Source organism: Bradyrhizobium sp. USDA 376, assembly GCF_054063675.1.
The window spans coordinates 7,830,882-7,888,552 of record NZ_JBSSGN010000001.1 but is presented as its reverse complement, the minus strand read 5'-3'; the positions used below and the strand labels follow the sequence as shown (position 1 = coordinate 7,888,552).

Sequence of the window (57,671 nt, the reverse complement as noted above, 5' to 3'; positions counted from 1 at the left end):
GCTTCGGCGAGCGCATTGGCGACCGTATAGGACTGGCCGAGCTTGCATTTGATCTGGACGAAAAAGGGAACCATTGCAGTCACTCCGAAAGCGCATCTGGCGGCTAATAGGCCAAAACCGGGGTGGCTTGGCAAGCACACTTGCCGACCTGTCGTTGCCTGAAGGATCGGTCCTGCCCGGGATCGCCTCTAGGAGGGCAGGGGCGCGGCGGCGAACGCTTCCCTGAGCCGGCGGGCGAGCTCGGCATTGCGATAGGGCTTGGTCAGGACGATCGATTGGGCGTGCGCGCGGCCCTGCTCGACCAGGGTCTCCAGGGCGTAGCCGGACGAGAACACGACCGGCAGGCCGGGGCGGATGCGCCGGGCCTGGTCGGCGAGCTCCCAGCCGCTCATTCCGCCGGGCATCACGATGTCGGTGAACAGGAGGTCGATGGCCGGGTTGGTGCGAAGCAGCTGCAAGGCTTCCTTGCCGTTGACGGCCGAGATCACGCGATATCCCAGCGCTTCCACGCGCAGTGTGACGGAGGAGCGGACGAACGGGTCGTCCTCGGCGACCAGGATCGTTTCGTGGCCGCGGGGCGCGGCTTCCTCGCGCGCCGCGATGTCGGCGAGCGACTGCTCGCCGCCGGCATGCGGCAGGTAGATGCGGACCGTCGTGCCGAGACCCGGCTCGCTGTAGATCGAGACATGTCCGCCCGATTGCCTGGCGAAGCCATAGACCATGCTGAGTCCGAGGCCAGACCCCTTGCCGACCTCCTTGGTGGTGAAGAACGGCTCGAAGGCGCGCTCGATGACGTCAGTGGCCATGCCTTCGCCGTCATCGGTGACCGCGATCAGGGCGTAGCTGCCGGACTCCACCTCCGGATGCTGCATGCGATAGTGCTCGTCGATCGCCGTGAGCTCGGTGCTGAGGGTGAGATGCCCGCCTGATGGCATGGCATCCTGCGCGTTGAGCGCGAGATTGAGCACGGCGGATTCCAGCTGGGCGCGGTCGGCGAAGGCCAGGATGGAGCCGGCGCCGAACGCCGTCCTGATCTCGATGTTCTCGCGCAGGGTGCGCTTGAGCAGCTTGTGCATGGAGGTCAGGAGCTCGCGGCACTCGATCGCGCGGGGTTGCAGCAATTGGCGCCGGCTGAACGCCAGCAGCCGCTGCGTCAGCTCCGCGCCGCGTTCGCCCGACTGGCAGATGTCGTCGGCGAAACGGCGGAGGTCGGGACGGCCCTTGAGCTGCTCGCTGAGATATTCCGCGTTGCCGATGATGACGGTGAGCAGATTGTTGAAGTCGTGGGCGATGCCGCCGGAGAGCTGGCCGACCGTCTCCATCTTCTGCGCCTGCTGCAGCTGCTGCTCGGTCAGCTTGCGCCTGGTCAGGTCGTGAACGATACCGACATGGATCAGCTCGCCGTCCTGCCACGCTTGGCCCACCGACAGGTTCATCGGAAAGCTCGATCCGTCCTTGCGCAGGCCGACGGCTTCCCCTGTTGCGAAACGCTGCGCGCGACCGGTGGATGAGGGCCTCTCCTTGGACATCAGCATGCCGATGTCGCGGTTCATGACCTCGTCGGCGCGATACCCGAACAACCGCTCGCAGGCGGGATTGAACAGGAGAATGCGGGCTTGCGCGTCGAACAGGATGACGCCGTCGACCGCGGTGTCGACCACGGCGGTGAGGCGCGTCATGCTCTCGCGCAGCGCGCGCTGGGTTTCACTGACCTGGCCGAGCAGCTGCGCCGCATCCCGGTTCTTGCTCTCCTCCTCCTCGAGCGCGGCCTGGACCTGCCGGAGCTCGAACGGCGAGGGGATGCTCAGGATCTTCGGCAGCAGCGGCCAGAGCGCACCCGCGGTGAAGACCGATGCCACGGCGGTGAGCGCCTTGACGATGCCCTCGATGCCGTAGACCGGCACCCACAGCGTGTAGATCGACAGCACATGCGTCAGGCCAGAGGCCATGATGAAGACGGCGAACGCCCAAAACACCCATCCGAACTTGAGGTCGCGCCGTTTGGTGACGAGGATCGCAAGCGCGAACGGAATCGAGAAATACGCCAGCGCAATGCTGGCGTCCGAGACCACGTGCAGCCATATCAGCTCGGGCTCCCAGCGCAGGCAGATGCCGTGCGGGGAGAGCATCGAGGAGTCGAGGAGGCGTTCGAAATAGGCCCACATGATCGGTTCCCGAGAGGAGTTCGGGCCGAGGCTGGCCCGCAACATGGCGTTGTGGACGAATCCACGGGCCAACCTCTCATTCATCGGAATCGATGCCAAGGCCGGTCGATGCCGAGGTCATATTTTCGCGGAATGTGCACGATTGCGGGAAGACGGGCGGTCCGGGGGGCAGCCCTCCACCTGATTCGCTGGCCCATGGCCGGCCCGGCTTGCTGGCACGTCGGGGGCGCGCTAGGACAGGGCATGGCCGTGTCCTTCTCAAACGAACGTATCCGGCGATGACGACGCCCGTTGCGCTCACCATTGCCGGGTCGGATTCCAGCGGCGGCGCCGGCATCCAGGCGGATCTGAAGACCTTTGCCGCGCTCGGCGTCTATGGCGCCTCCGTGATCGCGGCGCTGACGGCGCAGAACACGCGCGGCGTCACCGGCATTCACGCCGTGCCGGCCGAGTTCGTCACCGCCCAGATCGATGCGGTGTTCTCCGACCTCGACATCGGCGCGGTGAAGATCGGCATGGTCGGCCAGGCCGACAGCATCGATGCGATCGCGGCGGCGCTGTCGCGCTGGGAGCCGCGCCACATCGTGCTCGATCCCGTGATGGTGGCGACCTCGGGCGATCGCTTGCTGGCGTCCGAAGCCGTCGACGCCTTGCGCACGAGACTGATGCCGCTGGCCTCTGTGATCACGCCGAACCTGCCGGAGGCCGCGGCTCTTCTCGGCGAGCACGTTGCGGCGAGCGAGGCCGAGATCGAGGCCCAGGGGCGGCGGCTGCTGGCGCTCGGCTGCCGCGCGGTCCTGATCAAGGGCGGGCACGGCGAGGGCGCCGAGAGCATCGACTATCTCGTCACCTCCGGACACACGACCGCGCTCGCCGCGCCGCGCATCGCAACCCAAAACACCCATGGCACCGGCTGTTCGCTGTCCTCAGCGGTCGCAGCGGGGCTCGCCAAGGGCGAGGATCTGGAGCTTGCCGTGCGCAACGCCAAGGCGTGGATCAGTGCAGCGATCGCGGCTGCCGACCGCTTCAGCGTCGGCCATGGCCACGGGCCGATCCATCATTTCCACAAATTTTACTGACGGCGTGCGTTCGCGCGGCGCAGTCGCGCCTCCGTTAACCAATAAGGCCATGCGGTTCCGTGGTTTTGCGGACACCGCTGCGGCGCCATGTCGCCTGATTGTCGCATGCGACTGATATTCGCGGGGAAGGGCGAGGCAAGGCGTGATTCGTATTTGAAGGTGCCTCAAGGGTTCAATCGGTCATCCCCCTGTCACGGGACATTGTTACAGGCTGGCGCATGGGAAGTTACGATGTGAGTGACGAGAGCCCGGAGCGGCGCTTTCGCACGTTGTTCATCTCCGACGTTCATCTCGGAGCCCGCGGTTCTCAAGCCGACCTTCTGCTCGACTTCCTGCGCTACCATGATGCCGACACGATCTACCTCGTCGGCGACATCGTCGACGGCTGGGCGCTGAAATCGAGCTGGCACTGGCCGCAGTCCCATAACGACCTCGTCCAGAAGCTTTTGCGCAAGGCGCGCAAGGGCGCCAAGATCATCTACATTCCCGGCAATCACGACGAGTTCCTGCGCAACTATTACGGCACGCATTTCGGCGGCATCGACGTGGTCGAGAACACCGTCCACACCGGCGTGGACGGCAAGCGCTATCTCGTCATCCACGGCGACATCTTCGATCTCGTGGTGCAGAACGCGCGCTGGCTCGCCCATCTCGGCGACAAGGCCTACGACTTCGCGATCCAGATGAATCGCTTCGTCAATTTCTTCCGGCGCATGTTCGGCGTGCCCTATTGGTCGCTGTCGCAATGGGCCAAGCAGAAGGTCAAGAACGCCGTCAATTATATCGGCGCGTTCGAGCAGGCGCTCGCCGCCGAAGCGCGGCGGCACGAGGCCGACGGCGTGATCTGCGGCCACATCCACTATGCCGTGATCCGCGACGAGGCCGGCATCCGCTACATGAACTGCGGCGACTGGGTGGAGAGCTGCACCGCCCTGGTCGAGCACGACGACGGCCATTTCGAGATCATCACCTGGGCGGACCAGTTGCAGAAGCCGGCACAAGTCCCGCAGGTCGCAGCGAGAGCTGCATAACAAGGGCCATTTGATGCGCATCCTGGTCGCGACCGACGCCTGGCACCCGCAAGTCAACGGTGTGGTTCGGACGCTGACCAAGCTGGCTGATGCCGCCAAGGGGCTTAACGTCGAAGGTCTTGGCGTTGAAGGTCTTGGCGTCGAGTTCACGTTCCTGACGCCGCAATCGTTCCGTACCTTTGCGATGCCGAGCTATCGCGACGTGCGCCTTGCGATGCCGCGTCCGGCGCGGATCGCGCGGCTGATCGAGGAGGCGCGCCCCGACAGCATCCACATCGCGACCGAGGGGCCGATCGGCCTGATGGTCCGCCGCTATTGCCGCCAGCGCAAGCTGCCGTTCACGACCAGCTTCCACACCCGCTTTCCCGAATATGTCCGCGCTCGCGTGCCGGTCCCGGGCTCGCTGATCTGGCGGGCGCTGCGCCGCTTCCATGCGCCAAGCCGCGCCGTGATGGCGGCGACGCCGGCGCTTGCACGTGAGCTGACCGAGCGCGGCTTCGACAATGTCGTGCTGTGGCCGCGCGGTGTCGACACCGGCCTGTTCCACCCCCGCGCAGTCGATCTCTGTCTGCCGGCGCCGGTGTTCCTGTCGGTCGGCCGCGTCGCGGTGGAGAAGAATCTCGAGGCCTTCCTCGACCTCGACCTGCCCGGCACCAAGGTGATTGTCGGCGACGGCCCGGCGCGCGCCGCGCTCGAAGAGGCCTATCCCGATGCGATCTTCCTTGGTGAGAAGCACGGCGAGGAACTGGCCGATATCTATGCCGCCGCCGACGTATTCGTGTTCCCCAGCAAGACCGACACGTTCGGCCTGGTGCTGCTGGAGGCGCTGGCGAGCGGCCTGCCGGTCGCGGCCTTCCCGGTGAAGGGTCCTCGCGACGTCATCGGCGATGCGCCGGTCGGCGCTCTCGATCACGATCTGCGCAATGCCTGCTTCGCCGCGCTCGGTGTCTGCCGGCAGGACTGCGTCGAATTCGCCGCCAACTACACCTGGGAGGCCTCGGCACGGGTCTTCATCGACAGCATCCAGGCGGTCGGGGCGGTGCTATCAGGCAGGAATGGGGCCGAGCCGGTTAGTTTCGTAGCCTGAAACCAGGGTTCATCGCGCGGAGGTGTCTTGCCCGCGCTCAGGCTGGCGCGATAAGTTTGGGCCATGACCGAACAGCTCCTTCCGATCGGCCCCGCCGACATCGATGCCGCAGCGCGCGTGATCGCGCCCTACGCCATCCGCACCCCGCTGTTGTCCTTTCCCGTGCTCAACGAGCGCGTCGGTGCCAAAGTGTTCCTGAAGCCGGAGATGCTCCAGCGCACCGGCTCCTTCAAGTTCCGCGGTGCCTTCAACAAGGTGTTCTCGATCCCGCAGGACAAGCGCGCCGGCGGCGTCGTCGCGTTCTCCTCCGGCAACCACGCCCAGGGCGTGGCGGCGGCAGCCAAGATCCTCGACATGCAGGCGACGATCGTGATGCCGGCGGATGCGCCGCTGTCGAAGCGCGAGCGCACCAAATCCTACGGCGCCGAAGTCGTGCTTTACGATCGCGACAAGGATGATCGCGAGGCGATCTCGCGCGGCATCGCCGAGAAGCGCGGCGCCACACTTGTAAAACCCTATGACGATCCCTTCGTGATCGCAGGGCAGGGCACCGCCGGCCGCGAGATCGCGGAAGACATGGCAACGCTCGGCCTCAGCCCCGATATCGTGGTGGCGCCGGCCTCCGGCGGCGGCCTGATCGCGGGCGTCGCGACCGCAGTGAAGGCGCGCTATCCGCAAGCCGAGATCGTGGTGGCCGAACCCGAGGCGTTCGACGATCACGGCATCTCTCTGACCGCCGGCCATCGCGAGCCGCATCCGCCCGCGGGCCGCACCATTTGCGACGCGCTGATGGCCTTGATGCCGGGCGAGATGACGTTTGCGATCAACAGCAAGCTGCTCGCGCGCGGCGTCACGGCATCGGACAAGGAAGTCGGTGCGGCCGTGGCGTTCGCCTATCGTGAGCTGAAGCTGGTGGTCGAGCCGGGCGGGGCGGTCGGCCTTGCCGCACTGCTTGCGGGCCGCCTCGATGTGGCCGGCAAGAACGTCGTCATCGTGCTCTCAGGCGGCAATGTCGACGCGGATCTGTTCGCCGAGCTGGTGGCCTAGCCGTCATTCCGGGCCTGCGCCTTGCGGCGCATCCCGGATTGACGACGTCCAATAGCTGACATGAAGAAAGGGCAGAGCGTTTCCGCTCTGCCCTTTGTTGTTGTACGGTTCGCCGCGATCAGTGCATGACGCCGCGGTGGTTGTTGCCGCCGCCCATGCTCGGGGCCTGGTTCATCGACTGGCGGAAGTTGTTGCCGCCGTTGCTGACCGTGCGATTGGTCGTGTTGAGCTGCGGCCGGTTGGTCTGCACGTTGTTCTGGACCTGCACCTTGTTCACCGGGTTGTTGTTGAGCTTCACGATGCCGGTGTTGCCGTTGTTGACGCGGATCGGGTTGTTCTGCGTCTGGACAGGCTTCACGTCGACAGTCGAGCCGCCCTTGCCGACATTGACCGGCATGCTCACGATCTTGCCCGGATTGCCGTTGGCGTTGCCGCCGTTCGGCTTGGTGTTGGTCACGGGCAGCGTCACGATCTTGCCGGTACCGCCCGTGTTGTTGGTCGCGTTGGTCGGCGCAGGCAGCGTGACGATCTTGCCCGGGGTCTGCGACGGCGAGCCGTTCGGCTGGTTGTTGCCCGCCGGCAGGTTGACGATCTGGCCGCCGGTACCGAGCTTGCCGATGACGCTGCCGTCGACCGGCTTCTGCACGACGGGCAGGTTGCCATTGACCTGTGCACCACCATTGCCCTGTATCAGCGGCATGTATTTGGGCTGGCCGAGATTGCCCATCTTGAAGACCGGGGCAATGTTCTGCGGCGCCAGGAACTTGGTCGGCTGCATCAGGGGGATCTGCTTCGGCTGGGCTGCGAGCTTCAGCGCGGACACGGCATAGGGGCTGGTGCCGTAGCTGTCGTAGAAGCTCTGGTAGCCGAGCGGCGAATTCGCCAGCACCGCCTTGTGCCAGGCCTGCGAGATCAGGAGGTTCGAGAGCAGCCAGCGGATGTGGTCGCACAGCGGGTCGTGCGGATACATCCGGATGAACTCCTGATAGTACTCCGGCCGGCCCTCGGACACGACGTAGTCATAGGCCTGGCGCGTCGAACGGCTCGGCAGGTTGGAGGCCATCTGCACCACGGGCGCATTCATCGGCGCGCGATTGGCGGCAACGGCGGTGTCGCCGAAGAAGGTGAAGTCGGACGTCAGCGAGGAGCTCTCCCACGGAATCTGCGCGCCGCTGGTGGTCTGGTTCACCTGGAGGCGCACGCGCTTGAACAGCTGCTCGATCGGCACGTTGGGCTCGCGCGCGACGTTGAGGAAGGCCTGCGTGTAGGGGCTGTGGCCGCCCGTGCCGTCGAGCGCTTCGGCGCCCGGTGCGGTCGAGTAGCCGACGATCGAGCCGTTCGGCGCATCGACGATGGCGAGGCCGCGGCCGGCGTCGTTGACGGACGGGAAGGGGTTGTTGCGGCAGGCATCGAGGATGACGATGCGCATGCGGCTCGGGATCGTCTCCAGCGTCGACATCACGTCGACCAGACGCACCGAATTGTTGACGAGCTCGGTCTGGCTGGACACCTTCGCATCGACCGGAACGAGATAGTTCTCGCCGGCGAGCTGCACGCCGTGACCGGCGTAATAGACCATCGCCACCGTGTTCGGACCGCGCGCGGACACTTTTGCGGAGAAGTCCTGCACGACGCGCAGCATGTCGTTCTGGCCGAGGTCGGTTGCCGAGACCACCTCGAAGCCGGCGGAGTTCAGGAACTGCGCCATCGACTGGGCGTCATTGTCGGGATTGGCGAGCTGCGGCGCGTTCTGGTAGTTCGAATTGCCGATCACCAGCGCCACGCGCTGCTCCGGCCCTTGCAATGCGGTTGGGGCCGGCTGGACCGGGGCGACTTGCGCGGAAACGGGGCCGCAGGCGAAGCCGAACAGGCTTCCCACGAGGCTAGCCGTCATCAGGAAAGGCTTTAGGCGGAACATGGCGTGCTCCTCTGGCACTGATCTCGATGCGAGATTGGTTGCAAGGCAGACTGGCCGCGTTCGAGTTCGGGGTCCGTGATCCCTGTCACCATGGTATGCTGCGTGATCTGAATCACGCTCGGAACCTGCTATGGTGAATGGCCGGTTCCGCCGGCGAAGAACATGCTTCGGGGGAAGTGCCGTCACATGCTGAAATCGATCGATCCGATCCTCACGCCCGACCTGCTCTGGCTGCTCGCCTCGATGGGCCACGGCGACGACCTCGTTTTCGTTGACGCCAATCATCCCGCGACCCGCATCGCGCAGAGCACGACATCGCAGCGCCTGATCCAACTGCCGGGCATGAGCATGGAGGTTGCCATCCGCGCCATCATGTCGGTCTATCCGCTCGACGATTTCGATCCGGATCCGGTGCGCGTGATGATGCCGGTGGACGATCCCGACCGCGTCCCCGACGTGCAGCGCGCGGTGCTGGCGGAGATCGCGCGCGCTGCCGGCCGCACTGTCACTCCCGGCAAGCTCTCGCGTCCGGATTTTTACCGCGCGGCGGCTGCGGGGTTTGGTGTCGTGCAGGTCGGCGACAGCAGGGGCTATGGCTGCTTCCTGATCCGCAAGGGCGTGATCTGAATCGCGATGAGAACGGTTATCGCGCTTCAGGCTGCCGTTTGAACATTTCTCCGCACTAGCCCCGCCCCACCAGATGAGCCGCCGAGCGCCAGGCGTGCTGCGACAGGGCTTCGAGGTTTCGCACCACCTCGACACGAAGCAGGGCGGCGTCGGCGGTCAGGGTTCCATTGGCCACCGCACCGAGCGTCGCACTGCGATGGATGCGCAGCATTTCGGCGAGCTGTGTCGTACAACGCTCGAGCTCGGCGATCGCCTCGTCGGGCGGGTCAGCGCGCGGACCGGCCATGGCGTCGCCGGCACGCGAGGCGGGTACGGCGTGCGGCGATCCATCGACGCGGGGCGGCGCCGCAACGCCGCGCGCAATCGCAGCCGCGCTTCGCATGATTTCGGCACATAGCTCTCCGGCGCGGATGTCCTCCGGTCCGCCTGCCGCCGAAGCGAAATTGTTTCCTCCACCTGCGAGGTCCGTCAGCCGCGACGCGTGGTCGAGGGCGTGCAGTGTGCTCGTCAGACGCTGTTGCTCGTCGTCGGTCTCAGGCGGTCCAGCTACATCCGACAGGAATATTTGTGCCTGGCGCACGGCATCGGCCGCCTCCTCTACGGATACAGCCTCCTTCCCCAGGCGTATCGATCCAGCGCGGCCGGTCAGTTTCGCCTCGACCGAACTGCACACCGTCAAGAGCACGCGCGCGATCGTGCGCCGTACCGCTTCCACTGCCACGACCGGGGTCCCAAGCGCCGAAGGATCGAGACATCGCGTCAGCGGCGAGCCGCGCTCGGGCAGAATCCGTTCGACCAGTCGCGTGAACGGATTGATCAGGGGCAGCAGGACCGCGACGCCGACGACGTTGAAGGCCGTGTGGTAGCCGGCCAGCAGCGTGACGCCGTCGATCGTGTCGGAGGCGCGCAGCAGCATCGGCGTTACCATGGGAAAAGCCACCAAAGCGATGAGTGCGGCAATCAGCTTGAAAAGAACGTAGGCGATGGCCAGCCGCTTTGCGGTCGGGCTCGCGCCGATCGCGGCCAGGGCGGAACTCGTCGCTGTTCCGATGTTCTGGCCGATGATCAGGGCGCAGGCCTGGTCCAACCCGATCGCGCCCGCGAAATAGGCGGACAGGGTCACCGCGATCGCGGCCGTTGACGATTGCATCAGCGCGGTCATGACCAATCCGATCACGACCAGCGCCAGCACGCCGAAGAGGCCCGACCACCATGGCACCCCGGGACTGCCGAGGACTGCGGGCAGGTCCGCCGGGTGCAATCGTTCAGCCAGCCCGCCCATGCCCTGCTGCAGGGTCGTCAAGCCGAACAGCACAAGTCCGAAGCCGGCGAGCGCGGCGCCGACCCCGGAGATTCGTCCTCTGCCGAGAAGCTTGGTCAGCGCGCCGACGAAGATCATCGGCAGCGCCGCGGCCGTGAGCGAGACGCGGACGCCGATCAGCGCGACCAGCCAGCCGGTCCCGGTGGTGCCGATATTCGCGCCGAAGACGAGGCTCAACCCTTGCTGGAAGGTCAAGAGGCCGGCGCTGACGAGACCGATCGTCGTCATGGTCGTTGCGCTGGAGGACTGCACCAGCAGCGTGACCACGGCCCCCCAAAACGAGCCAAGCAGCGGCGTCGACGCAGCCATGCCGAGCACCGTGCGTAGCGCAGAGCCGGCCAGCGTCTTCAGGCCCTCCGTCATCACGGTCATGCCGAGCAGGAAGAGACCTACCCCGCCGAGCGTCGAGATCGCCGTGGACATGTGTGCTCCTTCCGACAGGGCACCACGAATAGCGAAGCATATTGATCGAGGCGGCGCAAAGCCTCGCACTCGAATTTGAGTGGCCTTCTCGCATCCGCCTGTCTATGGTCGATCCATGTCTCGCCTTGTGTGTCTCTTCGTTGCTGTCATCCTGTCGCTGCTGCCCGCTGTCGCGCCCGCTGAGCCCGTGCAAAAGCGCCCCAAGCCGGTCTGGAAGGGCTACGGCTTCCTGCCGGGCTATCGTCAGCCGCTGAGCAACAGCATTCCGCTCTACAAGCAGAAGGACGCCATGCGGCGCCTCGCGCGGAGTGAACGCCGCCACTGGTACATCGACCCGGTTCCTCAGTATTACCGCTGGGATGGCGAGTGGCACTATTTCGGCCGCCCCGGCTTCGGCGGCGGCCGCTACAACGGCGGCAGCTTTGGCCCGTGCTGGACGCGGACGCCGATCGGGGCGGTGTGGAATTGCGGGTGATCGGCTGATCGCGCGGCGGCTAGGGGAAACTGCGGACGACCTCGATCAAGCCGACGATTGCGGCATTGAACGCATCGAGGTCCTCGGCCGGAATCCAGTACTCCAGATGTGAGCGTCCGCCCGCTTCCTGCACGTCGTATCTTTCGATGAAGCTGCGCTCGACCGCAAAGCGCGTCACGAAGCCCGAGCCGCTCGCCGGGACATTCCAGTCGCGCGCGATCTTGATTGCGTAGTCTTCCGTCAGCACCGGATAGAAGATCGGCTGGTCCGGCAGGCGCGGCGGAAATGCGCGCATGCCGGATTGCTCGATCAGCTCCAGCTCTTTCGGGCCGACGGGACGCCAGAGGATGAGGGTGTCTTCTGTGGGCATGGCTGCGATGATCGGGTTCTGCTGGCCCCTACATACACTGACGCGTCCCTCTACTCTATCGCCGTTGCGTGACGGAGTTGACTGTTTCGTCATTGCGAGCGTAGCGAAGCAATCCAGGAGTCTTTCCGCGGAGGGATTCTGGATTGCTTCGCTGCACTCGCAATGACGAGGCGGAGAGAGTGTAGTCTGTTACGAGAAGAACGCGATCTTCTCGGCCTGGGTCATGCGGCGGATGGGCGCGAGCGGGTCGTTGGCGGGCGCGCGGGGTTTTTGCAGGATGCCGCTGGCGAGGATGGTGGCGCCGAGCGAGGGCTCGGGGAGAGGCGAGGGCAAGGGCAGCGCCACGGTCGGCGCTGCGGCCAATGATGCGGTGGCTGCCATCGCCGGGGCCTGCTGCTCCATCACTTCGGCGGCGGCCTCCGCAATGGCGTCGGTGAGGCGTGCGAGCGAGTCCATCGCGATCGGTGCGTCGGCTACGGGCTCTTCCGCGACAGCGGCGACGACGGGCTCCGGTGCGACCGGCTCCGGAAGCTCGGCGGCGATCGGAGCTGCGGCATCAGCGGCCATCGGCTCCGGACTTGCGACGGCCATCTCGACCGGCTCGATGATCTCGTCGAACTCCGGATCGGGCGCAGCCATCTCCAGCGCGATGGCCTCGAGGATGGCCTCGTCCTCGGCTTCCGCGGCGGCGTCGAGCGCGAGCTCGTCGGCGGCTTCCGCGACCGCGGCGGGCTCCGCGGCCGGCTCTTCAAGAGCGACGTCTTCAACCGCGTTTTCGAGCGCGATCTCGCTGTCGGCAGCGATCACCGGCGCGACGGTCGCATCCATGGCCTGCTCGGCCGTTGCGAATGCTTCCGCGGTGCCGATTTCCTCTACCGCTGCTTCGGGCTCGTCAGCCACCGCGACGTCCTGCGGCGTCTCCGTAAAAGCCACGGGTGCTTCGCTCGCCATCTCGGCAGGCGTGACCTCTACAGGCGGAGCTTCCGCGACGGGAGGCGATGTGTCCTGCACCGGGGCCGGCGAGGGACGCTCCGCCTGCGGCGATGCACCGCCTTCGGTCTGCTCGATCCGTTCCCTGAGCAGATCGAATGCCGCCTTGAGCTCGACGCGGGGGTCGATGGTCGACATCTGTCCGCAGGCGGCCTCGATCGAGGCGAGCTGCGAATCAATGAGGTCGCAGATTCGCCCGTCGGCGCCGATCTCGCGCCAGCGCCAGGAGATCTCCTTGATGATGCGCACGCCGCGCGGGATCGGGGCGAGGCTCGCCTCGATCGCGGCGGGATCGAACGCCGCGAGCGCGATGGTCTCGGCCTCGCGGATGGCGCGGCGGATCTCGACCAGCGCCTCGGGCAGGCGGTCCTCGACGACGGGTTGCCGCTGTGCCGCAAGGGTTTCTTCGATTTTCGCGACCGCGTCCAGCACCATGCGGGTATCCGCATTGCGGTTGCGCTTGGCATATTCGCCGAGGAACCAGCGGCCGCGCGCGGTCTCCATGAAGGCTTCGCGGATCGCGTCGTAATCCTGCTCGTTCGGCTCGGCCGCGCGGGCAGACATGGGCGAAAGGGCGAATGCTTCGTTGGCCATGACAATCTCGTCGCGCAAATCAGTGCGCGTTACACTAACGATCACCACGATATCGACCGAATCGCAATTGGTTTGATGCAGTCCGAATCACAAATCCCCACGCCCGCCGCCGTGAAGCGGCGATTCGCCGTGAGCCTCGCCCTGTTCTATTCGGCACTGTTCGCGGTGTCGGGCACGCAGCTTCCGTTCTTCCCGGTCTGGCTGAAGGCAATCGGCATCGACGCGGCCTGGATCGGCCTCATCAATGCGCTGCCGGCGATCACGCGCTTCACCACGCTGCCGCAGATCACCGCCTTTGCCGAAAAGCGGCATGCCATTCGTGCCGGCATGATGCTGTCGGTGCTGGCGACCGCGATCGGCTTTGCGGCGGTGGGCTTGCAGCAGCAGCCGCTGGCGCTGTTCCTGATCTACGCGCTCACCTGCATGATGTGGACGCCGTCGACCCCGCTCACCGATGCCTACGCGCTGCGCGGCGTCGCCCGTTACGGTCTCGACTACGGGCCCTTGCGGCTGTGGGGCTCGGCGGCGTTCGCCGCCAGCTCGCTCGCCTGCGGCTATTTCGTCGACATCATCGCGGCGCGCGACCTGATCTGGGTGATCGTGGCCTGGGCGGTCGTTGCGGTGCTCGCCAGCCTGCTGCTTCAGCCGCTCGACGACATCAGGCGCAAGAGCGCCGGGACGCGCCCCGACACGGCGCTGCTGCGCGACGGCGGCTTCTGGGCACTCATCGCCTCGGCGGCGCTGATCCAGGGCAGCCACGTCGCCTATTACACCTTCTCGGCCATCAACTGGCAGCTCCATGGGATCAGTGGGCTGACGATCGCAGGGCTGTGGACGCTGGGCGTGATCGCCGAGATCGTCGTGTTCGCGCTGTCGCCGCGCTTCCTGCTGCATCCGTCCACGATGATGGCGATCGGGGGCTTAAGCGCCGTGGTGCGCTGGATCGTCACCGCCAACGAGCCGCCGCTCGCGCTGCTCGCGATCGTGCAGCTCGGCCATGGGCTCACCTTCGGCATGACCATCGTCGGCACCATGAACCTCTTGGTGCAGCGCGTGCCCTCGCATCAGCTCGCGCGGGGGCAGGGCTACTACGCCGCATGCAGCGGGCTCTTGGGCGCTGTGACCTCGATCGCGTCAGGCGCGATCTACGCCCGCATCGGCGATGGCCTGTACTACGTGATGGCGGCAATGGCCGCGGCCGGCGCGCTTGTGATCTGGTCGGCGCGGCACCGGCTCATAGCTCATCCCCAGAGCGAAGACTCCGGCGGATAGACCAGGCTGCCGTCATAGCGCAGGCCGTGATCGCGGTCGCGCGCCAGCAGCAGGGGACCGTCGAGATCGACGAAGCGCGCCTGCGGCGTCACCAGCATGGCGGGGGCCATCGACAGCGAGGTCGCGACCATGCAGCCGATCATGATCTCGAAGCCGAGCGCCTGCGCGGCGTCGGCCATCGCGAGCGCCTCTGTGAGGCCGCCGGTCTTGTCGAGCTTGATGTTCACGGCGTCGTAGCGCTCGCGCAGGGGCCCGAGCGAGGAGCGATCATGCACGCTCTCGTCGGCGCAGACCGCAAGCGGCCGCCGGATCCGCGCCAGCGCCTCGTCCTTGCCTGATGGCAGCGGCTGCTCCACGAGGGTAACGCCGGCGGCGGCGCAGGCGGCGAGATTGTGTTCCAGATTGGCTTCGGTCCAGGACTCGTTGGCATCGACGATCAGCTCGGACTCCGGAGCCGCCTTGCGCACGGCCGCGATGCGCTCCGGGTCGCCGTCGCCGCCGAGCTTGATCTTGAGCAGCGGCCGGTGCGCCGCTTTGGCGGTGGCCGCAGCCATGGCCTCGGGCGTGCCCAGCGAGATCGTATAGGCCGTGGTGCGCATCCCGGGCACCGGGCGATCGAGCAGGCTCCAGGCCCGCCGGCCGGCCGCCTTGGCCTCCAGGTCGATCAGGGCGCAATCCAGCGCGTTGCGGGCCGCGCCCGGGGGCATGGCGGCCTGCAGGGCCTGCCGGGTCAGGCAGCCGGCGACGGCCGCCTGCATGGCCTCAATGGCGGCAAGGGTCGCCTCGGGTGTCTCGCCATAACGGGGATAGGGCACGCATTCGCCGCGGCCGGTGAGGCCGTTCCGGCTCACTTCGGCCACAACCGTGACGGCCTCGGTCTTGGCGCCCCGGCTGATCGTGAAGCTGCCGGCGATGGGAAAGCGCTCGATTCGCGCCCGAAGTGCCGGAACTTTGCTGGAAGTCATTTTGAACTCTGGCGAAATCTGAACCTGCTAGTTACCTGTAGCAACTAACATTAACCACTTGGGGATACCTTCTCTGGGTAAGGGCGCGTGCGCAACTATCTGAATTCATCTGTTTCTTGCGCCCCGGCGCGGGAGCGGACATCTTGAGTAGCGATCCGAAGCTGGAACGGATTGCGAAGGGCAACGCGCTGGCACTCTGCGCCACCGGAACCTGGACCGCGAGCTTCGCGCCGGTCCTGGAGCGGATGGTGGCGGATGCCGAGAAGCTCGCCGGCGGTCCGCAAAGCATCTTCATCGACGTCTCCGAGGTCGCCAAGCTCGACACGTTCGGCGCCTGGCTGATCGAGCGGCTGCGCCGCAGCCTGACGCAAGGCGCGGTCGAGGCGCAGATCGCAGGGCTGTCGGCCAATTATTCGAGCCTCGTGGACGAGGTGCGGCGGGTCCGGGCGACGCCCGTGGTCGAGACCTCAACGATCACCATCACCGGCATGCTGGAGCAGATCGGCCGCGCCGTGGCCGGCGTCGGCGGCACCGTGGCGGGCCTGATCGACATGCTCGGCGCGGTGCTCGCGGCGGGCTTGCGCGTACTGATCCACCCGCGCTCATTCCGCCTGACCTCGACCGTGCACCACATGGAGCAGGTCTGCTGGCGCGCGGTGCCGATCATCGTGCTGATCACCTTCCTGATCGGCTGCATCATCGCGCAACAGGGTATTTTCCACTTCCGCCGCTTCGGCGCCGACATCTTCGTCGTCGACATGCTCGGCGTGCTGGTCTTGCGCGAGATCGGGGTGCTCTTGGTCGCGATCATGGTCGCCGGACGTTCGGGCAGCGCCTACACCGCCGAGCTCGGCTCGATGAAGATGCGCGAAGAGATCGACGCGCTGCGCACGATGGGCTTCGACCCGATCGAGGTGCTGGTGCTGCCGCGTATGCTGGCCCTGGTGCTGGCGCTGCCGATTCTCGCCTTCCTCGGCGCCATGGCCGCGCTCTATGGCGGCGGCCTCGTCGCCTGGCTCTATGGCGGCGTCGATCCCGAAGCTTTCCTGCTGCGCCTGCGCGACGCCATCTCGATCGACCATTTCATCGTCGGCATCGTGAAAGCACCGGTCATGGCCGCCGTGATCGGCATCGTCGCCTGCGTCGAGGGGCTCGCGGTGCAGGGCAGCGCGGAGTCGCTGGGGCAGCACACCACGGCATCGGTGGTGAAGGGTATCTTCTTCGTCATCGTCATGGACGGCGTGTTCGCCATCTTCTTCGCCTCGATCGGGATGTAACGATGGCTGGCGAAATTCAAAATCCCATCATCCGCGTCCGCGACATCACCGTGCAGTTCGGCACGACGCGCGTGCTCGACGGCCTCAATCTCGACGTCAAGCGCGGCGAGATCCTCGGCTTCGTCGGTCCTTCCGGCGCGGGCAAGTCGGTGCTGACGCGCACCATCATCGGCCTGGTGCCGAAGGTCGCGGGCAGCATCGAAGTGTTCGGCGTTGATCTCGATTCCTCCAGCGCGTCGCAGCGGCGCAATGTCGAGCGGCGCTGGGGCGTGCTGTTTCAGCAGGGCGCGTTGTTCTCCTCGCTGACCGTGCGGCAGAACATCCAGTTTCCGATGCGCGAATATCTTCGCGTGTCGCAGCGGCTGATGGACGAGATCACCATGGCCAAGCTGACCATGGTCGGGCTCAAGCCCGAAGTCGCCGAGCGTTTCCCGTCGGAACTCTCGGGCGGCATGATCAAGCGCGTCGCGCTCGCACGCGCGCTGTCGCTCGATCCGGACCTCGTGTTCCTGGACGAGCCGACCTCGGGTCTCGATCCGATCGGCGCCGGAGATTTCGACGAGCTGGTGCGGACGCTCCAGCGCACTTTGGGTCTGACCGTTTTCATGGTAACCCACGATCTCGACAGCCTTTACACCGCTTGCGACCGCATCGCCGTTTTAGGGAACGGTAAGATCATTGCGGCAGGGTCGATCGCCGACATGCAGGCCTCGCAGCATCCCTGGCTGAGGCAGTATTTCCATGGCAAGCGCGCCCGCGCGGTCATGAGTTGAGTAGCCGGAGCACTTGATGGAAACGCGGGCGAATTACGTCCTGATCGGATCGTTCACGCTGGCGGTGATCGCCGCGGCGATCGGCTTCGTGCTCTGGTTCCAGTCGCTGCACACCACCAAGCAGCGCAGCCCGCTGCGTGTCGTGTTCGAGGGCCCGGCGGCGGGCCTGCGCAACGGCGGCAGCGTCAATTTCAACGGTATCAGGGTGGGTGAAGTGGTCTCGGTGAAGCTGGACAACCCGCGGCGGGTTGTCGCACTCGCCATGGTCGAGAACAACGCCCCCATCCGCAAGGACACCCTGGTCGGCCTCGAATTCCAGGGCCTCACGGGCGTCGCCGCGATCTCGCTCAAGGGCGGTGAGGAGGCGGCTCCGCCGCCGCCGCTCGACGAGGACGGCATCCCGACGCTGACGGCCGACCCCAACAAGCTCCAGGACGTCACCGAGGCGATCCGCGGCACGCTGCAGAACATCAACAAGATCGTCGCCGACAACCAGGAATCGGTGAAGAACTCGCTGAAGAACCTGGAGACCTTCACCAACTCGCTGGCGCGCAATTCCGAGAAGATCGACGGCGTGATGGCCAAGGTCGACGGCGTGATGCTCAAGGCCGACAGCCTCATGCTCGGCCTCAACACGCTGGCCGGCGGCAAGGACGGTGGCGAATTGTTCCAGGCGGTGAAGTCGATCCGCGAACTCGCCGACGATTTCGACAAGCGCTCAGGTGCACTGATTTCCGACGGCCGCCGCACGCTGGGCGACATCAGCCGCGCCGTGAACAATTTCGATCGCAACCCGACCCGCGTGCTGTTCGGCGCCAGCAACTCATCGCAAGCCGCTCCGCCGCCCGAACCGCCGAAGCCGGCGGCGAACGAGCGCCGCAGACAGTAGCAGTCCCTTCGTCCATCACTCGTCTCACGCGCGATACGCATCGACGTCGCGCGATGACCGCGGCGTGCGCGCCGCTCGGGACGGCGACGGTCCAGTGACGATACGAAAGTATGGGGGTCCGGCCGAGCCAAGGTAGGGGAGGGGCTGGCCGTCGTTGTCAGCTATATCGCGCTCAAGTCGCGCCCACGAAAAGGCGCGTCGACTTCACTCACAGGGGAGGAGAGCGCGTGGTACGCCTGTTGCTGTTGTTGCCGTTCATCGGCCTGATGATCGTGCCATTCTACAATATAAGGGAGCCGCATCTGTTCGGCTTTCCCTTCTTCTACTGGTACCAGCTCGCCTGGGTGCCGCTGACCTCGCTGCTCACCTACATCGTGTACAGGAGCGTGCGTCGTGCTGACTGATGTCGATAGCGCGGCGTTCGCCGTATTCCTCGCACTGTTCATCCTCGTCACCGGCATGGGCTTCGTGGCGTCGCGCTGGCGCAAGCCGGAGACGCTGGCCCATCTCGACGAGTGGGGCCTCGGCGGCCGCAAGTTCGGGACCTGGATCACCTGGTTCCTGGTCGGCGGCGACTTCTACACCGCCTACACCGTGATCGCCGTTCCGGCGCTGGTCTATGCGGTCGGCGCCTACGGCTTCTTCGCGCTGCCTTACACCATCATCGTCTATCCCTTCGTGTTCGCGGTGATGCCGGTGTTGTGGAAGGTCGCCAAGGAGCGCGGCTACGTCACCGCGGGCGATGTGGTGCGCGGTGCCTACGGCTCGCGCGGGCTCGAGCTCGCCGTTGCGGCCACCGGCGTGCTGGCGACGATGCCCTACATCGCGCTCCAGCTCATCGGCATGGAAGTGGCGATCAAGGCGCTCGGCCTTCACGGCGAGGTGCCGCTCGTCCTCGCCTTCCTGGTGCTGGCGCTCTACACCTATTCGTCGGGCCTGCGCGCACCGGCGCTGATCGCCTTCGTCAAGGACATCATGATCTACATCGTGGTGATCGCCGCGATCGCGATCGTGCCGTCCAAGCTCGGCGGGTACGGCGCGATCTTCACCGCGGCGGATGCGGCCTTTGCCGCGAAGGGCTCGGGCGGCACCCTGCTGTCGCCGGCGCAGATCGTGCCATACGCCTCGCTGGCGCTCGGCTCGGCGCTAGCCGCCTTCATGTACCCGCATACGCTGACCGGCATCTTCGCGTCCTCGGGCGGCAACACGATTCGCAAGAATGCGATGCTGCTGCCGGCCTATACGCTGCTGCTCGGGCTGCTCGCGCTGCTGGGTTACATGGGTCATGCGGCGGGGCTCAAGCTCGCCAGCAACAACGACGTCGTGCCCGAGCTGTTCAAGACGCTGTTCCCGAGCTGGTTCGCGGGCTTCGCCTTCGCAGCGATCGCCATCGGCGCGCTGGTGCCGGCGGCGGTGATGAGCATCGGCGCGGCCAACCTGTTCACCCGCAACTTCTGGAAGGTGTGGGTTGATCCGAAGGTGACGCCGGCCGGTGAGGCGAAGGTCGCCAAGATCACCTCCATGCTGGTGAAGGTCGGCGCGCTGCTCGCCATCCTGCTGATGCCGACGCAGTTCGCGCTCGACCTGCAGCTGCTCGGAGGCCTCTGGATCCTCCAGACGCTGCCCGCGCTGGTGTTCGGTCTCTATCTGAACTGGTTCTCGAGCACCGCGCTCCTGGCCGGCTGGGCCGTCGGCCTCGCAGGCGGATCGTGGCTGGCCTGGTCGGACGGGTTGAAGCCGCTGCACGGCGTCGATTTCGGCACAGGCCCGGTTGCGATCTACACCGGCCTCCTGGCGCTCGCGCTCAACATCGTGGTTGCCGTCGTGGTCAACTTGGTGCTCAAGCGCACGCCTCAGGAGCGGCTGTCCCGCGAGGCGGCCTGAAGTGACCTGCCACTGGCGGCCGGAGATCCCCGGCCGCCGGTCTTCTCCGGAATGAATAGCCTTCCATGCAATTGAAAACGCTCTAGTATCTGCCCGCGCTCCGGCCCCGCTCGTCGCGGGCGGATCGGACGGTCTCGGGTGAGGATGTCTTGCAGGCGTGGTTCGTTCTTGCGGTCGCTGCCGGCTATGTGACCACGCTGTTCCTGGTTGCCTGGTGGGGCGACCGGCGGAGCGCCGGCGGGCCGCTGGTTTCGCCGAACTCCTGGGCGGCCGCGATCAGCTATTGCCTGACGCTTGCGGTCTACAACACCTCGTGGAGCTTCTACGGGTCGGTCGGGCGCGCCGCCACCAGCGGTCTGGACTTCGCCACGATCTATATCGGCCCGACCCTGGTGCTGCTGTTCGGGCAGAGGCTGCTGTCCAAGGTGATCGCGATCGCGAAGGCGCAGAACGTCACCTCGATCGCGGACTTCATCGCCGCGCGCTACGGCAAGAGTCAGGTGCTGGCGGCCTTCGTGACGCTCGCCTCGCTGCTTGGCGTGCTTCCCTACATCGCGCTTCAGCTCAAGGCGGTCGGCAAGAGTTTTGACTATCTGATCCTGCAGCCCGAGCGGGCCGGCGGCGAGGCGCTGCTGTTCTGGCAGGACTCCGCATTCGGCGTGGCGGCATCGATGGCGCTGTTCGCGATCGTGTTCGGCGTCCGGCATGTTCACGCCAGCGAGCACCATCGCGGGCTGATGCTCGCGATCGCCTTCGAGAGCGTCGTCAAGCTGGTCGCATTCCTGATCGTTGCGTTGTTCGTGCTGTTCGGACTATCAGGCGGGCCGGCCGCACTGCTGTCGCAGTTCAAGTCGGATCCGCAATTGGCGGGAATCCTGAGCTTCGACCCGACGCAGCCGGTCTGGCCTTCGACGATCATCATCTCCGCCATCGCCTTCCTGTGCCTGCCGCAGGCATTTCATGTGGCCGTCGTCGAGAACGAGGCGCCGTCGCATACGCGCACCGCGGCATGGCTCTACCCGGGTTACCTTGCGCTGTTCAGCCTGCTGATCCTGCCGATCGCCGCGGCGGGGCTCACGAGGTTCGGCGCCATGATGGATCCCGACACCTACGTCATTTCACTGCCGATCGCGGCGGATGCCGGCGCCGTCAGCCTGGTCGCCTTCCTGGGCGGGCTGTCGGCCGCCACCGGCATGGTGATCATGACGTCCGTCGCGCTGAGCACGATGCTCTGCAACGACGTCATCATGCCGTTGCTGCTGCGCTCGCGGTTCTTCGGCCTGCGTGCGCAAAGCCGGCCGATGACCTCGGTGCTGGTGGCCGTGCGCCGGTTCTCGATCCTCGGGATCCTGTTGCTCGCCTACCTGATGCACCGCCTGGTCAACCAGTCCTATCCGCTCACCGTGATCGGTCTGTTGTCGTTCGTTGCGGTCGCGCAGTTCGGACCGGCCTTCGTCGGAGGCTTGTTCTGGCCGCGCGCCAACAAGGTCGGCGCGTCGGTCGGGATCGCGGCCGGATTCTGCATCTGGGCCTATACGCTGCTGCTTCCCTCGGCCGCGCCGCTCTGGCCCGGGGTCGAGGAGGTCGTGCGCCATGGCCCCTGGCAGCTCGCCTGGCTCAAGCCGAACGCGCTGTTCGGACTGGAAGGGCTCGATCCGATCTCGCATGCCACGCTGTGGAGCCTTGCCGCCAACCTCGCCTGTTTCCTGGCATTCTCCGCGTTCGGACGGCAATCGACCGTCGAGCGCAACCAGGCCGCAGCGTTTGCCGACGGCGTCGTCCGCGAGATCGTTCCAAAACTGTCGTCGCGCGTGGTGATCCGTCTCGACGATCTCCGCGCGCTGACGCTGCGCTTTGTCGGCGTGGAGCGGGGCGCGGCGGCATTCGACGGTTATCTGGCTGCTCGCACGACCGGTGCCGGGCCGCGTCTCGATCCGTCGGGCCTCGTCGATCTCGACTCGGTCCGCTTCACGGAGAACCTTCTCGCCGGTGCGATCGGCGCGGCGTCGGCGCGGGTGGTGATCGCGGCGTCGCTGGAAGGGCACTCGCTGTCGCGGCGGGAGGCGATGGCGATGCTGGACGAGGCCTCCGAGGCGTTGCGCTTCAACCGCACGCTTCTGCAGAGCACGCTCGAAAGCGTGCCGCAGGGTATCTGCGCGTTCGACGCCGATTTCAACATCACGGCCTGGAACGGCCGCTTCATCGCGCTTTTGGACCTGCCGCCGGACTTCGTGCGCGTCGGCCTTCCGCTGGCGGAGCTGATCGCCTTCAACGTCGAGCGCGGCGAATATGCCGCCTCCGAATTCGCAGCGCTCCTCGTCAATCGCGATGTCGCGACGCAAAGCTGGCCCTATCGGTACGAGCGCAAGCGGCCCGACGGCACCGTGCTCGAGATCGTCTACGATCGCATCGCGGAGGGCGGCTACGTCTCGACCTATACCGACGTCACCGAGCGTCATCGCGCGGCGGAAGCCCTGCGGCGGGCCAATGAGGGTCTCGAGCTGCGTGTCCGCGAGCGAACCGAGGCGCTCGAGCAGGCCAAGGCGGAGGCCGAGCAGGCCAATCACGGCAAGACCCGCTTCCTGGCGGCGGCCAGCCACGATCTGCTGCAACCGCTGAACGCGGCGCGACTGTTCCTGTCCGCGCTCGACGAGAGCCTGCACGCTGCGACGCCATCCGGCGGAGCAGAGAAGGAGCGCAATCTGGCGAGCAGCGCGATCACGGCGCTGCGCTCGACCGAGCATGTGCTCGACCGGCTGCTCGACATCTCCTCCTATGACGCCGGTGCCGTTCGCGCCGAGCCGTTCGACTTCCCGATCGCCGATCTGCTCGTGCAGCTGAAGGTGGAGTTCTCGGCGATGGCGCGCGAGCGCGGGCTTGTCCTGCGCGTCGTCGATTGCGAGCTGGCGGTGCGCAGCGATCCGCATTTCCTGCGGCGGATCCTGCAGAACCTGCTGTCGAACGCGCTGCGCTACACGCCGAAGGGCCGTATCCTGCTCGGCTGCCGGCGGCGCGGCGGCGATCTGCGCATCGAGGTCTGGGACACCGGCGTCGGGATCGCGGCGGAGGATCAGAAACGGATCTTCGAGGAGTTCCAGCGTCTGGCGCCCGGATCGGAGAAGGGCCTTGGCCTCGGCCTTGCGATCGTGGACCGTGTATCGCGGCTCCTGGGCCATCCCGTCGACGTCCGATCGCGGCCCGGACAGGGCTCGTGCTTTGCCGTCACGGTGCCGCTGGCGCGCGGAGCGGGAACGCCGCTTCAGCGCAAGCCGGCAAATGCGCCGCCCGCAGTCGCGGAGCGCGCGCTGACGATCCTGTGCCTCGACAATGAGGCGGCCATTCTCGACGGCCTGACGGCACTGCTCGGCGGATGGGGGCACCATGTGCTGGTCGCCGCGGACGCGGGCGCAGCGATGGCGGCCGCCGGAGCCCATCCGCCGGACCTCGTGCTGCTCGATTATCACCTCGACGGCGGTCGCAGCGGCTTGGACTTTCTCGACGATCTCAGGCAGAAGTCGGGGCGCGACGTCCGCGCGCTGATCGTCACGGCCGATCGCAGCGAGGCGGTGCGCCAGGAGGCGAGGGCGCGCGGCTGCGAGATCCTGTCGAAGCCGGTCAAGCCGGCGGCGCTGCGGCGCTTCCTCGGCAGCGAAGCCTTGAGCCGGCAGCTCGCGACGAAACAGGAGACTCCCTGACAATGCGCATCCTGATCGGCGACGATCATCCGCTGGTCCAGGCTGCCTTGCGCAGCGCGCTTTCGACCGTGCTGCCCGATCTCGACATCATCGCCTGCCAGTCTCTCGACGAGGCGCTGAGCGTGCTGTCGGCCCAGTCCGACGAGATCGACCTGATCCTGTGGGACCTGACGATGCCGGGCATCCAGGGATTTGCCGCGCTGTTCATCCTGTCGGCGCAATTCCCGACCGTGCCGGTGGCGATCATCTCGGCACGGCAGGACGCCGCCACGATCCGCCGCGCCATTGCCTATGGCGCGTCCGGTTACATTCCGAAATCGCTCAGCCTGCCCGAGATGGCGGATGCGATCACGAAAATCCTCGCCGGTGAAATCTGGATGCCGCCCAATGTCGGCGGTCGCGGCTCGATCCAGAGCGCCGATGTCGAGCTGGCCGCGCGAATGGCGACGCTGTCGGCGCAGCAGCTGCGCATTCTCGCGATGATCGTCGAAGGCAAGCTCAACAAGCAGATCGCGGGCGAGCTCGATATCGCCGAGCAGACCGTGAAGGGCCATGTCTCGACCATCCTGCGCAAGCTCGGCGTCGGCTCACGGACGCAGGCCGCCGTCCTGGCCGAGCGGCTGTCGTTCGCCCAGCCCGGGGGCAATTGAACCTTCCACGTCCAAACGAAAACGGAGGCCGCGAGGCCTCCGTTTCCCTGTTCGTCATTGGCTATTGCCGTTTCACCCCAGCCGGCCCGCCGCGTGGGCGAGCAGGGTGTACACCAGGCCCGTCTCCGAGGTCAGGTGGCCGCGCAGCTCCTGCGGGCCGCGGCCGTCGCGGGCGACTTCGTCGAGCAGGCGCTCGAACTCGGCGACGTAGCGGTCGACCGTGCCCTTGAAGTTGCGGTCGGCGCGGTACTTGCGGGCGACCTCGTCAAAGGCCTTCTGGCCGGCGGGCGTGTAGAGGCGCTTGGTGAAGGCCTTGTTCTCGCCGCGCTGGTAGCGGTCCCACATCTCGGCGGCGAGGTTGCGGTCCATCAGCCGGCCGATGTCGAGCGACAGCGATTCCAGCGGATTGCTGCTGGCCTGCGGGGCCTGCGGCTGCGGTGCGGGCGCAGCAGCACGGCCGCGGGGAGCCTCACGTCCGGCCGGAGCGCCCTGATTGGCGTCCGTGCGGTTCAAGAGGTCCGACAGCCAGCCGTCACGGCCCTGGTCGTTGTTGCCAGGCGCAACCGGCGGCGCTTCGGTGCGGCGCGAGGGTGCGGGCATGCCGAGGTCCGGCGGCGGCAGCGTCGAGGCGCTACCGGTGTCGCGCATGCGGGTCTCGGTAGCCCGGCCGCCGACAGCGGCCATCATCGGCTCTTCCTGACGCTGGACGGCGACAGAAGCGCGGCCCGCCGTCGAGACGTCGAGGCCGCGGCCATGCTGGGCCACGATGCGGTTGAGCTCGGCGAGGGCCTCGATCTGGTCGACGATCACCTTGCGCATCTGCGCAGTGCTCTCGGCGGCCTCCTGCGGCATCTCGAGCACGCCGCGGCGCAGCTCGTTGCGGGTGGCTTCGAGCTCGTTGTGCATCTCGAACGCCATCTGCTTCATGCTGGAGACGAGGTTGGTGAACTTCTCGGTCGACTGCTTGAACATCGCATCCGCCTCGTCGGTGGTCTGGCGGTAGATGTCGTGCATCGCCTCGATGGTCTGGCGGTGCTCCTCCTCGGACGCCGAGCGCACCGCCTCGAACTGGCGGGTGATCGCGGCCGAGCCTGCGCCGGCGGTCTCGGCGACGACGCGAGCGATGTCGCGGGCACGTTCTTCGGCCGCGGCCAAGGATTCATCGAGCAGGCCGGTGAAGCGCGACAGCCGCTGGTCGAGATCGGCCGTGCGCAGGTCGATCGTGGTGACGAGCGATTCCAGCGCCTGCTTGCGCTCGGCGAGCGAGGCGGTGGTGTTCTTGTTGCTCTGCTCCACGACCTGCGCGGCATCGACCAGCGCCTTGCCGTGCTTGTCGAACTGGGTCGACAGCTCGCCGAGATCCTGGAGCGCCTTCGTGGTCTTGCTGTTGAACACGTTGAGCTGGTCTTCCAGGTTCTGCGTCGCCGCGCCGTTGCGCGAGGTGACGTCGTTCATCGCCGAGACGAAGTCGGCAACGCGCGTCACCAGCGCCCGCTCCAGCGAGTTGAGGTTGTCGTGCGCCCCGGTCAGCACCTCCTGGAGGAGGATGTTGCCTTCGCGCAGCCGCTCGAACAGGGCGACCGTGTCGGTGCGCAGGATCTTGCTGGTCTCCTGCATCTCGGTGACGGCCGCGATCGAGACCTGGCGCGACTGGTCGATCGCGGAACGCGAGGCCTGCTCGAGGTCCTTGAGCGACTTGCCGACCGCGCCGGTCGCCATCTCGCTCGCCGCGTTGATGGTGCGGGCGACTTCCGAGCCGTTGCCCATCATGGTCTGCGAGAACGCATGGCCGCGCGTCTCGATCGACTTCAGCGCGTCGGAGGTGACGCGGTCGATGTCGAGCGTGAGCTGGCTGCTCTTGGAGCCGATCGCATCGACCAGCGCGCCGCGCTTGGCGTCGATCATGTTCGACAGGCGGTCAGCCTGCTGCTGCACATAGGTGACGATCTCGTCGGTCTTGCCGGTCATGGCCTGGCCGAAGCTGCTGCTTGCGGCGAGCACCGAGCGCTCGACGTCGGCCGAGCTCGACTTGACCCGCGAGCTCGCCTCGTTGGAGGCGGAGATCAGCGCATTCTGGGCGTTCAGCGCGCTGGTCTGGATCTCGCTGGTCGCGTTCGTCGTGGCCGTGCTCAGGGCGCGCTCGATCTCGGTCGAGATCGTGCGGATCTGGCTTGCGGCATCCGCCGAGGTCGAGGTCAGCGAGGTCTGGGCCTCACGCGCGCTGTTGAGGATGGTCGAGGCGGTGTCGGCGCCGACCGCGGTCAGCGTGCGCTCGATGTCGGTGGTCAGCGACTTGATCTGGCTGGCCGCGTCGGTCGAGGCGGAGATCAGGGTGCCCTGGGCCTCGCGCACGCCGCTGGTGAGCGCCTCGATGGTGGCGCCGCCGGCGGTCGCCAGCGCGCGCTGCATCTCGGCCGCGAGCGAACGGACCTGGCCGGTTTGTTCTGCGGAGACAGCAAGAAGGGTGCTCTGGGCGTCGCGGGCGCTGGTTGTGATGGTCTCGGCGGTCGTCTGGCCGACCTGCGAGAGCGAGCGATGCACCTCGGCTGCGAGCGACTTGACCTGGCTTGCCGCATCCGAGGACGCGTTGACGAGCGTGCTCTGCGCCTCGCGCGCACCGGTCATGATGCTCTCGGCCGTCGCGGTGCCCGCCATCGAGAGCGAGCGCTGCACGTCCGAGGACAGCGCCTTGATCTGGTTGGCGGTCTCGGTCGAGGCCGCGATCAGCGTGCTCTGCGCATCGCGGGCGCCGGCGGTGATCGATTCCGCCGTGGTGGCGCCGGCCATCGACAGCGAGCGCTGCACGTCGGCGGTGAGCGTCTTGACGTGGTTGGCCGCGTCCGAGGACGCCGTGACGAGCGAGGTCTGCACCTCGCGGGCACCGGCCAGGATCGAGGCTGCGGTGGCGGAACCCGCCGCCGACAGCGTACGCTCGACGTCGGCCGCGAGTCCCTTGATCTGGGTGGAGGCATCGCCCGAGGCCGCAACCAGGGTCGACTGCGCCTCGCGGGCGCTGCTCAGGATCGAGTTGGCGGCGCCGGTGCCGACCGCGGTCAGCGCGCGCTCGACCTCGGTCGAGGTCATCTTGAGCTGGGCGTTGACGTCGGAGGAGACCGTCATCAGCGACTGCTGGGCGGTGCGCGCCCCGGTCTGGATCGTCTCGCTGGTGTTGACGACGAGGTTGGTGAGCGAGCGCTCGGCGTCCTCGACATGCGAACGGATCGCGGTCGAGATCATCTCGGCGCGGGACATCATGTCCTCGCTGGCCTGGCGGCCGCTGCTCTCGATACGGCCGGCGACGGCCTCGACGCGCGAGCCGAGCAGGTCCTCGAACTGCGCCACGCGCACGTCGATGTCGTTGGCAACCGAGCCGACCTTGGTCTCGATGGCCTGGTGGATGTCCTGGAAGCGCGCCGTGACCGTGTCGGTCAGGTGCGTGCTGCGGCCGTCGATGATCTCGGTGACGCCGGTGATGCGGCGGTCGACCGCCTCGATCGCCTGCGCGGTGCCGTCGGTGAGCGTCGAGGTCAGCAGCGTGAGGCGGGTGTCGATCGACTGCACGGCCTGCGAGGCGCCGTTGGTCACGGCGGTGGTGAGGTAGGTGAGGCGGGAGTCGATGGATTCGAGCGCCTGCGTCGCGCCGCCCGTCAGCGTCGTCGTCAGATACGTCAGCCGCGTATCGATCGACTGGATCGTCTGCGTGGCGCCGTCGTTCAGCGAGTTCGTGAGATGGTTGAGGCGCCCGTCAATCGTATCGATGGCCTGCGCTGCGCCGTCGGTGAGCGACGTCGTGAGGTGGCTGAGGCGGGACTCGATGGATTCGAGCGCTTGCGTCGCGCCACCCGTCAGCGTCGTCGTAAGGTGGGTCAGGCGGGAGTCGACCGACTGGATCGCCTGCGCGGCACCGTCGGTGAGCGACGTCGCGAGCGTGTTGAGGCGGCCGTCGATGGTCTCGGTCATCGACTTGGCGCGGGTATCGAACGACTGTTCGAGCGCGGCGACGCGGCCGACGAGCTGGTTGTCGAAGGTCTTGATGTGGCCCTCGATCGTACCGTCGAGGCCGGCGATCTTGCCGATCAGCGAGGCGTCGAGATGGTTGACGCGTTCGCCGATCGTGGTCTCGAACTGCACGAGGCGCTGGTCGAGCAAGGCCGTGATCTCGCCGCCGTTGGAGGTGAAGCGGGTGTCGAAATTGTCGACATAGGTCTTCAGCGACTCGTGGATGTCCTGGGTGCGCTGGCCCATGCGCTCGACGATCTCGCCGCCGAAGGTCTTCACGGTGCGGTCGAACTCGGAGATGTGGCGGGTGATCAGCGCGCCCAGCGTGCCGGAGTCGCGGGCGAACTTCTCGACCAGCTCGGTGCCCTGGTTCTTCACCAGCTCGTCGAAGGCGCTCATCTGCAGCGACAGAGAGTCGTGCGCGGTCTCGGTCTGGCTCACGACCTTGGCGACGAGGGTGTTGACGGTGGCGTCGAGCGCATCGCTCGCCTTGTCGCCGCTCGTCATGATCTGGTTGGCGAGGCGGCTGCCGGCGTCGTCGATCTTGGCGGAAATGTCGTTGGAGCGCAGCTCGAGCTCGAGCAGCAGCGAGTCCGACGAATTCTTCAGGCTGTCGTGCACCTGCTCGGTGCGCTCGGAGATGCCGTCGACGATCGCGGCGGAGCGCTGCTCGAACTCGCCGGTGATGCGGTCGATGCGCTCGTTCAGCATCTCGTGGACGCGGTCGGCGAGGTCGACGAACTCGTCGTGGACGTGGCCGGTCTTGAAGTTGAGGCTGGTGGTCAGCCGCTCGCTGGCGTCGAGCACGGCGCGCGTGGTCTCGTTGCTGGCTTCCTCGAGACGGTCGAGCAGGTCGCCGCCGCGCTCGCCGAGCGCCAGGATCATGTTGTCGCCGGCGTTGCTCAAGGCGCTGGTGATGTGGGCGCCGCGCTCTTCGAGCGCGCCGGTGATGGACTTGGCGACCTCATCGACGCGCGAGGCGATCGCGTCCGAGATCAGCGCGATGTCGTGGCGCAGATCGATCTGTACGCCGGAAATGGCGCTGCGGACCTGCTCGGCCTGGCCGACCAGGTTGTCGCGCTGATGCGCGATGTCCTGGAGCAGGGCGCGGATGCGCACTTCGTTGTCGCTATAGGCGCGCTCGAGCGCGGCGACCTCGTTGGCGACCAGCGTTTCGAGCTCGCCGGCGCGCGCGATCGCGCGCTCGATGCCGTCGCCCATCGCCGCGACCTCGCGGCGGATGGCCTGGCCGACGGTAACCATGGAATCGGAGGCCGAGCCTTCGGGCTCGGAGAAGCGGATCGCGACCTGCGCCATCGCCTGCGCGATCATGCGCATTTCCTGGCCGCGCCAGACGAGGCTCGCCAGGAAGTAGAACAGCATGATCGGCGCGAAGAACATCGCGATCAGGCCGGCGATGACGAGCACGCCGCCGCTCTGGCCCATGGCCGCCTGGATCGAGGGCAGGAAGCCGACCGTCAGCGCCGCACAGGCGGCGAGCCAGACGCCGGCGAAGATGGTGGCGAAGGTATAGACGCTGCGGGCAGGGCGGCCCCTCTGAAGCGCCTGGAGCAACTGGCCGATGGTCTCGCGGTCGTCATTGGCGGCGCGGCGTGTGGTGCGCGGCTCCTCGACCGGGTCGAACACGGTCGACCGTTCGTTGGCAGCGGGGCGCGGCTCGAAGCTCGGATCGTCGAAGACCGGGGGCGCAGGAGGCTCCACCGAAGGCGCCGTTTCGCTCCGCATCGCGGCGTTGCGGCTGGTGTCCGCAGCGGTGTCGCTGATGTTCAGGGCCTCCTGGATCGCAGAAAGCGCAACTTCTGTGGGGTCTTTGACCTTTTTGGGAGTGTTCGCCATGTTCAGTCCGAGCCCTCGTTACTTGTACACGCCCCCCGCGAGCCCTGCGCGCTACGCAAGCCCACAGACCGGATCATGCCGCTTATGCGGATCTCCGAGCCGTCCCCACCCGGACGGCTTGTCCGCCAATTTCCGCAACATCCTATTGGCAGAGCGTCGCGAATGAAATGCCTGCGATTAAGACAATCTTAATCATCGTTAACAGGATCGGGCCGTAACGCCTTAGCAATAAATGAAATTCTCTACGGAACTCGGTCAATTGCGGCGACTTTTCGTCAATAAACGGGCGGAATTACGTAAAACAGCCCAAACATTTCGTTAACCATTTTCGTGCTTGGCTGGGGCGAACCGTACCGCCGGACCGGCGGGACCATCGCGCGATGCCGGGGCCTGCGCCATGACGCCTGAACTGCAACGGATGGACTGGATGCCCTCGCCCCCGCTTGCGCCCATCGACAGCCCGCTCGATCTCGACCACCTCTCCCGGATGACGCTCGGCGACACTGAACTGGAACAGGAAGTGCTCGCGATGTTCGCCGAGCAGGCCGTCCGCCTGCTCGCCGCAATGGCGGCGCTGCCGGCCGAGACCGGCGCGCTCGCGCACACGCTCAAGGGCTCGGCCCGCGGGATCGGCGCCTTTGCGGTGGCCGATGCTGCCGCCAGCCTCGAGACGGCGGTCCGGACCGGCCACAACCGGCTCCATGCGCTTGCCGCGCTGAAAGAGGCGGTGGCCGAGGTCCGTGCCGCGATCGCGGCGATCCTGAAGCATTAGACCGGCGCCCCCACGAATATGGGGCCAGCGCACTAGCCGTTTGATTTGACGCGTTTTCTGCGCACAAACCGGGATCCACGCCGCTCGAAAACGCTATGGCGCCGGGCTAACCGACCCGTTATAGGACAGCCCGGACCCTCCTTCATTCCCAACATCGCGGCAGCACGAGCACACATGGCCAAGATTCACTTTGTCGACCACAAGGGCGAAACCCGTACGGTGGAAGTCGAGAACGGCGCGACCGTGATGGAAGCCGCCATCCGCAACAGCATTCCCGGCATCGAAGCCGAATGCGGCGGCGCCTGTGCCTGCGCGACCTGCCATGTCTATGTCGACGAAGCCTGGCGCGAGAAGGTCGGCAGCCCGACGCCGATGGAAGAGGACATGCTCGATTTCGGCTTCGACGTGCGCCCGAACTCGCGCCTGTCCTGCCAGATCAAGGTCTCCGACGAGCTCGACGGGCTGGTCGTGGCGACGCCGGAACGTCAGGCCTGATCGTCCCTCGATATTACTAGGTGCTCGGCGGCGCGACCTCGATGCCGCGCTTGTGCCAGGGTCTGAACTTCTCGATCACCTCTGTGGTCAGCGGTGCCGGCCGGCGCGTCGCCTCGTCGAGCAGGACGCCGACGGACGTCGCTGACGCAATGCACGTCCCGTTCGAGAACACGACCTGCTCGAAGGTCACTGACGTTCGTCCGAACTTCACGACGCCGAGGCCGAGCTCGATCGTGTTCGGCCAGTGCAGCTCGGCGCGGAAATGCATGTCGAGCCGCACCATGATCCAGGCGAGACCCGGCGGGGTCAGCCCGTACTGGGGAAGCTTCATCAGCGTGACACGGCCGGTTTCGAAATAGGTGGCGTAGACCGCGTTGTTGACGTGCTGGTTCGGGTCAAGGTCACCGAAGCGGACATTGTCACTGAGGCGAAACGGAAAGTCCTCAAGGTGCGGCGTCGTGTCGAGGCGGGCTGGTGCGTTCACCGATTGATCTCCGTGATATCATCCTCGTTACAGCCCAGTTATTTTGGCCCGGCAAGTGGGTGCGGCTGCGGGGCGATCCCGCTTTTATGCCTTCCCTGTTCCATCCCCGTTGGCTAGACAGGCAGGGTCACCTCTGCCCAACGGGCGCCGTCCAACCGATAACGACCGATAAAGAGACGACATGAGCGACGTGATCAAAACCGATGTGCTGATTATTGGCGCCGGCCCCTGCGGTCTGTTCGCCGCCTTCGAGCTCGGCCTTCTCGACATGAAGGCGCATTTCGTCGACATCCTCGACAAGGTCGGCGGCCAGTGCGCCGAGCTCTATCCGGAAAAGCCGATCTACGACATTCCCGGCATTCCGCAGGTCTCGGGGCAGGGGCTCACCGACGCGCTGATGGAGCAGATCAAGCCGTTCCATCCGACCTTCCATCTCGGCGAGATGATCGAGACCGTGGAGAAGATCGGCGATCCCGCCTTCCGCTGCACCACGGACACCGGCAAGGTGTTCGAATGCAAGGTGGTCGTGATCGCCGCCGGCGGCGGCTCGTTCCAGCCCAAGCGCCCGCCCGTGCCGGGGATCGAGGCTTACGAGGGGACCTCTGTGCACTACGCCGTGCGCAAGATGGAGACGTTCCGCGACAAGAACGTGCTCATCGTCGGCGGCGGCGATTCCGCGCTCGACTGGACGCTCAACCTGCATCCGCTGGCCAAGCGCATCACGCTTCTGCACCGGCGCGACGAGTTTCGTGCCGCACCCCACAGCGTCGAGCAGATGCGCGCCCTGGTCGCCGGCGGCAAGATGGATCTGCGGCTCGGCCAGGTCACCGCGCTCTCAGGCGCTGACGGCAAGCTCACCGGCGCGACTGTCAAGGGCAACGACAACAGCATCACCGAGGTCGCCTGCGACACCTTGCTGCCGTTCTTCGGGCTGACCATGAAGCTCGGCCCGGTCGCGAACTGGGGCATTGCGCTCGAGAACAATCTGGTGCCGGTCGAGACCAGCGCATTCGAGACCAACGTGTCAGGCATCTTTGCCATCGGCGACATCAACACCTATCCCGGCAAGATCAAGCTGATCCTGTGCGGCTTCCATGAGGGCGCGCTGATGTCGCAAAAAGCCCATCGTTATGTCTATCCGGAGAAGCGGCTCGTGTTCCAGTACACGACCTCGTCGTCCAGCCTGCAAAAGAAGCTCGGAGTCAACTGACGCCGAGGGGGCGGCAAGGCGGTGCCCCATGTTTCTGGTGCTGGAACCGTTCGCGAAATCGCCGTAGTGTGCGGCCATTCCAGACTTGGCTTAGGGCAGTCTTGGCTTGACAAAGTCTTGGCTTAGCAAGGCGATTGGCTCAGCAAGGTGATGATAATGCGGACTCTCTTTTCCAGCTTTCGGCTGCTGCCCTTCCTCGCGCTTGCACTGTTGCTCGGCGCATCGAGCCCGTCTGCGGCGCAGACCGCGGAGCCGACTGCTGCCGGCCTCTGGCAGAAGGTCGAGGACGGCAAGACGGTCGGATGGTTTCTCTTCATCGACCGCAGCGGCGTCTTTGAAGGCGTGATCGCCAAGACCTTCCCGCGGCCCGGCGACGATCCGAACGAGGTCTGCAGCAAGTGCACCGACGATCGCAAGAACGCACCGGTGCTCGGCATCTCCTTCGTCCGCAACATGAAGCGCGAGGGATTGAAGTACGAAGGCGGCAACGTGCTCAATCCGCGCGACGGCCAGATCTGGAAGGCCAACATGAAGGTCAGTCCTGATGGCCAGACCCTGACGCTGCGCGGCTATCTCGGCATCGCGCTGCTCGGCAAGGACGAGACCTGGACGCGCCTGCCCGACACCAACATCGCCCAGGTCGATCCCGCCATCGTCGCCAAATATCTGCCCGCGCAGGCCGCCGCGACCAAGCCGGCACCCGCGCCCGCGGCCAAGAAAGGCGGCGCGATGATGGCGCCGGCGCCGAAGCAGTAGGGCTGCTTTCGCATTGTCGTGTTGCCCGCATGAGCGAAGCGATATGCGGGAGTCCCGGGTGTCGCTGCGCTCACCCGGGCTACGAGACCGTCAATACGTCCGCGCCTTCTTGCACGGCGCATAGAAGGTGCCGTTGCCGGCGACGACCCGCTCGAGGCACTGCCGGGGATCGGTGATCTCGCCGTCGACCTGGAAATAATAGGCCTGCGTTCCCAGGCTCAGGACGTAATGCCCCGGCGGAAGCTCGAGCTCCGAAGCGCCGGCGTGGAGTTCATGCATCTCGGCCTTCCCCGGAATCGGCGAGACCCGGAACGGATAGGAGAAGTTGCGGATCACCCCGACATCGTCTCCGCCGCCGAGCGCCTTGCCGGCGGCGTCGCTGGAAAACTCCCTGGCGATCTTCGCCACGACCCGAACCTCGACGCGTTCGGGTATAGCGCTGGCGACATCGCGACGGAAGACGATGAACTTGACCCGGCCGTTCGGCAAACGTGGCCGATCGGGCTTCCTGAACTCCGGTGAAATCGCAATCCGCATGTCGGGCGCCATCACGCCGGTCGCGGTCAACTCCGCCAGCGACTTGTCGTCGATCAGGGCGTAGATGCCGTAGTCGGTTGGGAGCACGCGTGTTGGGGCAGGTGCGGCGGGCGTCACCATCTCCGGCCTGGCGACGGCGATCGTCGTCTCCGGCTTGGGCGCGACCAGTGCGATCTCCGGGGACTGGGAGGCGATCTGCCGGCGCAGCGCTGCGATATTGTCCCGCTGCGAAACGATCAGGATCACTGCGCTGACGGCAAGCAGGATGGCCGCCGTGCGCTTGATCACCGGAAGCAGCGGGCCCGAGATCGCAGGCAGCTTGCTGCGCGGCCTGCCGACTCCTGACGGCAAGACCGTCGCATCGCCGGACAACAGAACACCGCCGGTCTCCTTGGACGAGGCGAGTTGCGGCAGGCGCTCCAGCGGCGCCTCGTCACGCGAGAATTTTTCGACCTCCTCGATGGCGATCTCGAGCGCGCGCTTCATCTGGTCGATGTTTCTGGCGTCGGCGTAGGTGAACTGCTCCTGGAGCTTGTAGCGGGCAAGGTCGTAGACCATCTGCCGCCTCGCGTCCGCGTCGTCCTTCACCGTCTCCAGCATGCGCGAAATCACCAGCGCAAACTGCACCTGGTTTGCGGGCAGATCGGTCGCGTCCTGCGGGCCAGGGAGCAACTCTCTCGAACTCATAGCGCTGCCGGTCCAATGCCAGTCACGCCGTCACCTGATTCTCTAATCGAAACAGCCGGTTAAACAAATGCGATAAGTTTCGCGGCCACGTTCGTACACGTTGAGGTGCGATAAGGAAAGCCTCGAAAATGCGCGCCAAATCGCCGGCGCGTCACGCATGCAGGGCCATGCAATCGTGGGCAACGGCGTGCGGCAGTAGTTCTCCGGAATGCGCGCTGGCGCCGGATTTGCATAGCTGTCGCAAAGCTGCTGGGGAGCGAGTCGCCGTCCCACCGCCTGCCGCGATCGCGCGGAAGGCGAATGGCGGCGCCTGTCCCTCGCGGCGCTGACTTCGATCCGCGGGAAGACGACATGACACTTGCAAGACCGTGTGCGGCGATGCTGCTCGGCCTGACCGTGCTGCTGGCGACATCGGCGCTGGCACGCGACGACGGGCGCTACGCCAACTCGCCGCTCAAACCCTGGTTCGAGAGCCTGCACAGCGAATTTGGGCAGTGCTGCTCGGATGCCGACGGCTATGTAGTCGCCGATGTCGACTGGGAATCCGACAAGGGGCGCTACCGCGTGCATCTCGACGGCGAATGGGTGCTCGTGCCGGAGGGAGCGGTGATCACCGAGCCGAACAAGATCGGCCGCACCATGGTGTGGAAGCACTACATCGACGGCCACCCGCGTGTGCGCTGCTTCATGCCGGGCAGCATGACGTAGCCAACTGAATCTCAAGCGCGGCGAGGCGCATCGTCAATCGGTCAGCACGACGATCTTTCCGCCGGCCGCGTTGGCGTCCATGCAGCGGTGAGCCTCGGCGATCTCGGTGAGGTGAAAGACCCGTCCGACCTGGACGCGGAGCGCGCCTGTTTCGATCTGCCGTACCAGCTCCTGGAGCGGCGTCTGCATGAAGTCGTCGGGTCCTCCGGAATAGACCGTCAGATTGACGGCGTTGGGGATGACGTCCATCGGGCTGAATTGGTCGAACCACCATTTGTCCCCGACCATGCCCGTCATGCAGACGATGCCGTTCGTCCACGCGCATTGCAGGGAATCGGCCAGCGTCGTCGTGCCGACGAGCTCGAGCACCTTGTCGACGCCGCCGCCGCTTGCAGCCTTGACCTTCTCGGCGATCCGGCCGTCATCGATGATGGCAAGGTCCGCCCCAACGGAACGGATCAGCTCGGCGCGTGCAGGATTGCGCGTGGTGGAGATCACTTCGGCACCGTGCTTGCTCGCGATGGCCGCAGCCGCGAGGCCAACCGAGGTCGTGCCGCCGCGGACCAGCAGCCGCTCGCCGCGCTTGAGCTGCAGGGCGGTGAACAGCGAACCCCAGGCGGTCTGGAGCATCTCCGGCAGTGCGCCGAGCATCTCCCACGACAGGCTGGTCTCGAGCGCCTGGACCTGCGCGGCCGGCACGCAAACATATTCCGCGTAGCCGCCGTCGAACTGCCGTCCCATGCCGCCCATGGCCGTCGCGACGATCTGGCCCTTGCGAAACCGGCCGCCCGGCGCATCCTCGACGAGTCCGACCGCCTCGATGCCGAGCACGCGCGGGAAGCTCACACCCGGCGACAGACCGCGCCGGGTGAACAGCTCGGAGCGGTTGAGGCCGAAGGCCTTGACGCGAATAAGAACTTGATCCGCGGCAGGCGTCGGCACGGGCCAGTCCTCGATGCGTAGCACCTCGGGTCCGCCGGACTCGCGTATCACTGCTGCCTTCATCTGGGTCATGGCATGAAAATCCTGCAGGTTGGCCAACTGGCTTGCAGGAGATGGTGCGAAGATTCAAGCGTCGGCTCTACGCAACGCCTCGGAAAACGAGGCACGGTGCGGCGCGCTCGAAGTGCACGAGGGACGCAATGGCCCCTCGATCATCAGATTTGAAAACCGGCAAAACGCGCGCCGGCTGATGCGGCGCGCGAATGCGTGAATGATTTGGTGCGTCTCGGCGCGACGGCTCAGCGCGCTTCGTTCTGCGAACTCGCGCTCGCAAGCCGCTTGACGCGCGGCGACAGCACCGAGACCTGCGCGGGCGAGGCGGGCATGCCGGCGACGATCATCGCGGGCGCGGTCGACTGCTCCTCGACGCCGGCGCCGCCGAGCACCTGCACCTGCGTCGACGAGATCGGAAACGACTTCACTTCGTAAGAGGGAAGCTCGCCGGCGAACGCGGCAGCGGAGCTGGCAATCATTGCACCGGCAAGGGCAACCATCGAGAGAACACGCATTTGGAAAATCTCCGTGAAAGATGTCAATCGGAGGTTTGGTCGCGGTGACGCCGGGGCAGGTTCGCCTATGCGCGAACATTCCTGTCGCCGTCGGCGCACATATTGGTTGCTTGCTGCGAAGGGACGAAACGAGGACGAAATTTTCCGCGCCAATGTTTCCGGACGGTTTCGCGCGGGGAGCCGATGCGCCTCGCTTAGTGCTCTTGCAGATCGAGTTGCCGCGATCTGGCCGCCGCGGCGGCCTCGGGAAAGCACAGGCGCATCGTCGTACCGCAGCCGGGCTCGGAGGCGATGACGAGCTCGCCGTCATGGGCAGCCATGATCTCGCGGACGATCGACAGGCCGAGGCCGGCGCCGTCGCCTGCGCTGTTGCCGGTCTGAAACGGCTCCAGCAGCTTGTGCTCCGCGCCGTCGGGCAGGCCTGCGCCGTCATCTTCAACCGAGATGCTGCCGCGGCCGACCGTGACGACAATGCGTTGCGCGCCACGGGCGTGGATCAGCGCGTTGCCGACGAGATTGGCGAGCGCGCTGCGAATAGCGGCGTCGACGCCCTGAACCAGGAATGCCTTTTCGTTGGCACGCTCCAGCGCAAGCTCGATGCCGGCGTCCAGCGCCGACGGACCGAAATCGGCCAGCACGTCCAGCGTGATCGCGGCAAGATCGATCGGCCGCTTTTCGATCGCGTGATTTTGCAGGCGCGCGAGGTCGAGCATGGCGGAGACCAGCGACGTCAGGCGGCGAACGTCGCGCACCAGCTCGGCCTTCAGGGCCGGATCTGGCACGTCGTCGATCTTCGCGCGCAGCAGCGTCAGCGGCGTGCGGAGCTGATGGGCGGCATTGCCGAGGAAGCGGCGCTGCATCCGGATATAGGCGTCGATCTCGCCGAAAGCGCGGTTCAGCGCCTCGACCAGGGGCTTCAACTCGGAGGGGACTTCGGACAGCGATATCAAACCTTGTGGGGCCGAGGGATCGATCGCGAGCGCGCGGCGTGCAACCCGTTCGATGCCGCGCGAGACGAAACGTGCAGCAAGCGCTGAACCGATGGCGACGGTCGCCGCAAAGGCCAGCGCCACCAGGATGATCGAAAAAATCCTGTTGACAAGGAAGTTCCCAGCCATTCGTCCGAAGCGGACCTGAGGCTCGCCGACCATCGTCGTGAGCCGCAAGGAGCCCCGTTGCGCAACGGCGAGACAGAACGTGCTCTTCTGGTCGTGTGTGCTGAAGACGGACAGGCCGACCGGCCCGCGATAGGGGAAGGCGAAGGGGAGAGACGGCCGGTGCTCGCCACCGTACTCGCTGACGAGATCGCCCACGGACACGACGTACCAGAGGTTTGGACTGTCCGCCTTCAATTCCTCGAGCGCGGGAGTCGGACGTATCGTCAGGTTTTGCCCATCGATATCAGTGGCACGATCGAGAACGGCAGCCACGACCCGGCAGGCCCTGAACTCGCGTTCCTCCAACGGGTACCTCGAGACGAAGATCGCGACCATGATCAAAAAGATCGTTGTGGCGGCGATGCCGAGCGAGAACGCAAACGTCCGGGCGATCGACCTCATCGCGGCGTTGCCAGCCGCAGGATGTAACCGATGCCGCGCATGCTGCGGATCTCCACGTCGCCGCCGAACGTGGCCAGCTTCTTCCTCAGGCGGGAGACCTGCGCTTCGAGCGTGTTGGATTCGATTTCGTCGTCGAAACCGTAGATTTCCTCGATCAGGGCGGCACGGGTGATGACGCGGTCGCGTCGCATCAGCAGCGCTCCGAGGATCAGTGCCTCACGCCGCCGCAACAGGATCTTGGTGTCGGCGACAACGGCCTCGTTGCTGCCGAGATGCAGCTCGACATTGCCGAGCGACAGCACGGCAGGGGCGAGCAGGCGGGGCCGCCGCAGCACTGCACGCACCCGCGCGATCAGCTCCTGCGGCTCGAATGGCTTGCCGAGATAGTCGTCGGCGCCGCCGTTGAGGCCGTCGACGACGTCCTCCTTGGTGTCCTTGGACGTCAGCATGATGATCGCCGGACGCTCCGGCGACTGGCTCAGCGCAGTGACCACCTCGAGCGCATCGCCGTCGGGCAGCATCCGGTCGACGATGGCGAGATCATATTTGAAATTGTCCAGCGCCTGGCGGGCATCGGCAATCGAGCCGACGAGGTCGACGACGCCGTGCAACTGTCCGAGCAGCCGGCTGACATAAGCGCCGATCTGCGGTTCGTCTTCGATCACGAGCGAGCGCACGCGGGTCGTCCTTGACTCTGCTGGGGCCATAGCACCCCGACTTTGACGCTTCCTGGCCGAAGTCCGGCGTTTCGGCTCGTGCGCGGGTTCCCTTTAAGGCAGCGAGCTTGGCGAATAAAAGGCAGGGTGGAAGACGCCGAACAGCACACGCGATCAAAGTTTGGCAGCATGAACGCGTCGCAGGCAATGTTCGGGCAATGTTGATCCGGCGGCGTACCTGGCGCGCGGAATGTCGCGGGGACCGTTGTCCGTTGCAATCTTGGGGCAATTTTGCCGGACCACATGCTGGGCTCCTGACCACACCAGTCGACTCGGCCAGCAAGGCCGGTCCGGGGCCCTGAAATGAAGCATATTGACGAAGCCGCTCTCCGCCTCACGGTGAATGCGCGGTGGACGACCGCCTGCCTTGCCGCACTCGGTGCGATCATGGCGATCGCACAATCCGCATCGGCGCAAACCGCATTCACGCTGCCGGCTCCGCCGTTCGAGCTGCCGATGCTGCCATCGCCCTCCGGAAACTGGACCGTCATGGTCGGCATCGGCGGCGAATACACGCCTGACTTCGTCGGATCGAAGAACGGCAAGTTTCTCCCGATCCCGATCTTCACCATTCGCCGCGCCGGATCGATCGATCAGTTTCGCGGTCCGCGCGACAGCGCCAGCATTGCGCTGTTCGACGTCGGCAATTTTCGCGCAGGCCCCGCCTTCAAATACGTCTCCTCGCGCAAGAGCGACAAATATGCCGAGCTGACCGGCCTCGGCGACGTCAAGGCGGCCTACGAGCTCGGCGGCTTCGTCGAATATTATCCGGTCGACTGGCTGCGTTTGCGCAGCGAATTGCGCCAGGGCATGGGTGGCCATACCGGCACGGTGGCCGACGTCTCCGCCGACGTCATCGTGCCGCTGATCGAGAGACTGACGATCTCGGCCGGCCCGCGTTTTACCTGGAAGAGCACCAAGGCGACCGCGCCGTATTTCGGCGTCGATGCCGTGCAGGCGCTGGCCTCGGGGTTGCCGATGTACAACGCCAGAGGCGGCGCGCATTCGGTCGGCTTCGGCAGCCAGATCTCCTACCGCATCAATCCGCAGTGGGAGGTCCACGCCTATGTCGAATACGAGAAGCTGCTGGGCGATGCCGCGGACAGCCCGCTGGTGAAGCTGCGGGGATCGTCGAACCAGACCACCGTCGGCGTCGGTGCGTCCTATTCGTTCGATTTCAGGATTCGATGAGCCGCCATGCGCCGCAGTGTCATTCTTTGGATTGGTCTCGCGATCGCTTCCGTTGCGCTCAGCGCCGCTGCGGCGTTCGAGACGCGTGCGACGAAACTCCAGGCGATCAAGACCGTCGGCATCGTCTCGGCGATCGGCGAGGAGATGAGCCTGACGCGCGCCGGCCTGACCGGGCTCGGCAACGCCGCGCAAAGCCTCTCGATCAGCGCATGGGGGCTGGACGAGTTGATCGTCCAGCAGGCGACGAAGCTGCTGAGCGGACGCTTTCGCGTGCAGCCGGTGACTTACCGGCGTGCTGCGTTCGCTGCCGTCAGGGATTCGGCGGTTGCGCCGGTCAATCTCCTGCGGAGCGATCCCTTCAAGGAGCTGGTTCGCAGCGATGTCGCCCCGCAGGGGCTGGACGCCTACATCGTCATCACGCGGGCCAGATCGAAACTCGGAAACGGCCGCAATGTCGAGGGCGTCGGGCTCGCCCAATACCGGACGCTGCTTGCAGATTACGGGCTGATCCACGCGCTGTACGAAGTGCGCGTGATCGAGGGGAAGTCGTTCGACGTGATCGAGAAGCGGGCGGCCGCGCCACTCGACAACACCGGGACGATGCGGCTCGCCGGCCCAAGCGGACCGGTCGACGCGACGTTTGACGGTTCGGCTTCAAGCGAGCGGTTGCGTGCGGCGATTGCGGACCTGATCACGCGCAGCCTGCCCGTCACGCTGGGCGACATGCACCTGATCGACGGCCAGTGACCCTCAGGTCACCGGCGCCGGATTGAACAGCGTCAGGTCGTTGTGGATGCCCCAGCGGTCCGACCACGGCTTGGTGCGCCCGGAGGCGACGTCGAGGATCAGGCGGAACAGGTCCCAGCCGCATTCCTCGATAGTCTTCTCGCCAGTGGCGATGCTGCCTGAATCGAAATCGATCAGGTCCTTCCAGCGCCGCGCGAGCTCGCTGCGGGTCGCGACCTTGATCACGGGCGCGGCGGCGAGGCCATAAGGCGTGCCGCGGCCGGTGGTGAACACCTGCAAGGTCATGCCGGAGGCGAGCTGGAGCGTGCCGCAGATGAAGTCGGAGGCGGGCGTTGCCGCGAACAGCATGCCCTTCTGCGTCGCCTTCTCTCCGGGCGAGAGCACGCCGGTGATGGCGGAGGAGCCGGACTTGACGATCGAGCCGAGCGACTTCTCGACGATGTTGGCGAGGCCGCCCTTCTTGTTGCCGGGCGTGGTGTTGGCGCTGCGATCGGCGCCGCCGCGGGCGAGATAGGAATCGTACCAGGCCATCTCGCGCACCAGCGCGCGGCCGACATCCTCGTTGATGGCACGTCGAGTCAGCAGCTGGATGGCATCGCGCACTTCGGTGACTTCCGAGAACATTACGGTGGCGCCGGCGCGGACCAGGAGGTCTGCGGCAAAGCCGACCGCGGGGTTGGCGGTGACGCCGGAGAAGGCGTCGCTGCCGCCGCATTGCAGGCCGATCACGAGATCGGAGGCCGGGCAGGTCTCGCGCTTGCGGGTGTTGAGCACCTTCAGCCGCGCCTCGGCCTGGGTCATGATCGCATCGACGATCGCGCCGAAGCCGTCGAAGGCCTCGTCCTGCATGCGCACGATGGCATCGCTGACACCTTCCGGCACCAGGCGCTCGGGCGCGAGCTTCTCGCAGCCGAGGCCGACGACCAGGATCTCGCCGCCGAAATTCGGGTTGAGCGCGAGGTTCTGCAGCGTGCGGATCGGAACCACCGCATCGGGCGCGGTGATGGCGACGCCGCAGCCATAGGCATGCGTGAGCGGTACGACGTCGTCGACGTTGGGGTACTTCGGCAAGAGCTCGGCGCGGATGCGCTTCACGGCATATTCCATCGTGCCCTTGACGCATTGCACGGAGGAGGAGATGCCGAGGATGTTCTTGGTACCGACCGAGCCGTCCGGATTGCGATAGCCTTCGAAGGTGAAACCTTCGAGCGGCGGCAGCGGCGCGGGGACCGCGGTGGAGATTTCCAGCTTGTCGAGGGCAGGGGCCTCCGGCATGCGGATGCGGGCTTCATCTACCCATTCGCCGGCCAGGATCGGCGACAGCGCGTAGCCGATGATCTCGCCATAGCGGATGATCGGCGCGCCTTCCGTGATGTCGACCAGCGCCGTCTTGTGCCCTTGCGGCACGAAGGCGCGCAGCGTCAGGCCGCTGGCGAAGCGGGAGCCGGCGGGAAGCCCGAAATCATTGACCACGATCGCGACATTGTCGCGCTCGTTGAGCTTGATGTAGCGGGGCTGCTCTTTCGCTGCGACGTCCTGGTCCATCGCGGACTCCGGGATTTGTAGGGTGGGTTAGCGCAGCGTAACCCACCAATGTCTTCATCCTTGGAAGCAAAAGAGGTGGGTTACGCTGCGCTAACCCACCCTACGATGTCTACGATATCAGCCGGTCAGCCCGGATAGGTATAAGCCGTCTTCACCGTGGTGTAGAACTCGCGCGCATAGGAGCCCTGCTCGCGGGCGCCGTAGCTCGAACCCTTCCGGCCACCGAACGGCACGTGATAGTCGACGCCGGCGGTCGGCAGGTTGACCATCACCATGCCGGACTCGCTGTTGCGCTTGTAGTGCGAGGCGTATTTCAGGCTGGTGGTGCAGATGCCGGAGGCGAGGCCGAACTCGGTGTCGTTGGAGATCGCGAGCGCTTCCTCGTAGTTCTTGGCGCGGATGACGGCGGCGACGGGGCCGAAGATTTCCTCACGCGCGATGCGCATGTTGTTGTTGGCCTCGGTGAACAGCGCCGGCTGGAGATAGTGACCGGGGTTCTCGCGCTTGAGCAGCTCGCCGCCGAAGGCGAGCTTGGCGCCTTCGTCCTGGCCGATCTTGATGTAGCGCAGGTCCTGGTCGAGCTGGCTCTGGTCGACCACCGGGCCGATATGCACGCCGGCCTTCAGCGCGTCGTCCACCGACAGGCCGCTCAGGCGCTCGGCCATGGCGGCGACGAAGCGGTCGTGGATGCCTTCGGTGACGATCAGGCGGGAGGAGGCGGTGCAGCGCTGGCCGGTGGAGAAATAGGCGCCGTTGACGGCGACCTCGACGGCGGTCTTGAGGTCGGCGTCGTCGAGCACCACCAGCGGGTTCTTGCCGCCCATCTCGAGCTGGAACTTCTTCATCGGATTCGACAGCACGCAGGCCTGCGCGATCTTGCGCCCCGTTTGCACCGAGCCGGTGAAGGAGATCGCGGCGACGTCAGGGTGATCAAGCAGGGTCTGGCCGACGACGGAGCCGGAGCCGACCACGAGGTTGAACACACCGGCGGGAATGCCGGAGCGGGTGATGATCTCGGCGAGCGCATGTCCAGACCCAGGCACCAACTCGGCCGGCTTGAACACGACGGTGTTGCCATAGCAGAGCGCCGGGGCGATCTTCCAGGCAGGGATCGCGATCGGGAAATTCCAGGGCGTGATCATGCCGACGACGCCGACCGGCTCACGGGTGAGCTCGACGTCGAGGCCGGGACGCACCGAGGCGCCCTTCTCGCCGATCAGGCGCAGCGCTTCGCCGGCGAAGAACGCGAAGATCTGGCCGGCGCGGGCGACCTCGCCGATGCCTTCCGGCAAGGTCTTGCCTTCCTCGCGGGCGAGCAGGCGGCCGAGTTCTTCCTTGCGGGCGAGGATTTCAGTCGAGATCTTGTTGAGCGCGTCGTAGCGCACCTGCGGGGTCGACTGCGCCCAGGCGGGAAAAGCGGCCTTGGCGGCCGCGATCGCCTTCTCGGTCTGCGCCTTGTCGGCCTTGGCGTATTCGCCGACGAGATCGTTGGTGTTGGAGGGATTGATATTCTTCGTGACGCCGGAGCCGTCGACCCATTCGCCGCCGATGAAGTTTTTAAGGATCGCAGTCATCTCATTCCTCCAGAGTTTTTAGCGAACGAGGCAGGGACGCTTGTCGTCGAAGGTCCAGCCCGGGATCAGGTCCTGCATGGCCATAGCGTCATCCCGGGCGCCAAGTCCATGCTTCTTGTAAAGCTCATGCGCGGCCTCGATGGCGGCGCGGTCGATCTCGATGCCGAGGCCCGGCCTGTCAGGCACGGCGATCTTGCCGCCCTTGATCTGGAGCGGCTCTTGCGTCAGCGCCTGGCCGTCCTGCCAGATCCAGTGGGTGTCGATCGCAGTGACCTTGCCGGGGGCGGCGGCGCCGACATGGGTGAACATGGCGAGCGAGATGTCGAAATGGTTGTTGGAGTGCGAGCCCCAGGTCAGGCCGTTGTCACGGCAGGTCTGGGCAACGCGCACCGAGCCTTGCATGGTCCAGAAATGGGGATCGGCGAGCGGAATGTCCACCGCGCCTAGGCGCAGCGCATGGGAGAGCTGCCGCCAGTCGGTCGCGATCATGTTGGTCGCGGTCGGCAGGCCCGTGGCACGGCGGAACTCGGCCATGATCTCGCGGCCGGAGAATCCGGCCTCGGCGCCGCAGGGGTCCTCGGCATAGGCGAGGATGCCATGCATGTTCCTGCAGAGGCCGATCGCTTCGTCGAGCGACCAGGCGCCGTTCGGGTCGAGCGTGACGCGCGCGTTCGGGAAGCGCTTCGCGATCGCGGTGACGGCCTCGATTTCCTGCTCGCCGCGCAGCACGCCGCCCTTGAGCTTGAAATCGGCGAAGCCGTAATGGTCGTGGGTCGCTTCCGCGAGCCGCACCACGGTCTCGGGCGTCATCGCCTCCTGGTGGCGGAGGTTGAACCATTCCGCCTTGCCGGTCTCGCCCGTGACGTAATCGAGCTTCGATTTGCGGCGGTCGCCGACGAAGAAGAGATAGCCGAGCGTCTCGACGCTCTTGCGCTGCTGGCCTTCGCCGAGCAGGGCGGCGACCGGCAGGTTGAGATGCTGGCCGAGCAGGTCGAGGAGGGCGGATTCGATCGCAGTGACCGCGTGGATCATCACCCGCAGGTCAAAGGTCTGCTTGCCGCGGCCCCCGGCGTCGCGGTCGGCAAAGGCGGTGCGGACGTCGGCGAGAATGTTGTTCATCGCGCCGACGGTCTTGCCGATCACGAGGTCGCGGGCGTCCTGGAGGGTCTGCCAGATCTTCTGCCCGCCCGGCACCTCGCCGACGCCGGTGTGGCCGGCATTGTCGGTGAGGATGACGATGTTGCGGGTGAAGAACGGCGCATGCGCGCCGCTGAGGTTGAGGAGCATGCTGTCGCGGCCCGCGACCGGGATCACCTGCATCGCCGTGACGACCGGTGCGCCAGAAATCTCGGTCCGGGCCATCGCACCCTCCTCCCTGTTGTCGCTGCTATTCTGCAGCCTGTTGTGACGATCGTGCGGCGGGCAGCCTCTTCACCAGCGCGGTCAGTTCCGCGATTTCCTGCTCGCTGAGGTCGGTCAGCGGCGGACGGACCGGGCCGGAATCGCGGCCGATCACCTTCATGCCGGCCTTGATGATCGAGACCGCATAACCCTTCTTGCGGTTGCGGATCGCGATCAGCGGCAGGATGAAATCCTTCAGGCCGGCGTGGATCGCCGCGTGGTCGCGCTTGCGCACGGCGGCGTAGAAGTTGGTGGCGAACTCCGGCACGAAGTTGAACACGGCCGAGGAATAGGTCGTCACGCCCATGTCGAGATAGGGCAGCGCGAAGGTCTCGGCGGTCGGCAGGCCGCCGACATAGGTCAGGCGGTCGCCGAGCTTGGTGTAGACGCGGGTCATCAACTCGATGTCGCCGATGCCGTCCTTGTAGCCGACGAGGTTCGGGCAGCGCTCGGCAAGGCGCGCGAGCGTGTCGGGCTGCAGGATGGCGTTATCGCGGTTGTAGACGATGACGCCGATCTTCACCGACGCGCACACCGCCTCGACATGGGCGGCAAGGCCCTCCTGCTCGGAGTGGGTGAGATAGGGCGGCAGCAGCAGCAGGCCGTCGGCGCCGGCCTTCTCCGCACCGATCGCGATCTCGCGGGCGATGGCGGTGCCGTAGCCGGTGCCGGCGAGCACGGGCACGCGGCCCTTGGTCTCATCGACGGCGACCTTGACGACCTCAGGAACCTCGGTCGGGGTCAGCGAGAAGAACTCGCCGGTGCCGCCGGCCGCGAACAGACCTGCGACATCATAGCCGCAGAGCCAGTCCATGTTGGCGCGGTAGGTCGCCTCGTCGAAGGAGTAGTCCGCCTTGAACGGCGTGACGGGGAAGGACAGGAGGCCCGATCCGATCTTCTGGGCCATTTCCTGCGGGGTCATCTTGCTCATGGGCGCGGCTCCCTTATTGCGTGTTGTGGAGGACGCAAGCAGAAGGCTGCGCGTCCATGCGCCGTGGTTTAGGCAACCGTTCGATGCGCGTCCAAGCCAAAGCCTATATCGACCGATGCGAATTCAGCATCAATCGTCCACGACTTCCGCGGAGGACAATTCACCGGCGATTTTGACCAGCGCCGACAGCAGCGGGTTCTCGTCCTCGCGGCGCCAGACCATGAACAGCTCGGCGGGGACGCGGGTGCGCAGCTTCAGCGGGCGCAGCCGCACGTCGGAGATCTTCAGGCTCGCGGCCGCGGCCGGCACGATGGCGAGGCCGAGGCCGGCGCGGACCATGGCGAGGATCGAGTGGATCTGGCTGAGATGCTGCACATAGCGCGGCAGCACGTCGGCGCGGGTGAAGAGGGCCACCAGCAGGTCGTGGAAGTAGCGGCTCTCATAGGGCGAATACATCACGAAGGGCTGGTCGTCGAAGTCCTTGATGGTGATGCTGTCGGCATTGGCGAGCGGATGCTTCTTCGGGATCGCGGCGAGCAGGGGCTCGGCGACGACGCGGCGGCTGGTCAGCTCGGGCCGCGCGATCGGCGGCCGGAGCAGGCCGGCGTCGATCTGGCCTGAGGTCAGCGCCTCGAACTGGTCGCCCGACACCATCTCCTTCAGCGAGAAGTCCACCTCGGGCAGCTTGGCGCGGCAGGCGGCGACGAGCTCGGGCAGGAAGCCGTAGGCGGCGGCCGCGGTGAAGCCGATCTTCAGCGAGCCGGTCTTGCCGAGCGCGATGCGGCGGGCGACCTGCGAGGCGCTCTCCGCAAGCTTGAGGATGCGCCGCGCCTCCGGCAGGAAGCTGCGTCCCGCCGGCGTCAGGCGCACCGAGCGGCTGGTGCGCTCCAGCAGCGGCGCGTCGATGATGTGCTCGAGCACCTGGATCTGCCGGGACAGCGGCGGCTGGGTCATGTTGAGCCGCGCGGCGGCGCGGCCGAAATGCAATTCCTCCGCCACCGTGACGAAACAGCGGAGCTGGTTGAGGTCGAACATCGATACATGCCTTAGATGGATAAGGCGTTTCCCCGGCACTTCTAGCATCGATCATCCCCAAAACAAAGACGGCGGCCGTGAAGCCGCCGTTGAGTTGCCTGGTCAAGCTCCCATGGGAGCCCTCAGGAGGAACGTTTGAGCGTCACCCGCTCGATCTTTCCGACGATGACGAGATAGGCGAAGGCGGCCACCAGCGCGTTGAGCCCGACGAACACCAGCGCGCCGTTGAACGAGCCGGTCGCGGCCAGGATGTAGCCGATCACGATCGGGGTGGTGATCGAGGAGAGGTTGCCGAAGGTGTTGAACAGGCCGCCCGAGACGCCGCCGGCTTCCTTCGGCGAGGTGTCGGAGACCACCGCCCAGCCGAGCGCGCCGATGCCCTTGCCGAAGAAGGCGAGCGCCATGAAGCCGACCACCATCGCCTGTCCGTCGACATAGTTGCAGGCGATGATCGACATCGACAGCAGCATGCCGCCGACGATCGGGATCTTGCGCGCCATGGTCAGCGAGCCGGTCCTGCGCAGGATGGCGTCGGAGATGATGCCGCCGAGCACGCCGCCGATGAAGCCGCACAGTGCGGGCAGCGTCGCGACGAAGCCGGCTTGCAGGATCGACAGGCCGCGCTCCTTGACGAGGTAGACCGGAAACCAGGTCAGGAAGAAATAGGTCAGCGTGTTGATGCAGTACTGGCCGAGATAGACGCCGAGCATCATGCGGTTGGAGAGCAGCTGGCGGATGTGGTCCCAGCCGGAGCCGGCCTCGGGCGCACGCTCGCGCAACTGATCGTCCTTGGGCGCGTCGAGATCGACCAGCGCGCCGCCGTCCCTGATGTAGTCGAATTCCGCCTCGTTGATCGAGGGATGCTCCTTCGGGCCGTAGATGGTCTTGAGCCACACGAGGCCCATGACTACTCCGAGCGCGCCCATCACGAAGAACACGAAGCGCCAGCCGTAGCTGTGCGCGATCCAGCCCATCAGCGGCGCGAAGATCACGGTCGCGAAATACTGCCCCGAATTGAAGAAGGCCGAGGCGGTGCCGCGTTCATTGCCCGGAAACCAGGCCGCGACGATACGCGCATTGGCGGGGAAGGACGGCGCCTCCGCGACGCCGACAAGGAGGCGCAGCGCGAACAGCACGACGATGGCACTGCCGGCGCTGAGGAAGCCGACCCAGCCCTGCATCAGCGTGAACAGCGACCAGATGATGATGCTGAAGGCATAGACGAGACGCGAGCCGTAGCGGTCGAGCAGCCAGCCGCCCGGCACCTGCGCCACGACATAGGACCAGCCGAAAGCCGAGAAGATCCAGCCCATGGCGACGGGATCGAGATGCAGCTCTTTCGAGAGCGCGGGACCGGCGATCGACAGCGTGGCACGGTCGGCATAATTCACGGTGGTGACCAGGAACAACATGGTCACGATGAACAGCCTGACGCGAGACCTCCTCACGTCCGCTGCGGACACCACTGCGCTCATCATGCGCCTCCTTAGAACTCGAAATGTTTCCTCGATGCGACTCCTAGAGGCGCGCGCGGCAAAGTGTCCAAGTTCAAGGGAGTATCGATCGATGCCGTTTTTGGATTGATGGAACGGCAGGTTTGGGGGAACGATCGTGGTGATGGGCGATGCCACACACTCAATCGTCGTCCTGGCGAAAGCCTGGCGAAAGCCAGGACCCATTACCCCAAGAGGAAGTTGTGGCGCGCGCTAGCCATCACCAATCTTCGCCAAACCGCGGACGGTGGTAATGGGTCCTGGCTTTCGCTAGGACGACTCGTGGAGGGAGTCCTCGCGTGAACTACTGCTGTGCGCTCGGCAGCAACTGCGGCAGAAATCCGCGCGTCACGTTGGGCGGAACGGCATCGAGGCCGAGCACGGCGCTCGCCGCGGGCAGTGCCGCATCCGCCATCGCGGCGTGGCCTTCAGCGCTCGGATGCACGGCGCCGCCATAGACGGCGGAGAGCACGCCCCAGGTCGCGTCGTGGATGTCGGTCGGCTGGCTCGCGGCCGGCAGGCCTTGCGGATAGGTCATCGCGGCGAAATAGCTGTCATTGGCGTCGCGGATCCAGCGCGCGCGCGGCAGGTAGGCGCGGTACTCCGAGGCGCCGCGGCCGCACAGCATCGGCTGGCTCGCCGCGCTCACGATATCAGGGTTGAAGCTCTGGCCGTTCTCGGCAAAGCAAGCGCGGTCGAATTCGGGATCGTTGCCGGAATGGGCGCAGAAGCCGTGGTCGGCGAAGGCGGCCTGATGCGTATCGACGAAGGTCATGCGATCAGCTTCGGGATCGCGGCACAGCGCACCGCGGGTGCAGGTGGCGAGCCCCTTCAGCTGCGGCAGGAACTCGGTGTCGACGAAGGTCGAGACGCGCGCGAGGCGCTGCGGATCTGCGTTGAAGGAGGGATGGATGTCGAAGCCGGCGCGGCCGCCGCGGCAGGGCACGCCGCCATCGGCGAGCGCGGGATTGGCGTAGGACACATAGACCACGTGCGAGAGGTCGCCGCCGACCAGCGGCTTCAAGGCCTCGCGCAGCTTGACGAAATTCTGCGGCAGCTCGCGCGCCAGCGCGTCGCGGGAATCGTCGACGCTCGCCATCACGCCGGAGCGGCGGAACAGCGCGCGCTCGGTCGCAGTGTCGACGATGACGTCGGCGACGAGGCCGGAGAAGTAGACGTCATTGGCGCCGACCGACAGCAGCACGAGATCGAGCGTGCGGTCCGGCTGGCGCTTCTTTGCCGCGCCGAGTGCTTCGCGCAGCTCGGCGACCTGCGCGTTGACGCTGGTGTTGCAGACGCCGGTCTTGCCGGGCGGGCATTCGCGGGCGCGCTGCGAGCCCAGGAGCCCGTCGCCGATGCTGGCGCCGGTGCAGGCGAGCGGCAGAAAGGTCACGGCGATGTGGGTGTAGCGCACCGCGAGCGCCAGCGCGGTGCGGGCCTGGTAGCTGTAGAGCGAGCGGTGGCAGGGCGCATTGAACCACAGCGCGCTGTAGTGCTGCCAGTTGGCGAGGGTGTCCGGCGCCTCGCAGGCGCGCCCGCCCTTGTAGCCGGCGCGGCTCGGCCGGTAGTACTGCGCGCCGGCAGTGCCGAGATAGGAGCGGAAGCAGAAGCCCTCGTCCGACAGCGCCAGCGGCCGATCCGGATTGCCTTCGCCCGAGGCGATGCTGTCGCCGAGCCCTGCGACGAACACGTCGCGCACCTGGATCTCGGTCTGGACGCGCTGGGTCGGGTCGGAGCCGGCGGAGACATCGACGGTCGCGACCGTCTGCTTGCCGTAGCGGACGCGCAGATTGACCGGCTCGGCGCAGTCGAAGGTCGAGGTCTGCGGTCCGTCGCCGTCGTCGAACGACCAGGCACAGGTGGCCCCGACCGGCACCGCGCCAACGAGGCGCACGGTCACCGGATGGTCGATCGGCGTGAGGTAGTTCTCTTTGACATTGTCGCGGGTGCAGGGCTGATTGACTCGGCCCTGGAGGTCGATGCAGAGCCGGTTGACCATGTTGCGGGCCCAGCCGCGACCCTCGCTCTGGAGCTCCAGCGACTGCTCAGCGGCGAGGATGCTGCGGTTACGCGCGTTCTCGACATGGAGCAGGAAGTCGCGCTCCTCGCGGAACAGGCGGAAGCGGTTGCGCACCTCCCAGGAAATCTGCAGCCCCGAGTCCTGCGCGGCAGCGCGCTCGGGCAAGGCGGTCAGGATCCCGGCAAGCAACACGGCGCCTGCGGAGAGGATACGAAGGGATACAGAAATCATGGCCCGCGTCTTCAACGGCAAAGTTGAGGCGGAAATAAGAGAGGATTGCGCTTCCGCCCGCAACCTCTGCCTGATGATTTTGCGGGCCGCTCCTTGCCGGCTCAGCGCTTGTTGGCCTGCCGCAGCAGCCGTTCGCGCTCCATCGGCGTCACCTGCTTGGGCAGATTGGCCTGGGCGCAGGCCTCCGCCAGTCGCCGCCGCTCCTGCCAGGGCTCGACCACATTCATCCAGAGTTCGCGCGCGCCCATGATGGAGATGGCGAGGCCGAACGGGATCACGAAATAGAGCAGGCGGAACACCAGCAGCGTCGCCAGGAGCTGTTCGCGGCCGAATTCGGGCAGCGCCACCAGCATGGCGGCGTCGAACACGCCGATCGAGCCGGGCGCATGGCTGGCGAAGCCTAGCAGCGTCGCCAGGATGAACACCACGGCAAGCGAGAGGAAGTCGATCGGCGGATTGGCCGGCATCAGGAGGTACATCGCCGTGGCGCAGAAGCCGAGATCGACCACGCCGATCAGGATCTGCACCAGCGTCAGCGGCGCCGAGGGCAGCACCACCTTCCAGCCCTTCTGGCCGAGCTCGCGCCGCTTCTCGCCCATGCAGAGCCAGACCAGATAGGCGCCGATCGAGGCGAGGCCGCCGAGGGCGATCAACCGGTTGAGCGACGACGGGAGCTGGTCCATCGAGGACGCGGCATCCGGATGGATGGCCATGCCGATCGAGAGCACGAAGATGTTACCGAGCCAGAAGGTCAGGCCCGACAGGAAGCAGATCTTGGCGACGTCGATCGCGTTGAGCCCGTAGTCCGAATAGATACGGAAGCGGATCGCTCCCCCGGTGAACACCGTGGCGCCGATGTTGTGGCCGATCGAATAGGACGTGAAGCTGGAGAGCGCTGCGATGCGATAAGGAACGTGCTTTTTGCCGATCGTTCGCAGTGCAAAAAAGTCATAGAAGGTCAGCGTACAGAACGCGAAGAAGACGCAGATCGCCGCCAGCCCGATACTGCCGCGGGGAATCTCGGTTAACGCGGTCAGGATGACGCCGGTATCGATACCCTTGAGGGTCCGCACCAGCGTTGTGATCGCGAAGGCGATGATGAAGACGCTCGCAGCAATTCCGAGCCGTCGCCAGCCAATCCATCTCTTGAAGCCGCGTTTCAGCGCGGGCAGCAGTCCGTGCATTCATCCTCCCGGCGGGGGGCAAGACCGACCCGGCCGCGCATTGGCCAGTCGGGCGCGATCGTTGCCGAAGGCAGGTGTCGATCGCTGGATATGATCCAGCTCATTTAAGGCAAAAACGGTGACTTGTGCAGCCCTTGACAAGGATAGGTTCTGCGCCAGAGCGGCTACTTTTGTCATATGCGGTTCACATCGGGCGCGCGTTAAGCATATAAGTCGGCAGATAGGCCCGGATCGTACGTTCACATGCCGGCACGATTTCATATCGTGCCGCCGCCTGCATTGTTCCAGCGCAAGCGATGCAGGCTTTTTTGGAACGTCGATGCCGGGTGCTCGTTAGCGCCCCATCAGCAACCGAACATGGCGGAATTAAGCGGCTTTTCGTGCAAGCCGGCGCCTCCGTGTTCCCGAAACCCAATGAGGATTGGAACGATGGGACTGTTCACAAAGGACATCAAGACCATGAACGACCTGTTCGTGCACCAGCTCCAGGACATCTATTACGCCGAGCAGCAGCTCACCAAGGCGCTGCCGAAAATGGCCGCCAAGGCCACCGATCCGCAGCTGAAACAGGGCTTTTTGACGCACCTCGAAGAAACCAAGCAACACGTCGCGCGGCTCGAGGAAGTGTTCAAGATGCACGGCGTCGCCGTGAAGGCGGTCGACTGCCCGGCCATCGACGGCATCATCGAGGAGGCCGATGAGACCGCAGGCGAAGTCGCCGACAAGGCGGTGCTTGACGCCGCGCTGATCAACGCCGCGCAGGCCGCCGAGCACTACGAGATCGTACGCTACGGCAGCCTGATCGCCTGGGCCAAGCAGCTCGGCCGCAGCGACTGTGCCAGCGTGCTCGCCAAGACGCTCGAGGAAGAGAAGGCGACCGACAAGAAGCTGACGACGCTTGCCGAGAGCAAGGTGAATCTGCGCGCGGCGAGTTGACGACGTTTAGCTGACGAGCGCCGCGCGGCGCGCTGTTTCTCGCTTCGTCCGCTGTCATGCCCCGCGAAGGCGGGGCATCCAGTACTCCGCGGCGGTACTTCGTTTGCACAATTTCCGCCGCGGAGTACTGGATCGCCCGATCAAGTCGGGCGATGACACCGATTATGGAGCACACGCGCGCGCTACACATCCATCCTTCCGCCATTATCGAAGCATGATGGCGGGCCAATAGCGTATATCCCGCAGGGGCTGCAACCGAGGTGGCAGCATGCGCGTGAGCACCATCAAATATGAATCCTTCGACGACGCGGCCGGCGCGCAGCGTGCCGGCGCGCGTCTTGCGACCTCGCTGACGCTCGCCGCGATGAGCCTCGGCTACGGCGTGGTGCAGCTCGACGTCACCATCGTCAACACCGCGCTCGATGCGATGGGCAAGACACTTGGCGGCGGGGTGGCCGAGCTGCAATGGGTGGTCAGCGCCTACACCATCGCCTTTGCCGCCTTCATCCTGACATCAGGCGCACTCGGTGACCGGATCGGCGCCAAGCGCGTCTTCATGGCGGGATTTGCCATCTTTACCGCGGCCTCGCTCGCCTGCGCGCTGTCGCCCAATGCGATCGCGCTGATCGCGGCACGATTGATCCAGGGGCTGGCGGCGGCGATCCTGGTGCCGAATTCCCTGGCGCTGCTCAATCACGCCTACCCAGACGACCGTGCGCGGGGCCGGGCAGTTGCGATCTGGGCTGCCGGCGCCAGCCTGGCGCTCACCGCAGGCCCCTTCGTCGGCGGCGCGCTGATCACGCTGGTCGGCTGGCGCGCGATCTTCCTCGTCAACCTCCCGATTGGTCTCGCCGGCCTCTGGCTGAGCTGGCGCTATGCGACCGAAACGACCCGGGCGCGCTCGCGCGAGATCGATCTGCCGGGCCAACTCGCCGCGATCGGCGCTCTCGGAGCGCTCGCTGGCGCGATCATCGAGGGCGGCGCGCTTGGCTGGGGACATCCGGCCGTGCTCTTCGCCTTCGCGTCGGCCGCGGTCCTGGGCGTGCTGTTCGTCTGGCGGGAAAGCCGCGCCGCGCAGCCGATGCTGCCCTTGTCGTTGTTCGGTCACCGGCTGTTTACCCTGACCGCGCTGGTCGGACTGCTCGTCAACATCGCGATCTACGGACTGATCTTCGTGCTCAGCCTGTACTTCCAGCGGATCAATGGGCTGTCGGCGTGGTGGACCGGGCTCGCCTTCGTGCCGATGATGGCGGCGGTGCTGCCGGTCAATCTGCTGGCGCCGCGCCTTGCCGAGCGCATCGGCGCGTGCCCGACCATCGTGGTCGGCGCCTGCATTTCGGCGCTGGGCTGTCTCGGCCTGCTCTGGATCGAGCCTGACACGGGCTATTGGATGATCTGCGCGCAGATGATCGCGATCAGCGGCGGACTCGGGCTGCTGGTGCCGCCGCTGACCTCGACCCTGCTGGGCAGCGTCGAGAAGGCGCGCTCCGGCATCGCGGCCGGCGTCCTGAACGCGACGCGGCAGACCGGCAGCGTGCTCGGCGTCGCGCTGTTCGGCTCGCTGGTGGCCTCGGAGGGAGCGTTCATGACCGGCCTGCACGCCTCGCTGGCCGTATCGGCCTTCGTGCTGCTGCTCGCCGCCGCCGTGATCGGGATCGGCGCGCCTCCGCAGGGGATGAACAATCCGAGCGAATGAACACATCTCCCGTTCACCATCCCCGGAACCAGCACATAGCCGGTTACCGATCGTCCACCTCTGTCGGTTGAAGTGCGGCTCCATAGGGGCCGGCAATGTATCAAGTTCTTTACTGTCTCACCGACGAGCATGATTGGCGACTGGTTGCGCTGGGCGGCGCGGTGTGCCTGCTTGCGAGCGCCGCGGCAATCAGCCTGTTTCACCGGGCCCGCGCCGCGCACGGCCCGGGACGCCTCGCCTGGATCAGCCTGGATGCGGCTGTCAGCGGATGCGGCGTCTGGGCGACGCATTTCATCGCGATGCTCGCCTATGGGCCGGGTGGCGCCGGCGCCTACAACATCCCTGTCACGATTCTCTCGCTGATCCTTGCGGTCTCCGTGACCTTCGTGGGGCTGAGCATCGCGGTATCGTCCTCACGCGCGGCTTGGGTGATCGTCGGCGGCGCCATCGTCGGCGGCGGTGTCGCGGCGATGCACTACACCGGCATGGCGGCGCTGGAGATGCCGGCCCGCGTGGACTGGGTCGGAAGCACGGTTGCCGCCTCGGTGTTGCTCGGAATTGTCTTTGCTGCACTCGCGCTGTTCGTCGCCGCGCGGCGCGACGATCTCTCCCATGCGCTGAGCGCGACCGCCCTGCTGACGCTCGCCATCGTCGCGCATCATTTCACCGCGATGGGCGCCGTGCTGCTGACGCCGGACCCGACGCTCGCGATCAGCGGGCTCGCCGTTCCGCCCGCATCGATGTCTTTCCTCACCGCAAGCGCCGCGGTTGCGATCATCGCGATTGCACTCGTTGCCGCGCTGCTCGATCGCCGCGCCAAGGGCGAACTGGGACGCCAGCAACTGGTGCTGGACTCCGCGCTCGAGAACATGTCGCAGGGGCTGTGCATGTTCGATGCGGACGGCAAGATCATCCTGTTCAACGAGCGATATGCGTCGATGCTCCGCCGTACCGACATCGCGCTCACCGGCCGTCTGCTGGTCGACGTGCTCAGGGAGGAGCAGGCCAAGGGCCAGTGGCTGGGCGATGCGGATCAATTCTTTGCGCGGCTCGTCGCCGATGCGCGCGAGGGCCGCACCACGACCGATGTCGTCAACCGGTTCGGCCGCTCCATCCGCGTCGTCAACCAGCCGATGCAGGGCGGCGGCTGGGTCGCGACCTTCGAGGACATCACCGAATGGCTGGAGGCACAGGCGAAGATCTCGCACATGGCACGCCATGACGCGCTGACCGGCCTGCCGAACCGTGTGCTGTTCCACGAGGAGCTCGAGCAGGGACTGCACCGGGCGAAGTCGGACGACCAGCTCGCGGTGCTCTGTCTCGATCTCGACCACTTCAAGGACATCAACGACTCGCTCGGCCATCCGATCGGCGATGCACTGCTCAAGGAGGTCGGCCGCAGGCTGAAGACTACCGTCGGCGAGCACGACACGGTGGCGCGGCTTGGCGGCGACGAATTCGCCGTGGTCCAGATCGGACGGTCGGAGGAAGCCGCAGCGAGGTCGCTTGCCGGCCGCCTCGTCGAGGTGATCTCGGCGCCTTACGAGATCGACGACCATCAGATCGTCATCGGTGTCTCGATCGGCATCTCGCTGTCGCCGCAGGACGGCAGTAATCCGGACGAGCTGCTCAAGAATGCCGATCTCGCGCTGTACCGCGCCAAGGCGGACGGCCGCGGCACCTATCGTTTCTTCGAGACCGGCATGGATGCACGCGCGCAGGCGCGGCGCCTGCTGGAAATGGATCTGCGCGCAGCGCTGCAACGCGACGAATTCCTGCCCTACTACCAGCCGATCCGCGACGTCGCCAGCGGCCGGGTCGTCGCCTTCGAGGCGCTGTTGCGCTGGAACCATCCGCAGCGCGG

Annotated in this window: 46 protein-coding genes (2 of these 46 cut by a window edge); 24 read left to right on the top strand and 22 right to left on the bottom strand. The window is 66.1% G+C overall.

Annotation, left to right across the window (positions count from 1 at the left end):
* Positions 1-74, bottom strand: partial view of an Lrp/AsnC ligand binding domain-containing protein gene (locus ACVJ19_RS37175; protein WP_018642903.1) — the 5' portion only. 172 nt of this gene lie to the left of the window's left edge; 74 of the gene's 246 nt are visible here — the first part of the coding sequence; it begins with the start codon at positions 72-74; its stop codon lies off the left edge, out of view.
* A gap of 114 nt (positions 75-188) precedes the next feature.
* The gene (locus ACVJ19_RS37170) at positions 189-2,165 is read right to left on the bottom strand and encodes a PAS domain S-box protein (RefSeq protein ID WP_453953995.1); all 1,977 of its coding nucleotides are present in this window, start codon (positions 2,163-2,165) and stop codon (positions 189-191) included.
* A gap of 278 nt (positions 2,166-2,443) precedes the next feature.
* Here ACVJ19_RS37170 and thiD point away from each other — a divergent pair, with 278 nt between their 5' ends.
* From thiD to ACVJ19_RS37150, 4 genes are all read left to right on the top strand, one after another.
* On the top strand, positions 2,444-3,244 hold the full coding sequence (thiD, locus tag ACVJ19_RS37165; RefSeq protein ID WP_453953994.1) for a bifunctional hydroxymethylpyrimidine kinase/phosphomethylpyrimidine kinase: 801 nt from the start codon (positions 2,444-2,446) through the stop codon (positions 3,242-3,244).
* Between the two features lie 218 nt (positions 3,245-3,462).
* Positions 3,463-4,275: a UDP-2,3-diacylglucosamine diphosphatase gene (locus tag ACVJ19_RS37160; RefSeq protein ID WP_183240050.1), complete on the top strand. Its 813-nt coding sequence runs from the start codon at positions 3,463-3,465 to the stop codon at positions 4,273-4,275.
* 13 nt (positions 4,276-4,288) lie between these two features.
* Positions 4,289-5,362 carry a glycosyltransferase family 4 protein gene (locus ACVJ19_RS37155; protein ID WP_453953993.1) on the top strand — a complete coding sequence of 358 codons (1,074 nt, stop codon included), beginning with the start codon at positions 4,289-4,291 and terminating at the stop codon, positions 5,360-5,362.
* Between the two features lie 63 nt (positions 5,363-5,425).
* A complete protein-coding gene (locus ACVJ19_RS37150; RefSeq protein ID WP_453953992.1) occupies positions 5,426-6,409 on the top strand; it encodes a threonine/serine dehydratase in 984 nt (327 codons plus the stop codon).
* A 118-nt stretch (positions 6,410-6,527) separates the two neighbouring features.
* Here the strand turns inward: ACVJ19_RS37150 and ACVJ19_RS37145 are convergent, their stop codons facing one another.
* Positions 6,528-8,327 carry a caspase family protein gene (locus tag ACVJ19_RS37145; RefSeq protein ID WP_453953991.1) on the bottom strand — a complete coding sequence of 600 codons (1,800 nt, stop codon included), beginning with the start codon at positions 8,325-8,327 and terminating at the stop codon, positions 6,528-6,530.
* A gap of 186 nt (positions 8,328-8,513) precedes the next feature.
* Here ACVJ19_RS37145 and ACVJ19_RS37140 point away from each other — a divergent pair, with 186 nt between their 5' ends.
* A complete protein-coding gene (locus ACVJ19_RS37140) occupies positions 8,514-8,954 on the top strand; it encodes an RbsD/FucU family protein (RefSeq protein ID WP_453953990.1) in 441 nt (146 codons plus the stop codon).
* A gap of 55 nt (positions 8,955-9,009) precedes the next feature.
* Here ACVJ19_RS37140 and ACVJ19_RS37135 read toward each other — a convergent pair whose 3' ends face one another.
* Positions 9,010-10,698, bottom strand: coding sequence for a Na/Pi cotransporter family protein (locus ACVJ19_RS37135; protein WP_453955281.1), 1,689 nt, complete (start codon positions 10,696-10,698; stop codon positions 9,010-9,012).
* Between the two features lie 115 nt (positions 10,699-10,813).
* On the opposite strand from ACVJ19_RS37135, the gene ACVJ19_RS37130 reads away from it, so the two are divergent.
* On the top strand, positions 10,814-11,173 hold the full coding sequence (locus ACVJ19_RS37130; RefSeq protein WP_026311971.1) for a hypothetical protein: 360 nt from the start codon (positions 10,814-10,816) through the stop codon (positions 11,171-11,173).
* Between the two features lie 19 nt (positions 11,174-11,192).
* On the opposite strand, the gene ACVJ19_RS37125 is transcribed toward ACVJ19_RS37130, so the two are convergent.
* Both ACVJ19_RS37125 and ACVJ19_RS37120 read right to left on the bottom strand, forming a co-directional pair.
* A complete protein-coding gene (locus tag ACVJ19_RS37125) occupies positions 11,193-11,543 on the bottom strand; it encodes an ADP-ribosylation/crystallin J1 (protein ID WP_453953989.1) in 351 nt (116 codons plus the stop codon).
* A 189-nt stretch (positions 11,544-11,732) separates the two neighbouring features.
* Positions 11,733-13,127, bottom strand: coding sequence for a hypothetical protein (locus ACVJ19_RS37120; RefSeq protein WP_453953988.1), 1,395 nt, complete (start codon positions 13,125-13,127; stop codon positions 11,733-11,735).
* Positions 13,128-13,202: 75 nt separating this feature from the next.
* On the opposite strand from ACVJ19_RS37120, the gene ACVJ19_RS37115 reads away from it, so the two are divergent.
* On the top strand, positions 13,203-14,399 hold the full coding sequence (locus tag ACVJ19_RS37115) for an MFS transporter (RefSeq protein ID WP_453953987.1): 1,197 nt from the start codon (positions 13,203-13,205) through the stop codon (positions 14,397-14,399).
* Here ACVJ19_RS37115 and dgcA read toward each other — a convergent pair.
* Positions 14,369-15,364, bottom strand: coding sequence for an N-acetyl-D-Glu racemase DgcA (gene dgcA / locus ACVJ19_RS37110; protein WP_453953986.1), 996 nt, complete (start codon positions 15,362-15,364; stop codon positions 14,369-14,371). The two genes, ACVJ19_RS37115 and dgcA, sit on opposite strands and share 31 nt — an antisense overlap.
* 143 nt (positions 15,365-15,507) lie before the next feature.
* On the opposite strand from dgcA, the gene ACVJ19_RS37105 reads away from it, so the two are divergent.
* From ACVJ19_RS37105 to ACVJ19_RS37075, 7 genes are all read left to right on the top strand, one after another.
* A complete protein-coding gene (locus ACVJ19_RS37105; RefSeq protein ID WP_453953985.1) occupies positions 15,508-16,641 on the top strand; it encodes an MlaE family ABC transporter permease in 1,134 nt (377 codons plus the stop codon).
* A 2-nt stretch (positions 16,642-16,643) separates the two neighbouring features.
* Positions 16,644-17,414, top strand: coding sequence for an ABC transporter ATP-binding protein (locus ACVJ19_RS37100; protein ID WP_453953983.1), 771 nt, complete (start codon positions 16,644-16,646; stop codon positions 17,412-17,414).
* A gap of 16 nt (positions 17,415-17,430) precedes the next feature.
* Positions 17,431-18,303 (top strand): MlaD family protein, encoded by an 873-nt coding sequence (locus ACVJ19_RS37095; protein WP_453953982.1) that lies wholly within the window; start codon positions 17,431-17,433, stop codon positions 18,301-18,303.
* A 227-nt stretch (positions 18,304-18,530) separates the two neighbouring features.
* Positions 18,531-18,707 carry a DUF3311 domain-containing protein gene (locus tag ACVJ19_RS37090; RefSeq protein WP_018317353.1) on the top strand — a complete coding sequence of 59 codons (177 nt, stop codon included), beginning with the start codon at positions 18,531-18,533 and terminating at the stop codon, positions 18,705-18,707.
* Entirely contained in the window at positions 18,697-20,187 is a 1,491-nt protein-coding gene (mctP, locus tag ACVJ19_RS37085; protein ID WP_453953981.1) for a monocarboxylate uptake permease MctP, read from the top strand. The genes ACVJ19_RS37090 and mctP overlap by 11 nt, the downstream gene beginning before the upstream one ends.
* Before the next feature lie 149 nt (positions 20,188-20,336).
* On the top strand, positions 20,337-23,882 hold the full coding sequence (locus ACVJ19_RS37080) for a hybrid sensor histidine kinase/response regulator (RefSeq protein WP_456739496.1): 3,546 nt from the start codon (positions 20,337-20,339) through the stop codon (positions 23,880-23,882).
* Positions 23,879-24,532, top strand: coding sequence for a response regulator transcription factor (locus ACVJ19_RS37075; protein WP_453955279.1), 654 nt, complete (start codon positions 23,879-23,881; stop codon positions 24,530-24,532). Before ACVJ19_RS37080 ends, ACVJ19_RS37075 begins: the two co-directional genes overlap by 4 nt.
* A gap of 72 nt (positions 24,533-24,604) precedes the next feature.
* Here the strand turns inward: ACVJ19_RS37075 and ACVJ19_RS37070 are convergent, their stop codons facing one another.
* A complete protein-coding gene (locus ACVJ19_RS37070; protein WP_453953980.1) occupies positions 24,605-30,388 on the bottom strand; it encodes an apolipoprotein A-IV repeat region-like domain-containing protein in 5,784 nt (1,927 codons plus the stop codon).
* Between the two features lie 397 nt (positions 30,389-30,785).
* Here ACVJ19_RS37070 and ACVJ19_RS37065 point away from each other — a divergent pair, with 397 nt between their 5' ends.
* Positions 30,786-31,160, top strand: coding sequence for an Hpt domain-containing protein (locus ACVJ19_RS37065; RefSeq protein WP_211403940.1), 375 nt, complete (start codon positions 30,786-30,788; stop codon positions 31,158-31,160).
* Positions 31,161-31,334: 174 nt separating this feature from the next.
* Positions 31,335-31,655, top strand: a complete 321-nt coding sequence (locus ACVJ19_RS37060) for a 2Fe-2S iron-sulfur cluster-binding protein (RefSeq protein WP_027560383.1) — start codon at positions 31,335-31,337, stop codon at positions 31,653-31,655.
* 16 nt (positions 31,656-31,671) lie between these two features.
* Here ACVJ19_RS37060 and ACVJ19_RS37055 read toward each other — a convergent pair whose 3' ends face one another.
* On the bottom strand, positions 31,672-32,139 hold the full coding sequence (locus tag ACVJ19_RS37055; RefSeq protein ID WP_453953979.1) for an acyl-CoA thioesterase: 468 nt from the start codon (positions 32,137-32,139) through the stop codon (positions 31,672-31,674).
* Between the two features lie 181 nt (positions 32,140-32,320).
* Here ACVJ19_RS37055 and ACVJ19_RS37050 point away from each other — a divergent pair, with 181 nt between their 5' ends.
* Positions 32,321-33,349 (top strand): NAD(P)/FAD-dependent oxidoreductase, encoded by a 1,029-nt coding sequence (locus tag ACVJ19_RS37050; RefSeq protein WP_453953977.1) that lies wholly within the window; start codon positions 32,321-32,323, stop codon positions 33,347-33,349.
* A 156-nt stretch (positions 33,350-33,505) separates the two neighbouring features.
* A complete protein-coding gene (locus ACVJ19_RS37045) occupies positions 33,506-34,105 on the top strand; it encodes a DUF2147 domain-containing protein (protein ID WP_453953976.1) in 600 nt (199 codons plus the stop codon).
* 90 nt (positions 34,106-34,195) lie between these two features.
* Here the strand turns inward: ACVJ19_RS37045 and ACVJ19_RS37040 are convergent, their stop codons facing one another.
* Positions 34,196-35,314: a hypothetical protein gene (locus ACVJ19_RS37040; protein WP_453953975.1), complete on the bottom strand. Its 1,119-nt coding sequence runs from the start codon at positions 35,312-35,314 to the stop codon at positions 34,196-34,198.
* Between the two features lie 366 nt (positions 35,315-35,680).
* Here ACVJ19_RS37040 and ACVJ19_RS37035 point away from each other — a divergent pair, with 366 nt between their 5' ends.
* On the top strand, positions 35,681-36,037 hold the full coding sequence (locus tag ACVJ19_RS37035; RefSeq protein WP_018642868.1) for a hypothetical protein: 357 nt from the start codon (positions 35,681-35,683) through the stop codon (positions 36,035-36,037).
* Positions 36,038-36,070: 33 nt separating this feature from the next.
* On the opposite strand, the gene ACVJ19_RS37030 is transcribed toward ACVJ19_RS37035, so the two are convergent.
* The 4 genes from ACVJ19_RS37030 to ACVJ19_RS37015 form a co-directional block, all read right to left on the bottom strand.
* Positions 36,071-37,051, bottom strand: a complete 981-nt coding sequence (locus ACVJ19_RS37030; protein ID WP_453953974.1) for a zinc-binding alcohol dehydrogenase family protein — start codon at positions 37,049-37,051, stop codon at positions 36,071-36,073.
* A gap of 227 nt (positions 37,052-37,278) precedes the next feature.
* Positions 37,279-37,548, bottom strand: coding sequence for a hypothetical protein (locus ACVJ19_RS37025; RefSeq protein WP_453953973.1), 270 nt, complete (start codon positions 37,546-37,548; stop codon positions 37,279-37,281).
* 194 nt (positions 37,549-37,742) lie between these two features.
* Positions 37,743-39,107, bottom strand: a complete 1,365-nt coding sequence (locus ACVJ19_RS37020; protein ID WP_453953972.1) for a sensor histidine kinase — start codon at positions 39,105-39,107, stop codon at positions 37,743-37,745.
* Complete coding sequence (locus tag ACVJ19_RS37015; protein WP_453953971.1) at positions 39,104-39,784, bottom strand: response regulator transcription factor; 681 nt, start codon at positions 39,782-39,784, stop codon at positions 39,104-39,106. The genes ACVJ19_RS37020 and ACVJ19_RS37015 overlap by 4 nt, the downstream gene beginning before the upstream one ends.
* Positions 39,785-40,126: 342 nt before the next feature.
* On the opposite strand from ACVJ19_RS37015, the gene ACVJ19_RS37010 reads away from it, so the two are divergent.
* Together ACVJ19_RS37010 and ACVJ19_RS37005 are read left to right on the top strand one after the other, a co-directional pair.
* A complete protein-coding gene (locus tag ACVJ19_RS37010) occupies positions 40,127-41,014 on the top strand; it encodes a MipA/OmpV family protein (RefSeq protein WP_453953970.1) in 888 nt (295 codons plus the stop codon).
* 6 nt (positions 41,015-41,020) lie between these two features.
* Positions 41,021-41,761 (top strand): hypothetical protein, encoded by a 741-nt coding sequence (locus ACVJ19_RS37005; protein ID WP_453953969.1) that lies wholly within the window; start codon positions 41,021-41,023, stop codon positions 41,759-41,761.
* A gap of 3 nt (positions 41,762-41,764) precedes the next feature.
* Here ACVJ19_RS37005 and garD read toward each other — a convergent pair whose 3' ends face one another.
* The 8 genes from garD to ACVJ19_RS36965 all read right to left on the bottom strand — a co-directional run bounded on the left by garD (position 41,765) and on the right by ACVJ19_RS36965 (position 53,175).
* Complete coding sequence (garD, locus tag ACVJ19_RS37000; protein ID WP_453953968.1) at positions 41,765-43,306, bottom strand: galactarate dehydratase; 1,542 nt, start codon at positions 43,304-43,306, stop codon at positions 41,765-41,767.
* Between the two features lie 125 nt (positions 43,307-43,431).
* Positions 43,432-44,880 (bottom strand): aldehyde dehydrogenase family protein, encoded by a 1,449-nt coding sequence (locus ACVJ19_RS36995; RefSeq protein ID WP_453953967.1) that lies wholly within the window; start codon positions 44,878-44,880, stop codon positions 43,432-43,434.
* Between the two features lie 18 nt (positions 44,881-44,898).
* Positions 44,899-46,242, bottom strand: a complete 1,344-nt coding sequence (gudD, locus tag ACVJ19_RS36990) for a glucarate dehydratase (protein WP_453953966.1) — start codon at positions 46,240-46,242, stop codon at positions 44,899-44,901.
* 25 nt (positions 46,243-46,267) lie between these two features.
* A complete protein-coding gene (gene kdgD / locus ACVJ19_RS36985) occupies positions 46,268-47,212 on the bottom strand; it encodes a 5-dehydro-4-deoxyglucarate dehydratase (RefSeq protein ID WP_453953965.1) in 945 nt (314 codons plus the stop codon).
* 129 nt (positions 47,213-47,341) lie between these two features.
* Positions 47,342-48,247, bottom strand: coding sequence for a LysR substrate-binding domain-containing protein (locus tag ACVJ19_RS36980; RefSeq protein WP_453953963.1), 906 nt, complete (start codon positions 48,245-48,247; stop codon positions 47,342-47,344).
* A 122-nt stretch (positions 48,248-48,369) separates the two neighbouring features.
* Positions 48,370-49,722 (bottom strand): MFS transporter, encoded by a 1,353-nt coding sequence (locus tag ACVJ19_RS36975; protein WP_453953962.1) that lies wholly within the window; start codon positions 49,720-49,722, stop codon positions 48,370-48,372.
* 322 nt (positions 49,723-50,044) lie between these two features.
* Positions 50,045-51,991, bottom strand: a complete 1,947-nt coding sequence (locus ACVJ19_RS36970; RefSeq protein WP_453953961.1) for a hypothetical protein — start codon at positions 51,989-51,991, stop codon at positions 50,045-50,047.
* Between the two features lie 101 nt (positions 51,992-52,092).
* Positions 52,093-53,175, bottom strand: coding sequence for a lysylphosphatidylglycerol synthase transmembrane domain-containing protein (locus ACVJ19_RS36965; RefSeq protein ID WP_212342922.1), 1,083 nt, complete (start codon positions 53,173-53,175; stop codon positions 52,093-52,095).
* A 429-nt stretch (positions 53,176-53,604) separates the two neighbouring features.
* On the opposite strand from ACVJ19_RS36965, the gene ACVJ19_RS36960 reads away from it, so the two are divergent.
* From ACVJ19_RS36960 to ACVJ19_RS36950, 3 genes are all read left to right on the top strand, one after another.
* On the top strand, positions 53,605-54,111 hold the full coding sequence (locus ACVJ19_RS36960; protein ID WP_453953960.1) for a YciE/YciF ferroxidase family protein: 507 nt from the start codon (positions 53,605-53,607) through the stop codon (positions 54,109-54,111).
* Positions 54,112-54,379: 268 nt separating this feature from the next.
* Entirely contained in the window at positions 54,380-55,807 is a 1,428-nt protein-coding gene (locus ACVJ19_RS36955; RefSeq protein WP_453953959.1) for an MFS transporter, read from the top strand.
* 95 nt (positions 55,808-55,902) lie between these two features.
* Positions 55,903-57,671, top strand: partial view of a bifunctional diguanylate cyclase/phosphodiesterase gene (locus ACVJ19_RS36950; RefSeq protein WP_453953958.1) — the 5' portion only. 631 nt of this gene lie beyond the right edge of the window; only the first 1,769 of its 2,400 coding nucleotides appear in the window; the start codon lies at positions 55,903-55,905; its stop codon lies off the right edge, out of view.

Excerpts from the sequence above, each read along its gene's own strand:
- ACVJ19_RS37160 (WP_183240050.1), top strand. The coding sequence starts at position 3,463 with ATGGGAAGTTACGATGTGAGTGACGAGAGCCCGGAGCGGCGCTTTCGC.
- ACVJ19_RS37100 (WP_453953983.1), top strand. The coding sequence starts at position 16,644 with ATGGCTGGCGAAATTCAAAATCCCATCATCCGCGTCCGCGACATCACC.
- ACVJ19_RS37095 (WP_453953982.1), top strand. The coding sequence starts at position 17,431 with ATGGAAACGCGGGCGAATTACGTCCTGATCGGATCGTTCACGCTGGCG.
- ACVJ19_RS37010 (WP_453953970.1), top strand. The coding sequence starts at position 40,127 with ATGAAGCATATTGACGAAGCCGCTCTCCGCCTCACGGTGAATGCGCGG.
- ACVJ19_RS37145 (WP_453953991.1), bottom strand. The coding sequence starts at position 8,327 with ATGTTCCGCCTAAAGCCTTTCCTGATGACGGCTAGCCTCGTGGGAAGC.
- ACVJ19_RS37170 (WP_453953995.1), bottom strand. The coding sequence starts at position 2,165 with ATGTGGGCCTATTTCGAACGCCTCCTCGACTCCTCGATGCTCTCCCCG.
- ACVJ19_RS37125 (WP_453953989.1), bottom strand. The coding sequence starts at position 11,543 with ATGCCCACAGAAGACACCCTCATCCTCTGGCGTCCCGTCGGCCCGAAA.
- ACVJ19_RS37060 (WP_027560383.1), top strand. The coding sequence starts at position 31,335 with ATGGCCAAGATTCACTTTGTCGACCACAAGGGCGAAACCCGTACGGTG.
- ACVJ19_RS36995 (WP_453953967.1), bottom strand. The coding sequence starts at position 44,880 with ATGACTGCGATCCTTAAAAACTTCATCGGCGGCGAATGGGTCGACGGC.
- ACVJ19_RS37025 (WP_453953973.1), bottom strand. The coding sequence starts at position 37,548 with ATGCGTGTTCTCTCGATGGTTGCCCTTGCCGGTGCAATGATTGCCAGC.
- ACVJ19_RS37155 (WP_453953993.1), top strand. The coding sequence starts at position 4,289 with ATGCGCATCCTGGTCGCGACCGACGCCTGGCACCCGCAAGTCAACGGT.
- ACVJ19_RS37005 (WP_453953969.1), top strand. The coding sequence starts at position 41,021 with ATGCGCCGCAGTGTCATTCTTTGGATTGGTCTCGCGATCGCTTCCGTT.
- ACVJ19_RS37065 (WP_211403940.1), top strand. The coding sequence starts at position 30,786 with ATGACGCCTGAACTGCAACGGATGGACTGGATGCCCTCGCCCCCGCTT.
- thiD (WP_453953994.1), top strand. The coding sequence starts at position 2,444 with ATGACGACGCCCGTTGCGCTCACCATTGCCGGGTCGGATTCCAGCGGC.
- gudD (WP_453953966.1), bottom strand. The coding sequence starts at position 46,242 with ATGGCCCGGACCGAGATTTCTGGCGCACCGGTCGTCACGGCGATGCAG.
- ACVJ19_RS37050 (WP_453953977.1), top strand. The coding sequence starts at position 32,321 with ATGAGCGACGTGATCAAAACCGATGTGCTGATTATTGGCGCCGGCCCC.
- ACVJ19_RS36970 (WP_453953961.1), bottom strand. The coding sequence starts at position 51,991 with ATGATTTCTGTATCCCTTCGTATCCTCTCCGCAGGCGCCGTGTTGCTT.
- ACVJ19_RS36980 (WP_453953963.1), bottom strand. The coding sequence starts at position 48,247 with ATGTTCGACCTCAACCAGCTCCGCTGTTTCGTCACGGTGGCGGAGGAA.
- ACVJ19_RS37150 (WP_453953992.1), top strand. The coding sequence starts at position 5,426 with ATGACCGAACAGCTCCTTCCGATCGGCCCCGCCGACATCGATGCCGCA.
- ACVJ19_RS36955 (WP_453953959.1), top strand. The coding sequence starts at position 54,380 with ATGCGCGTGAGCACCATCAAATATGAATCCTTCGACGACGCGGCCGGC.
- ACVJ19_RS36965 (WP_212342922.1), bottom strand. The coding sequence starts at position 53,175 with ATGCACGGACTGCTGCCCGCGCTGAAACGCGGCTTCAAGAGATGGATT.
- kdgD (WP_453953965.1), bottom strand. The coding sequence starts at position 47,212 with ATGAGCAAGATGACCCCGCAGGAAATGGCCCAGAAGATCGGATCGGGC.
- ACVJ19_RS37130 (WP_026311971.1), top strand. The coding sequence starts at position 10,814 with ATGTCTCGCCTTGTGTGTCTCTTCGTTGCTGTCATCCTGTCGCTGCTG.
- ACVJ19_RS36960 (WP_453953960.1), top strand. The coding sequence starts at position 53,605 with ATGGGACTGTTCACAAAGGACATCAAGACCATGAACGACCTGTTCGTG.
- ACVJ19_RS37020 (WP_453953972.1), bottom strand. The coding sequence starts at position 39,107 with ATGAGGTCGATCGCCCGGACGTTTGCGTTCTCGCTCGGCATCGCCGCC.
- dgcA (WP_453953986.1), bottom strand. The coding sequence starts at position 15,364 with ATGACTTCCAGCAAAGTTCCGGCACTTCGGGCGCGAATCGAGCGCTTT.
- ACVJ19_RS37045 (WP_453953976.1), top strand. The coding sequence starts at position 33,506 with ATGCGGACTCTCTTTTCCAGCTTTCGGCTGCTGCCCTTCCTCGCGCTT.
- ACVJ19_RS37035 (WP_018642868.1), top strand. The coding sequence starts at position 35,681 with ATGACACTTGCAAGACCGTGTGCGGCGATGCTGCTCGGCCTGACCGTG.
- ACVJ19_RS37115 (WP_453953987.1), top strand. The coding sequence starts at position 13,203 with ATGCAGTCCGAATCACAAATCCCCACGCCCGCCGCCGTGAAGCGGCGA.
- ACVJ19_RS37135 (WP_453955281.1), bottom strand. The coding sequence starts at position 10,698 with ATGTCCACGGCGATCTCGACGCTCGGCGGGGTAGGTCTCTTCCTGCTC.
- ACVJ19_RS36975 (WP_453953962.1), bottom strand. The coding sequence starts at position 49,722 with ATGAGCGCAGTGGTGTCCGCAGCGGACGTGAGGAGGTCTCGCGTCAGG.
- ACVJ19_RS37140 (WP_453953990.1), top strand. The coding sequence starts at position 8,514 with ATGCTGAAATCGATCGATCCGATCCTCACGCCCGACCTGCTCTGGCTG.
- garD (WP_453953968.1), bottom strand. The coding sequence starts at position 43,306 with ATGGACCAGGACGTCGCAGCGAAAGAGCAGCCCCGCTACATCAAGCTC.
- ACVJ19_RS37070 (WP_453953980.1), bottom strand. The coding sequence starts at position 30,388 with ATGGCGAACACTCCCAAAAAGGTCAAAGACCCCACAGAAGTTGCGCTT.
- ACVJ19_RS37120 (WP_453953988.1), bottom strand. The coding sequence starts at position 13,127 with ATGGCCAACGAAGCATTCGCCCTTTCGCCCATGTCTGCCCGCGCGGCC.
- ACVJ19_RS37030 (WP_453953974.1), bottom strand. The coding sequence starts at position 37,051 with ATGACCCAGATGAAGGCAGCAGTGATACGCGAGTCCGGCGGACCCGAG.